The organism is Streptomyces caelestis (assembly GCF_001279005.1).
Classification (GTDB): domain Bacteria; phylum Actinomycetota; class Actinomycetes; order Streptomycetales; family Streptomycetaceae; genus Streptomyces; species Streptomyces heliomycini.
Genome location: NZ_LGCN01000051.1, coordinates 110,003 through 158,158, shown reverse-complemented (window position 1 = coordinate 158,158; position 48,156 = coordinate 110,003). Strand labels below are relative to the sequence as shown.

Here is a 48,156-nt window from a genome sequence, read left to right as displayed (position 1 = left end):
GGCGCCCATCGCGCCCACCGCGAGCGGTGAGCCGGTCAGTTCCTTGATCTGGAGCGGCAGCGCGATCAGCGCCATCACGCTGCCGAGGTAGGTGACCAGGCCCTGCACCCACAGGAGGCGGAAGTCGCGGGAGGAGCGCCAGGGCGTGAGGTCGGGGAGTACCGCCGTGAGCTTCTTGATCATGGTTCAGCGGCTCTCGGCCGCGCGCTGCGGGGAGCGTGATGTTCTCATCGACCCGTGTTCCACTTCCGGTCCGGGGTGCCGGGGCACGCACGTCCGGACGGCGGACCGTGGTCGTGGGGCGGGGCACCGGACTTGCTGAGCAAGTTAGGCAAGGCTTACCCGGACAGGGTAGGGAGTGGGGGCCCGCTGATCAATCGAGCTTTCCGGCGGCCCCGTGGCGATCGGGACGTGGAGGGGGCGCGGGCGGCCGGGAACGGGTCCGGGGCGGGGAACATCCCCGCCCCCGCCGGTGTTGGTTCCAGCGGCAGAACGAAAGGCGGAGCCGTGCACGGTGAGTACAAGGTTCCCGGCGGCAAGCTGGTCGTCGTGGACGTGGACGTGGAGGACGGCGCACTACGGCGCGTGCGGGTGGCGGGCGACTTCTTCCTGGAACCCGACGAGGCGCTGGACGCCGTGAACCGCGCCCTGGACGGCGCTCCCGCCGACACCGGCGCCGCCGGTCTGGCCGCGCGGATCGACGCGGCCCTCCCCGAGGGGACCGTGATGTACGGGCTCACCCCGGAGGGCGTCGGCATCGCGGTGCGCCGCGCGCTCGCGCACGCCACCGACTGGACCGACTACGACTGGCAGGTGATCCACGAGGGCCCGCAGTCCCCCGCCGTGCACATGGCGCTGGACGAGGTGCTGACCGCCGAGGTCGCCGCGGGCCGGCGTCCGCCGACGCTGCGGGTGTGGGAGTGGGGCGCTCCGGCGGTGATCATCGGAAGCTTCCAGTCCCTGCGCAACGAGGTCGATACGGAGGGCGCCCGGCGGCACGGCGTCGAGGTGGTGCGCCGGATCTCCGGCGGCGGCGCGATGTTCGTGGAGCCCGGCAACACCATCACGTACTCGCTGTCGGTGCCGGAGGCGCTGGTGCAGGGGCTGTCGTTCCAGGACAGCTACGCCTACCTCGACGACTGGGTGCTGGGCGCGCTCGGCGAGATGGGGATCAGGGCCTGGTACCAGCCGCTGAACGACATCGCCACCGACCAGGGCAAGATCGCGGGCGCCGCCCAGAAGCGGATCGTGGGCCCGGACGGCGGCCCCGGCGCGGTGCTGCACCACGTGACGATGGCGTACGACATCGACGCCGACAAGATGCTCGACGTGCTGCGCATCGGCCGGGAGAAGCTGTCCGACAAGGGCACGAAGAGCGCGAAGAAGCGGGTGGACCCGCTGCGCCGGCAGACCGGTCTGCCGCGCGGGGCCGTCATCGAGCGGATGATCGACTCGTTCCGCGCCCGGTACGGGTCCGCGGACGGCAAGGTGACGGACGAGGAGCTGGCCCTCGCGGAGGAACTGGCGCGGACGAAGTTCACCACGCCGGACTGGACCGCCCGCGTGCCGTAGAAGCGGGAGCCGCTTGTCCGATCACGAAGAGCTGGACGACCAGAAGGAGGATTGCTTCACGAGTCTCTCCTCCCATGACTTGACCAGCCTGTGGAAGTCCCCCGCGCTTCGGTCACGGGCCGATTGCAGACGTGAGTACGCGAGTCCGATCCACCCCTTGTGGTCCTCGCTCTCCCTCGGGAAGGGCGAAGGACTGGAGGTGAGTTCGCCGGCCCAGGTGATGACCTGTCCCCGTAGGAACGCTGTGTCGGCCCACTCCTCCCCCCAGTCGTTGTGACCGCCCTCTTCCATGACCCGGGCCCCGTCGAAGCAGTTGTAGGCACGCCAGGCACTGTTCAGAGCTGCCTCGGCCTCACCCTTCGCGTGCTCCAGAACGGAGCACCGGTAATAGAGCAGCCCTAGTTGCTTGAGCACCTGGATGTCCGTGAAGTTCTCCTCCAGCAGGTCGTCCATCGCGTGGGGCATGCCTCCGCCCTCGGCGGAGGCACCGCGGGTTTGATCGGTGCTGTGACGACGGTGGGGGTCGTTCAGAAGCTCACCGACGCCTTTTACGTAGTTGTCACCGATGAGATCGATCCGCTTGGCATCGGCCAACCGCCAGTCCACCGGATTACCCAATTCCAGATCGACTCGCGCCTTGAGCAATATGACTTCGTGTGCCTGGACGTGGCACCCGGCGACCTCCTCCAAGAGGCCGGATGCGGTGCTGAGCACCGAGTGCTTGCTCTCGGCGCTCAGTTCCTCGTCGTAGAGCGCCTGGCTGAGCAGACACTCGGCTGCGTCGATCAAGTCCGTGCGGAACTTGTCACCATTGCGTTCTCTCCGGGCAACCTCTTCGAATTGACAGGCCGCCTCCCTGTACCGCCAGATGTACCGGTTGTACCTGGCACGGGTGCGGAGCACCTCCAGGCTGCCGGGAAAGTTTCGGGCCGCCTCGTTCAGGAGTTCCCACACCGGTGTGTGATCCACATCCAGGGGGTGCTTGCCGTAAATGGCGGACAACCGCTGGTACTCGCGGAGCAGGCGGAACCGGGCCTCACAGTGACTCCAGCTCGACCCGTAGTGCTTCTCATGCGCTGTCAGGGCGTTCTGGCGCTGCTTGTAGACCTTGTCCACACGCCATTGTTCCGCGGAAACCAGAATGCGTCCCCTGGCCACCTGCGCGGGAACCGGGATGGCTCGAGCCGCCACCAGCAGACTGCCCTTCCGGCGCCAGTCGCCGTCGATGCACCACAGGTCGAGCAGCGCCATGTCCTGATCGCCGCACCTGCTCTCCCCCTGCTCGTCCAGCCAGGCGCGAACCTGGGCGACTGCCTCGGCATATTCGGGGAGCAACGGCCGTCCGGGGCTGTCTCCGTACCAAGCCTGCTTCGTGCTCAGCACCTTTAGCCACACCTTGTAGGTGTACACGCCCGGGAAGCGGGTCACTGCGCGCTTGGCTGTCCGAATGCTTTCTTCCAGACTTGCCCGGGCTGCGGAACGCTCGTTCCGTTCACGCAGCGTATGAGCCTGAAAAGCATGGCACTTGGCCAGTTCGATCAGGTAGTCCGACTGCCAGGAGAGCAAACCCTGTCCGTCGAAGCCGGCGGCTCGGCTTCTCAGGAGATCCAGGACCTCGCGCGCTCCCTGGAACTGCGCCTGGGAATCCGCGTGCCTCTCGTGCACATTGCGCAGGAAGTACGCGGCGCGGGCCGTGAGGAACAAGGGCCACTGACTGCGAGGTCCCCAGGTCTTCTCCAGCGTTGCGAAGGTGCGTCGGGCGAGGTTGAGACGCACCTCGTCGTCCCTGATCTCCAGGGCATAGTAGAAGCTGCAAACCAGCAGGTTACTGGTCCACTGGTACTGGCGTTCAGGCAGTTCCACCGAGAAGCGTACGTTCTCCTCAGCCAGTCCATACGCCGTCTTCTGAGCGGCCAGCCGCTCCTCCGCCGTGGTCGCCGCGTCGCAGCGCAGGCGAGCGAGGCGGTACGACAGCCAATTGTGGGTCTGCCGATTACGGGGGTCCCTCGCCTCGGGCAGGGCGCCGATCATCCGCTCGACGTCATCCAAGTACCGCTGTACGCCGGAACGGTCGTCCACTGTGATCTGAGCAGTTGCGGTGTTCAGGATCCAAGAAATGGACCAGATCGACCTGAGCAGGTCCGGTCGCCTGGGCCTGTCCTCCTCGGTCGTAAGCCTCTCTGCGAGACGAGTCCGCGCCGACAGGACGTGCTGGTGGGCCTGATGCCGATGGGATCCGTGGAACCCGCACTGGTCGATCGCTCGCAGTACGTTCCCTGGTAGATCGGATGCACAGGCCTCCATCAGGAGGGCGGCTCGCTCGAATTCCGTGACAAATGTTTCCGTGGCGCGCTCGCTCGGGACGGCGCGGGAAGCGACATTGAGGCGGCCCGCGGCAGCATACAGTTCTTCGAGGTCACCCGCCGGGCCCGCCGCTCCGACGGGTGCCGGGCCACCGGCGACCGGGGCACCCTCTGGTGCCGAGACGGCCCGCTGTCCGACGGGCAGCACGAGCGCATCGGGAAAGCCGCCATTGACGTAGTCACCGCACCGTGCACGCAGCCCGGGCAGTGCGCCGCCGAGGTTGTGGTCCAGCCATCCGGTCGTCCGGCGCAACGCCTCCAGAAGAGGGGGAATCTCGGCCAGCAGTTGTGCTTCACCGCCCGTCGAAACCACGGGCAACACCGTGGCGACCAGCAACCGCACGGCGTCCGTGAGGTGTCCGTCCACGATGTCGGCGTCATCCGGGAAGTCGGACGTCTTGTCGAGCAGGTCCTTCTTCAACGCCTCACGCGCGGCAAGGCCGATCTCAAGGAGGCGGTCCGCCGGATCGGAACCGCGGCTCTGCACAATCACCTTCTCGTTGAAGAGTACGCGTAGCACCTGCCTACACAGGCCCATCTTCTCCAAATCGCCGAGTCCCAAAGCGAAGTCGTCCAGAAGCGCCCACATGGTGAGCACGGACTGCCCCTCGGACCAGGCGTCGGGGTATTTCGGCCACACGCGCATCAGCGCGTCGACAACAGTGAGAAGGGCGGCCTGGAGCAGGGCGTCGGAGAACGTTTCGGGATCGACCCACTCCTGCGTCTCCTCGCCGAAGTCGTCTCCCGCCAGGAACCTGTCGAAGTCGTCCCTACGGTGGTAGTTCTGAGCAACGTGCAGAGCGGCCATCTCGATGACGCCCGGACCACGTGCAATGTCCTCGTAATCCAGGGTGCGGATTCCGTCGACATCGGTCCTCAGGTTCTCAGCCGCGAGGAAAACCCCGATCAGTTGCTTGGCCGCAGCGGTTTCGAGTTCACGCACCACCAGTGGCCGTCTGCGCCTCCAGCGAGCCTGCACGTCGAAGTCCACTGGGTCAAGGGACTCCAGAAGAACGACCGCTCTTTTGAATACACGATGAGACAGCAGGTCATCGAGCTCCTTGCGGAAGCCAGGATTCTTTAAATCGATACCGGACGCCTTGATGACAAGGACCAGGGTATGCTTATTGACGAGGCGCGGCAGCAAGTCTTCCAGAAAGTCCTCGATACGCCCCTCCGGCGTGGTCCGCAGGTCCCCGTCATCCAGCGTCTGACGTAATGCTCTGGAAATTGCTTCCAACAAGGGCTTTTCTGCCGCCGGGTTGGGCTCGATCTCCAGAATCGCAGGCGGCTTCGCCAGTTCGGGGACTTCGTCCCACCCCTCCAGGAGGTGGCTAAGCAGCGCCGATTTCCCGGTCCGCTTCTGCCCCACGACGGGTAGGACCTGTCCGACGCGCACCTCCTCGCGTGCTCTCTTCAGCAAGTCGTCGCGGCCGATGAAGGGAGTGGGCGCCGGTGCGGGCTCCAGCCCGATGTGCAGGGGCGCTCCGACCGCCTCCGATCCTTCGCCCGACGACTCGGCCGGAGCCGGGGGCGCAAAGACCGCTTTCGTGAAGGACGGCTTGTATGCCTTGTTCCTCACCCAGGGGAGCTGGCCGGAGGGAGCTGCGTTGTGGACGGGCGCCGGGAAACCATGATGCTTGAGCCAGGCAGCGGTGCCTTCCAGCAGACGGCTCGGGGTCCAGAACTCCTCCCCGGGTGCTCCGCCGCTCTCCAGGCAGGAGATCAGGGCTTCCCCGAAAGCAGTCAGCTCATGACCTTCGGGAGATTTGGCTTTCTGGTTTCCGGCACAAGCACCGATTACGTAGCAGCCCTCGGATTCCTCTCCGGAGAGGTACTGCTCCATTCTGAGGTCCTTCATCGCCTGCCCCGCGTGGCAGCAATCCAGCAGGACCAGCTTCAGGCGCGCGCTCCCAGAGATCTCGTTGACCAAGGTCTCGAAAGCAAGCATAGTGGCAGTCGATGACACGTCCGAATCGTAGAGGGGCAACCAGAGTCGCCCTCCCTCGTCATGTCCGTGCCCGGCGAAATAGAGAACGAAGGCATCCTCAACACCTTGTGACGCCGTCCGGACCGCAGTGAGGACATCCGCTGGGCTAGCTTTGTCCTTGGAGGCGTCCAGGACCTGGCAACTGAGAGGTGCCAGACCCCAGATCCGAGGGCCTCGGAGCCTGTCCCGCAATGAATCGGCCGTGCGTTCCACTGCGGCGAGCCGCGCCAGGGAACCGTCCCTGAACATCCCGGAAGTGATCAGCAGCGCCTTGGACTTGTCGGGCCTCGGCCACCATTTATCTGTCATGAGTTCCCGAAAGCACGCGGCAGTTCCCGCAACACCGCCTCGGCAGTTTCCTGGTCACGGGCCTCCACCGTCACCGATCTGGAGCCGTCGGCGGAGTCGACCCACTCGACACGGAGGGCCGGCACATCAGCGGGCTGTTCGGCCGGTCGAGCCGCCAACTGCGGGAAGGCACCACTGGACAGCCAGTAGTCGAAAATCGCCTGCCCCAGAGCCCCGAGAAGTGCGTCGTCCAGAACGAGTTGCAGGCAGTCCATCATGACGCCCATGTCGCCGGGCGCGGTCGGTGCGTGCTCGCGGTGCAGATCCACCCGACGCAGAGCGGGCTCGGCTCGAAGCCAGTTCTCCAGATCCTTGAGTTCCGCCGGAGCCGCATTGTCCAGCCTCAGTCTGATCTTCATCCGCTCTCCCAGCGTCCCCCAACAGACAGGGGCCACAGGCTACCAGAGCAGCTCTGCCTGGCAGTTGACCTCGGATTCGTCCGGTCCGTTGGGCACCGGACCGGTGTCACCGGAAGTCGGCATCCCGATGCAGAAGGAAAAGCGCGCCGGGCAGCATCCCGCGACTCCGAGCCCGAGCAGGCGGCCGGAACCGGGAGAGGGGAAATCCAATACCGCGACGGTCTTCGCAGCGATGGGTGACCGCCTGCGCCGCTGATGTGGTTGTGGGCGGGAACCTTGAGACGGTCCGGCTGCGAGCAGGTGAACTGCCCGCTGGACAAAAGTGGTTCGCGCATCGGTTCATCAGGTCCCAGGCCGCATGCACCAGCTGTCGAACCAGGGCGACGGGGGCGCCTTCACCTCAGAGCCCGCCGCGATGGCCGGCCGTCGTCGATGACACACAGGGCCAGACGCAGCCTGCCGATCGGAGTCAGCAGGAATCACTGAGCCGTTTCCATCTTGATCAGCTGGTGAGTTCGAGAGTGACGATGGCGCGGGCAACGGTGGTGATCCTCGTGGTGCTGCAGCGCAGGTTGCGAAGTACCCGCCGGCACTTGAGGGTGGCGATGGCGCGTTCGCCGAGGCTTCGGATCTTTGCGTGATCGCGGTTGTGGCGGCGTCGCCAGCCGCGCAGGCGCTTGCCCCGGATCGGGACACGGACGGCGGATCCGGCGCCCTGGTAGACCTTGTCCGCCCAGCACTTGATGCCGTCGGCGGCGAGGGCGGCGGGGATGCCGTGGGTGCGGGCCGCGGTCAGATCGTGGACGGCGCCAGGCAGGGCGTCCGAGACCCAGAGCAGCCGTCCGGCCGGGTCGGCGAGGACCTGCACGTTCATCCCGTGGTGCTTCTTCTTTCCCGAGTAGTACGGGCGGTCGGCCGCAACACGGCCGATCGGCAGGAGTGTGCCATCGAGGATCACGTACGCCTTCCTGCGGATGGTGTGCATGGCCTGCTCCAGCGTCGGGGCGAGGATGGCCAGGAGGCCGACGGCCTCGCGTATGTAGCGGTAGACCGTTGCGATCCCGACCTGGAAGCCGACGGCGATGCGTGTGACACTGGCGTCCCGTCCGCTGTGCGAACCCCTTCCGCACCGTCCCCCACGAAGAGTGCGCCGTGCGTTCCTTTCCCCTGCCGGTCGCCCTGACCGCGCGCCTGTCCCCGGTCCTCGTCCTCGCCGCGGCCGGCTGGGTCCTGTCCTCCGGCCCGACGGACGCGGCGCAGGAGGCCGCGGACCGGCCGACCGGGAAGACGGAGACCCGGTCCCCCTCCGCCCCTTCGCGGACGCAGGCGGTGAAGACGTACGCCGCCGCGCCGGCGCCGTGCGACAGCGTGGCCGAGAAGACCGTCACGTCCCTCGTGCCGGGCGCCAAGACGGCCGGCAAGGAGATACCGTCCACGGACCCGGATCTGCGCCGCACCTGTTCCTGGAACGCGCTCAAGGGCTACGAGTACCGCTGGCTCGACGTCTCCTTCGAGGTGCTGGAGTCGGACGAGGCGGCGGAGCGGTCGTACCAGGAGCGGGTGGAGGACAAGAGCGGCGGGGGTGCGGTCCCCGGGCTCGGGAGCGAGGCGTACTCCGTCGTGAACCTCACCACCGAGGACAAGCAGCAGACGCGTGAGGGCGTGGTGGTGGCCCGCGCCGCCAACGCCCTGGTGGTGGTGACGTACAACGGCAGCGACTTCGAGTCGAAGAAGGCGCCGGGCACGGACGAGATCAACAAGGGCGCCATCAAGGCCGCGAAAGAGGCGGTGGCGGCGCTGGAGAAGAACCGGAATTGATAGTTCCGTGACATCTGTCACGGCCCTCGGCGATCTGTGCGGGTCGCTTAGTAGAAACCGCCCTGCCGACATGGGGGACTTGTCCGTCTTGCCGTGAATGCGGAAGGGGACGGGGCAGGGGGCGCTCGGGCGGGAAGCCGACGGTCGCCGCTTCTTCGCCGCATGAGGCTTTCTGACGGGGCGGCAGGCGCCTCGAAGGGGCCGCCGCGGACGGGGCGGCACGCCCCCCGGCCCGCCGCAAGCCCCTCGCGGGCCTACGAAGCGCGGTAGTAGGAAGACCCTTTGCGCCCGGTGCCGGGGCGTCCCAAGAATGACCAGCCTCCGGACAGCAGAGGTGAGGTCACGCATGGGAAAGCATCGCCATCAGAAGCAGTACCGGCGGACGGTCGTCGCGGCGGTCGCCCTGGGGGTCATAGGCATACCCTCGGTCGCCATGGCCTGTACGGACTGGTCCGACGACGGTCAGGGGCAGAGCCGGGACACGGCGGCCGGCGCCGAGGACAGGTGGGGCGGCCCCGACCGGTACAGCCGGTGGGACGGCGGGCGGCACGGTGAGTCCACGGCCCTGCCGTCGGACACGCCGACCGCCACCGCGAGCCCTTCGAAGCCCGGTGCGCCGAAGGACGGCGGCGCGAAGCCGTCGCACGAGCCGAAGGCGAAGGTCTCCGGGGCGACCGCCTCCAGGCCCACCACCACGGCCCCGAAGCCCGCCACGGCCGCTCCCGAGCCCACGACTGCGGCCCCGAAGCCCACGACCGCGGTCCCGAAGCCCACCGCAGCGGCTCCGAAGCCCACCACGCCCGCCCCGAAGCCCACCGCCACCGCGTCGAGCCCGGCCGCGACGGGCGGCGCCGACGCCTCCGGAGCCGTCGCCAAGGTCGTGGAACTCGTCAACGCCGAGCGCGCCAAGGCCGGTTGCTCCCCGGTGAAGGCGAACTCCACCCTGGCCGAGGCCGCGCAGGACCACAGCGAGGACATGGCGGCGAGCGGCACCATGTCGCACACCGGGTCGGACGGCTCCTCGCCCGGCGACCGCATCACCCGCGCCGGCTACAGCTGGAGCACCTACGGCGAGAACGTCGCCTACGGCTACTCCACCCCCGAGCAGGTGATGACCGGCTGGATGAACAGTCCCGGCCACAAGGAGAACATCCTGAACTGCGCGTTCAAGGAGATCGGTGTCGGCCTCGCGCAGCCCGGCTCCTACTGGACCCAGGACTTCGGCACGGCCCGGTAGCCCCCGGTACGCTCACGCGCGCCGGCGGCCCGCCCTCAGCGCGACGTGTTCGACCGGCGGGCCGGCGCCGCGCAGCCCGAACGAGGCACGGGCGAGCACCGGGAACGGGATGCCGTACTCGGGGCCGGCGTGCCCGGTGAGCGGCATCGGCGCCGGCACGACGACGTCGGCGGGCGCGATGGTGGACACCGCCCGCTTCCCCTCCCTGCCCGGCGCGACGAGGCCGGGGCGAGCAGCCACGAGGGGGATGTCGTGCGCCGTCCCCACCCACAGGGTGGGGACGACGCACGTCGTCCGGCGGCGGGCCGGCGGCACCGGCAGCAGGTCGTCGGTGACGAGGCGGCCGTCGGTGAGGGTGGCGCCCGGGGGGAGTTCGACGCGCCCCGCCGGGTCGGGCACGGGGCGGCGGGACGGCGTGGGCGGGACGGTCGCGGTCATGGGCGTGCCCCTTCGGCGAGGGTCACCGGTGGAGTGCCGGGATGATCTCCGCGCCGTACGCGTCGATCGTCGTCTCCTGCGCGTCGTGCATGTCGTACACGGCGAACTGGTCCACGCCCAGTTCGCGCAGCGCCCGCAGCTTCTCGATGTGCGCCCCGGGCGGGCCGAGCAGGCAGAACCGGTCGACGATCTCGTCGGGGACGAAGTCCGCGGACGGGTTGCCGGCCCGCCCGTGGTGGCTGTAGTCGTAGCCGTGCCGTCCCTTGACGTACGAGGTCAGCGCCTCGGGGACCAGGCCGGAGTGCTCGCCGTAGCGGGCGACCAGGTCGGCGACGTGGTTGCCGACCATGCCGCCGAACCAGCGGCACTGTTCGCGGGCGTGCGCCAGGTCGTCGCCGACGTACGCCGGGGCGGCGACGCAGACGGTGACGGACGCCGGGTCGCGTCCCGCCTCCACGGCCGCGGCGCGTACGGCCTTCACCATCCACTCGGTCAGGTACGGGTCGGCGAGCTGGAGGATGAAGCCGTCGGCCTTCCGCCCGGCCAGGGCGAGCGCCTTGGGCCCGTACGCGGCCATCCAGACGGGCAGCCTCCCGTCGCTCACCCACGGGATCCGCAGCGACTGCCCGTCGACCTCGGCCTCGCGTCCTTCGGCGAGGTCGCGGATCGCGTCGATCGCCTCACCGAGGCGGGCCAGGGTGCCCGGCCTGCGTCCGGCGACGCGCATCGCGGAGTCGCCGCGGCCGATGCCGCAGACGGTGCGGTTGCCGTACATGTCGTTGAGGGTGGCGAAGGTGGAGGCGGTGACCTCCCAGGTGCGGGTGCCCGGGTTGGTGACCATCGGGCCGACCTTCAGTGTGGTGGTGGCGGCCAGGATCCGGCTGTGGATCACGAAGGGTTCCTGCCACAGCACGGCGGAGTCGAAGGTCCAGCCGTGGGTGAAGCCGACCCGCTCGGCGCGCTTCATCAGGCCGACGACCCTCGAGGCCGGCGGGTCGGTCTGCAGGACGAGTCCGAAGTCCATGCGCGGCTCTCCTAGGTGAGGTACTGACAGGTGGACCGCGGGGTGTAGACGCCGTGTCCGGCGCGCCCGGTGTACTCCCGGTCGGTGATGACGGGGACGCCGCGCGAGAGGACGGTCTCGACGCGGCCGGTGACCCGCTTGCCCTCGTAGGCCGAGTAGTCGACGTTCATGTGGTGGGTGTCGGCGGAGACGACCTGCTCGGCGTGCGGGTCGTAGACGACGACGTCGGCGTCGGCGCCGGGTGCGATGGTGCCCTTCTTCGGGTACAGGCCGAACATCCGGGCCGGGGTGGCGCAGGCGATCTCGATCCAGCGGCGGCGGGAGATGTGCCCGTCGAGGACGGCCTGGTGGAGCAGGTCCATGCGGTTCTCCACACCGGGGAGACCGTTGGGGATCCTGGAGAAGTCGCCCCGGCCGAGCTCCTTCTGGCCCGTGAAGCAGAAGGGGCAGTGGTCGGTGGAGACCACCTGGAGGTCGTTGGTGCGCAGGCCCCGCCACAGCGCGGCCTGGTGCTCCTTCGGCCTCAGCGGGGTGCTGCACACGTACTTGGCGCCCTCGAAGCCGGGCTCCGCGAGGTTGTCGGTGGACAGGAACAGGTACTGCGGGCAGGTCTCGCCGAAGACGTTCAGCCCCTCGTCGCGGGCCCGCGCCAGCTCGGCGACCGCCTCCGTCGCGGAGACGTGCACGACGTACAGCGGGGCGCCCGCGACCTGGGCGAGCCGGATGGCGCGGTGGGTGGCCTCGGCCTCCAGGAGGGCCTTGCGGACCTCGCCGTGGAAGCGCGGGCCGGTCTCGCCGCGGGCGAGGGCCTGTTCCACGAGCACGTCGATGGCGATGCCGTTCTCGGCGTGCATCATGATCAGTCCGCCGTTCTCGGCGGAGCGCTGCATGGCGCGCAGGATCTGGCCGTCGTCGGAGTAGAAGACCCCCGGATACGCCATGAACTGCTTGAACGAGGTGATCCCCTCCTCCACGAGGAGGTCCATCTCCTTCAGCGTCCCGGCGTTGACGTCCGAGACGATCATGTGGAAGCCGTAGTCGACGGCGCAGTTCCCCTCGGCCTTGGCGTGCCAGGCGTCCAGGCCCTGGCGCAGGGACTGGCCGACGCTCTGCACGGCGAAGTCGACGACGGTGGTCGTCCCGCCCCAGGCGGCGGCCCGGGTGCCGGTCTCGAAGGTGTCGGAGGCGAAGGTGCCGCCGAACGGCAGCTCCATGTGGGTGTGGGCGTCGACCCCGCCCGGGATGACGTACTTGCCGGTGGCGTCGACGGTCCGGTCGGCGGTGAAGGCGTCGGCGGCCGGGGTGCCGGAGGCGGCGAGGGCGGCGATACGGCCGTCCTCGATCAGGACGTCGGCGTGGATCTCGTCGGAGGCGGTGATGACCAGGCCACCACGGATGACGGTACGGCTGCTCATGGTGCTCCCTCTCTACGAGCTCTGCGGGCCGGTGCTACAGCGTGCTCCTCAGGGCGCGTTCGAGGATCGCGGCGCCCTCCTCGGCCTCCGCGACGTTGAGGGACAGCGGCGGGGCGATGCGCAGGGCGCTGGTGTCGTGACCGCCGCCCTTGCCGATGAGCAGACCCCCCGCGCGGGCCGCCTCCAGGACGGCGGACGCGGCCGCCGGGTCGGCCTCGTCGGTGCCGGGCCTCGTCAGCTCGATGCCGATCATCAGCCCGCGTCCGCGCACCTCGCGTACGGCGGGGACCTGGGCGGCGGCGGCCCGCAGCCGCTCGATGAGCAGGCCGCCGACCCGGCGGGCGTTGCCCTGGAGGTCGTGCTCCAGCAGGTAGGTGAGGTTGGCCAGGCCGGCCGCCATGGTGATCTGGGTGCCGCCGAACGTCGAGATGCTGTTGGCGTCCAGGCAGTTCATGATCTCGGCGCGGGCGACGACCCCGCCGATGGACATGCCGTTGCCGATGCCCTTGGCGAAGGTCAGCATGTCGGGCGGCCCGCTGCGGCCGTGCGCCTGCCAGCCCCAGAAGTGCTCGCCGGTGCGGCCCCAGCCGGTCTGCACCTCGTCGGAGATCCACAGCACGCCCCGCTCGTGCAGCACCTCGCGGAAGGCCGCGTACAGCCCGTCGGGCGGCGAGGTGAAGCCTCCGACGCCCTGGATCGGCTCGGCGATCAGCGCGGCGGGCGGACGGGTGTGGCCGAGGACGTCCTTGAGGTCGTCGACGCAGGCCGCGACGAAATCGTAGTCGTCGAGCGCGGCGAACGGGCCCCGGGTGCGCACGCCGCCGTGGACGTAGTGCGTCTGGAGCGGGGAGAGCGAGGTCGGGGACCAGCCGCGGTTGCCGGTGACGCCGACCGAGCTGAAGGAGCGGCCGTGGTAGCTGTTGCGCATGGCCAGGACCGTGTTGCTGCGCCGGTGGGCGGTGGCGAGCAGCAGGGCGGTGTCGTTGGCCTCGGTGCCGGAGGTGGTGAAGAACACCCGGGCGTTCGGGATGCCGCTCAACTGGGCGATGCGCTCGGCGAGTTCCACCATCTGCCGGTTGAGGTAGAGGGTGGAGGAGTGGACGATCCGCCCGGCCTGCTCGCTGACCGCCTTGGTGACCTCGGGCAGGGCGTGGGCGGTCATGGTGGTGAGGATGCCGCCGAAGAAGTCGAGGTAGCGGTTGCCGTCGGAGTCCCAGACGTGGCGCCCCTCGCCGTGGGTGATCTCGATGGGCTCCTCGTAGTAGAGGGCGAGCCAGTCGGGGAGCACGGACCGGTGGCGGCCCAGCAGGTCGTCGCTCACGGCCGCACCAGCCCCTCGTAGGCGTCGGGTCGGCGGTCGCGGTAGAAGGCCCACTGCCGGCGCACTTCCTCGATGAGGTCGAAGTCCAGGTCGCGGACCACGAGTTCCTCCTTGCTGTCGCTGGCGACGTCGCCGACGAACTGCCCGCGCGGGTCGACGAAGTACGAGGTGCCGTAGAAGTCGTTGTCGCCGTACTCCTCCACGCCCACGCGGTTGATGGCGGCGACGAAGTACTCGTTCGCGACGGCCGCCGCCGGCTGCTCCAGCCGCCACAGGTGGGACGAGAGGCCGCGGTGCGTGGCGGACGGGTTGTAGATCAACTGGGCGCCGTTGATGCCGAGTTGCCGCCAGCCCTCCGGGAAGTGGCGGTCGTAGCAGATGTAGACGCCGACCTTGCCGACGGCGGTGTCGAAGACCGGCCAGCCGAGGTTGCCGGGCCGGAAGTAGAACTTCTCCCAGAATCCCTCGACCTGCGGGATGTGGTGCTTGCGGTACTTGCCGAGGACGGTGCCGTCGGCGTCGATCACGGCGGCGGTGTTGTAGTAGAAGCCCGACTGCTCGACCTCGAACACCGGCGCGACGATCACCATGCCGGTCTCACGGGCCAGTTCCCGCATCCGGCGGACGGTCGGCCCGTCGGGCACGGGTTCGGCCCAGCGGTAGTGCTCGGGGTCCTGGACCTGGCAGAAGTAGGGGGCGTTGAACACCTCCTGGAACCCGATGACCCTCGCGCCCCGCCGGGCCGCCTCGCGGGCGTGCTCCTCGTGTTTCGCCAGCATGGACTCGGTGTCCCCGGTCCAGGTGGCCTGGACCAGGGCGGCACGTACGACGTTGGCCATGAGCTGCTCCTTCGACGCGACGTCAGAGCCTCTACGCCCGTAGAGAGGGCCGTAGAGGGACGAACGTAAGCCTCTCGGGCGGCCTTGCCAAGACCATCGTCGTGAACCCGCTGGGTCGATCGCGTTTCAACACTCCGGTGGGTGAGCCCACCGGAGTCAGGCGGCGACCGGCGCTTCCGGCGCCGTCGGGGCGCAGCGCCCCGCCAGGTCGTCCATCGACAGGCCGAGCGCGCCGGCCAGCGCGGCCACCGTGAAGAACGCGGGGGTCGGGGCGCGCCCCGTCTCGATCTTGCGGAGGGTCTCCGCGGAGATGCCGGCGTTCGCCGCGACGTCGGCCATGCTGCGGCCGCCGCGCGCCTCGCGCAGCAGCCTGCCGAGCCGCTCGCCGCGTTCACGCTCTTCCGGGGTCAAAGGGGTGCGCACCATGTCACCCATTCTAATACCGGTATAACAATTGGCATGGTGGAGCTGAAGACCGACGCGTCGATCGATGCCCTGTACGAGGCGGGCCAGGTCGCCGCGAGCGCGCTGACGGCCGTACGGAACGCCGCCGACGTGGGCGTCTCCCCCGCTGGAGCCGGACGAGGTGGCGCGGGAGGTGCTGCGGGCGGCGGGTGCGACCTCGCCCTCCCGGGCCACCGGCCCTCCTTCGCGCCGACCCCGTTCCCGGCCGTGATCTGCGCGTCCGTCAACGACGCGATCGTGCACGGCGTCCCGGACGGCTACCGGCTCCGCGACGGGGACCTCGTCTCGATCGACTGCGGCGCCCAACTGGGCGGCTGGGCCGGGGACTCGGCGATCAGCTTCACCGTGGGCGCCCCGCGTCCGGCCGACGTGACGCCGATCGGGACCGCCGAGCGGGCGCTCGCGGCGGGCATCGAGGCGGCCGTCGTCGGCAACCGCATCGGCGACATCGCGCACGCGATCGGGACGGTGTGCCGCGCCGGGGGTACGGCATCATGGAGGACTTCGGCGGCCACGGCATCGGACGCCGTGTGCACGAGGACCCGGGCGTGCCGAACGAGGGCCGGCCGGGACGGGGGATGCCGCTGCGGCACGGCATGGTGTTCGCGATCGAGCCCATGCCGATCGCGGGCGGCACCGGCACGTACCACACCGCCCCGGACGGCCGGCCCCTGCGCACCGACGACGGCACCCGCGCGGCCCACGTGGAACACACGGTGGCCGTCACGGCCGCGGGCCCCCGCCTCCTCACGGCCCGCCGGCAACCGCACCCCGCCACCGCGGCACCCCGTCCCCACGGACAGCCGCGCACCCCGTTCCCGCGGGCGGGTCGTGCCTCCCCCGGCGCCCTGAAGGCCTGGGAGGCGCCCCCAGGGCGACGGGGGTCCCCCCGCTCATGGGGGAGGGTGGGCGCCGGGGGCACCCCCTCCGGGGGAGGCGCCCCGCGAACGCCGGGCCGCGCGTCCCACCCCCGTCCACCTCCACCCGCACCCCGAGCTGGACATGCCCGCCCCCACGGATCGTGTCATCGTGGGCATGAGCGAGCCCCGACCGGGTTACCCGGCCCCGGCACGTCGACCCAGCGAAGGAACGGATGACGATGACGAGTGGTTTCATCGGCCCGGAGGGCGACCCCTTCGCGGAATTCCTCGCCCGCTTCTTCGGCGGACAACGCCCTCGCCAGATCGACATCGGCCGACTCCTCAGCCAGCCCGCCCGGGAACTGGTGCGCGGCGCCGCCCAGTACGCCGCCGAGCACGGCAGCCGTGACCTGGACACCCAGCACCTGCTGCGCGCCGCCCTCTCCGCCGAGCCGACCCGGAGCCTGCTCAGCCGGTCCGGTGCGGACCCCGACTCCCTGGCGTCCCAGATCGACGACCGGTCCGGCCCGGTCCAGCACGGCCCGGGCGAGGCCCCGCCGCCGACCTCGCTGTCCCTGACCCCCGCCGTCAAACGGGCCCTGCTGGACGCACACGAGATGGCCCGGACGAGCGGCGCCGGCTACATCGGCCCCGAACACGTGCTCAGCGCCCTCGCCGCCAACCCCGACTCGGCCGCCGGCCACATCCTCAACGCGGCCAGGTACGCCCCCTCCGGCCCCCCGGAGGCGTCGGAGGCCCCGCCCGCCCGCACCGAACGCCCCCGCCCCGCGACCGGCACGCCGACCCTCGACAAGTACGGCCGTGACCTCACCGAGTTCGCCCGCGAGGGCCGTGTCGACCCGGTGATCGGGCGCGACGACGAGATCGAACAGACCGTCGAGGTGCTCTCCCGGCGCGGCAAGAACAACCCGGTGCTGATCGGCGACGCGGGCGTCGGCAAGACCGCCGTCGTGGAGGGGCTGGCCCAGCGGATCGCCGAGGGCGACGTGCCCGACGTCCTCCTCGGACGGCGCGTGGTCGCCCTGGACCTGACGGCGGTCGTCGCCGGGACCCGCTACCGGGGCGACTTCGAGGAGCGGATGAACAACATCGTCGAGGAGATCCGCTCCCACTCCGACCGGCTGATCATCTTCATCGACGAGCTGCACACCGTCGTCGGCGCCGGGGGCGGGGGCGAGGGCGGCTCGATGGACGCCGGCAACATCCTCAAGCCGGCCCTCGCCCGCGGCGAGCTGCACATCGTGGGCGCGACCACGCTGGAGGAGTACCGCCGGATCGAGAAGGACGCGGCGCTGGCCCGCCGCTTCCAGCCGATCATGGTGCCGGAGCCGACGCCCGCGGACGCGATCGAGATCCTGCGCGGCCTGCGGGACCGGTACGAGGCCCACCACCAGGTCCGCTACACCGACGAGGCGCTGGTGGCGGCCGTGGAGCTGTCCGACCGCTACCTGAGCGACCGCCGGCTGCCGGACAAGGCCATCGACCTGATCGACCAGGCCGGCGCGCGGGTGCGGCTGCGGGCCCGGACCAAGGGCACGGACGTACGGGCCCTGGAGCGCGAGGTCGAGCAGCTGACCTGCGACAAGGACCAGGCGGTCGCCGACGAGCAGTACGAGCGGGCCACCCAGTTGCGGGACCGCATCGTGGAGCTGAAGCAGCGGATCGCGGACACCGGCGGCGGCGACGAGGTCGACGAGGGGCAGAGCCTGTGGGTGGACGCCGAGGCGATCGCCGAGGTGGTGGCCCGGCAGACGGGCATCCCGGTCAGCCGCCTCACCGAGGAGGAGAAGGACCGGCTGCTGGGTCTGGAACAGCACCTGCACCAGCGGGTCGTCGGCCAGGAGGAGGCGGTGCGCGTCGTGTCGGACGCGGTGCTGCGCTCCCGCGCGGGGCTCGCCAGCCCCGACCGGCCGATCGGCAGCTTCCTGTTCCTCGGGCCGACGGGCGTCGGCAAGACGGAGCTGGCGCGGGCGCTCGCCGAGGCGTTGTTCGGCAGCGAGGACCGGATGGTGCGGCTCGACATGAGCGAGTACCAGGAGCGGCACACGGTCAGCAGGCTGGTGGGCGCCCCGCCCGGCTACGTGGGGCACGAGGAGGCCGGGCAGCTCACCGAGGTGGTGCGGCGGCACCCGTACTCGCTGCTGCTGCTCGACGAGGTGGAGAAGGCGCATCCGGACGTCTTCAACGTCCTGCTCCAGGTCCTCGACGACGGCCGGCTGACCGACTCGCAGGGCCGGACGGTGGACTTCACCAACACCGTGATCGTGATGACCAGCAATCTCGGTTCCGAGGCGATCACCCGGCGCGGCGCGACCCTGGGGTTCGCGTCCGGTGGCGCGGACGAGGAGGCGCGGCGCGAGCAGGTCCTGCGGCCGCTGCGGGAGCACTTCCGGCCCGAGTTCCTCAACCGGATCGACGAGATCGTCGTGTTCCGCCAGCTGACCGCCGAGGAGCTGCGGCGGATCACCGACCTGCTGCTGGAGAGCACCCGGCGCCGGCTGGAGGGCCAGGGCATCACGGCCGACTTCACCGATGCCGCCGTGGACTGGCTGGCCGGGCGCGGGTACCAGCCGGAGTACGGCGCCCGGCCGCTGCGCCGCACCATCCAGCGGGAGGTCGACAACCAGCTGTCCCGGCTGCTCCTGGACGGCCGGGTCCGGCAGGGCGGCCGGGTGACGGTGGACACGGAGGACGGGCGCCTGACGTTCCGTACGCGGGAGCGGGAGACCCCGGCGCCCGAGGGGTGAGCGGGGGAGGCGGCCCCCTCCGCGTGTCTAGCGCGTCGGACGGACCACCATCGCCGAGCCGCCGCCCCTGCGGACCTTCTCGGCCGCCGCGAGCCACCGGCCGTCCGGCAGCCGCTGGACGGCCGTGGCCGCGCCGATCTCCGGGTTCTCCCGGAAGGAGTGCCCGATGGCCTCCAGGCGCTGCCTGGTCCCACCGTCGTACAGGCCGGGTTCGAGGTCCGTCCGCTCCGTGTTGCGCTGGCTGGCGCGGGGCGCGGCGATGGCGTCGACCAGGGGCAGTCCGCGGTCGAGGAAGCCGGTCAGGGTCTGCAGCACGGTGGTGATGATGGTCGAGCCGCCGGGCGAGCCGAGCGCCACCACGGGCCGGTCGTGCCGGTCGAGCACGATCGTCGGCGAGATGGACGACCGGGGCCGCTTGCCGGGGCCGGGCAGGTTCGGGTCGTGGACGGCCGGGTTCGCGGGGGTGAAGGAGAAGTCCGTCAGCTCGTTGTTGAGCAGGAACCCGCGGCCGGGCACGGTGATGCCGCTGCCGCCGGTCTGTTCGATGGTGAGGGTGTAGGCGACGACGTTGCCCCACCGGTCGGCGGTGGTGAGATGCGTGGTGTTCTCGCCCTCGTACGTCGTCGGGGCGGCCTCGCCGCCCGTCGCGCAGGGCCCGGGGTCCCGGGGGTCGCCGGGGGCGAGGGGGCTGGTGAGGACGGCGTCGTCCTCGATGAGACACGCGCGCGAGTCGGCGAACCGCTGGGAGAGCAGTTCCTTCGCCGGCACGTCCTCGAAGGCGGGGTCGCCGACCCAGCGCCCCCGGTCCGCGAACGCGATGCGGCTCGCCTCGATGAGGCGGTGCAGGTACCGGACGTCGCTCGCGCCGGAGAGGTCGGTGCGCTCCAGGATGTTGAGCGCCTCGCCGACGGTGGTGCCGCCGGAGGAGGAGGGCGCGATGGAGTAGACGTCCAGGCCCCGGTAGGAAGTCTTCGTGGGCGGCGGGGACGTGACGCGGTAGGCGGCGAGGTCGCGTTCGGACAGTTCGCCGGGGCGGGCGTTCCAGCCGGAGTCCGGGTCCACCGGCGGCTTGCCGACCGTGTCGACGATGTCCCGGCCGATGTCGCCCCGGTACAGGGCGTCGACGCCCTCGCGGCGCAGCTCCTTGTAGGTGCGGGCCAGGTCGGGGTTCTTGAAGGTGGAGCCGACGGCCGGGAGTTCGCCGCCCGGCAGGAACAGCTCGGCAGTGTCGGGGAAGTGGCGGAAGCGGGTCTCGTTGGCGGCGGTCTGCGCGCGGAAGGTCTCGTCGACCGTGAAGCCGTCGCGGGCGAGGCGTTCGGCGGGTTTCAGGACCGTGCTCAGGCCGCGCCGGCCCCATGCGTCGAGCGCGCGCTGCCAGGTGGCGGGCGTGCCGGGGGCGCCGACCCCCAGTCCGCTGCTGACGACTTCGGCGAACGGGATCGGCTCGCCGTTCTCCAGGAACAGTCCGGAGCCGGCGGTGAGCGGGGCCGTCTCGCGGCCGTCGAGGGTGTGCACGGTGCGGGAGCGGGCGTCGTAGTAGACGAAGTAGCCGCCTCCGCCGACGCCGGCCGAGTAGGGCTCGGTGACGCCGAGCGCGGCGGCCGTGGCGACGGCCGCGTCGACGGCGTTGCCGCCCTTCCTCAGGACCTCGATCCCGGCGGCCGAGGCGTCGGCGTCGACGCTGGAGACCGCGCCGCCGTGGCCGACGGCCACCGGCGCCTTGGGCGTGTGCCGGGCGGGCGCCTCGTGCCGGGTGGTCGGCGGGGCCGCCCCCACCGACAGCAGGGCGGCACCGGCCGCCAGGAGTGCGAGATTCCGTGCGACGGGACGACGCATCCGTACCTCCGGTGAACGGCTGTCCGCGCAGCCTAGTTCGTCACCGGGCTCCCGTCAGGAAGGCCGAGGGGCGTGCCGCCCCGCCGTTCGGTGGCCCTGGGGCCCTGAGGGCTGTGGTGGCCCGCTCCTCGAACACGGGTTTGTGCGGGCCCGCTGGCATGCGCGCCCATGACCGACGACGTGCGCGACATCGTTCTGGGCGTGGTGACCGCCGGCCTCAGCGCCGCGCTGGAAGCCACCGAGCAGCGCGCCCGCCGGACCAGCCGACTGTCACCCATGCCGACGGCAGGGCTGCACAGCCTCGTCACCCGCCGTAGCCCATACGGCCGAGCCGCCCGCGTTCTGGGCGCCCCTGCCCGCATGACTGAACCGCACGCCCGGCGCCGAGGCGTAGCTGGGCGGAATTCGGTCCAAGGGGAGGTCGCGAGCGGACCGCTGTGGCTTCGATGGGCCACACGCCACGCTCCGGGCCGGGCTCGGCGCCGGTGAGGCGACCGTTGCGCACGTAGTGGCCTCGGTACGGCCGCGCCCTGGACCCGCGCCGTGCGGACCGTCGCTCCGCACGAAGACGTCACAACGGATGTCTTGTCGGGTGACTCGCCGGTCGGGGCGCACGAGGGCGCGACTTCGTACAGGTCGCATACCACCGGCGCGGGGGCGGGCTCTTGGGCTGTCGGGCGCGGAGCGAGGCCGTCGTCGTGCCTCTTCGCACCGGCGTGCCGAGGTTTCGCAGAAGCGGAGTCGCGTGCTCTGGCAGCGATGTCTCACCCACACGAATGGTTACTCATGGCGCTGTTGCGATTGCCGTGCGTGACGCTGCATGGTGGTGACACCCCATCAGACGCGGACCGGGCCGGCCCACTCATGAGATTCGGCTCTGTTCGCAGAACGCACCGTAAGTCGCCGGCCGGGCAGGGCCATCTGCCGACGGTCCGACGGCATCAAGCAGCACACCTCATGGCCGCTCCCGGCCTCCGTCCCCTTCGGGCGACTCACCGGCGATCACGGTGACGGCGGGTTGCCGTGGCACTGCCCGCGGTCCGTGCCCGGGCGGCCGGTGCGGCTGCGGATCCCCGCGGGCCGGTACCGCGGAAACGCCACCCCCTCTCACAAGGAGAACACCCTTGCGGAACAAGCAATTCCTCCCCTGCCGGCCACTGGCGCGGCGCTCTTGGCGCATGGTCGGCTCCGCCGCCGGCGGCCACCTGGCGCCCTACGGCTTCGGCATGAACCACCAGGAGAACCTCCTCATCCACGGGAGCCGGCGCAGGTCGCCCGGGTGACGAAGCTCCTGGAGCCGTCGTGGACGGCTGTCCGGCTTCAGGCACTGCTACGCACCGACGACAACCTGACCAGGTCGTCATCCTGGGCACTCCCAGCGAGTCGCCCCTGAGCCACCGGCCCTTCAGCCGCCTGTAGTCGGCCACCCCGGCAAAGGGGCCGGCGAAAGAGTTCTCATCCGCCTCCGCCCCACCGCGAGCGGTCGCGGGGTAGTCGTCCGTGGGGAGCGTGTCGCTGTCGTACCGAGATCACCGGCACCTGATCGAGGTGACCTCGCACTCCGTGAGGCTGTACTTCCGCCACGCCCAGGTGCGGTGACACCGCGTGCCGGCCGTCCCCCGTCGACCGACGACTCCCCGTCATTGCCACTTCAAGGAATGCCTATGTCGGAGTTACAGCGCGTTGCCACGCGAGACAAGGTCGCGATCATCGGAATGGGCTGCCGGTTGCCCGGTGGAGCATCCGACTACCGGACCTTCTGGCAGAACCTGTTGCACGGCAAGGACTGCATCGTCCCGACGCCGCCCGACCGGTACGACATCACGACACTCGCCAGCCAGGACCAGGCCAGGCCCGGCCGGCTGGTCGGCGGGCGCGGCGGATACATCGACGGCTTCGACGAGTTCGATCCGGCCTTCTTCGGTATCAGTCCGCGCGAGGCCGCCCATATGGACCCGCAGCAGCGCAAGCTGTTGGAGGTGGCCTGGGAGGCGCTGGAGGACGGCGGACAGAAACCGGCGGAACTCGCGGGCCAGAACGTCGGTGTCTTCGTGGGCGCCTTCACCCTCGACTACAAGATCCTCCAATTCGCCGACCTCGGTTTCGAAACGCTCACCGCCCACACCGCGACCGGCACCATGATGACGATGGTGTCGAACCGCATCTCGTACTGCTTCGACTTCCGCGGTCCCAGCATCTCTCTCGACACCGCGTGCAGTTCCTCCTTGGTGGCCGTCCACCTGGCGTGCCAGAGCCTGAGCCGCGGTGAGAGCAAGCTGGCACTGGCCGGCGGGGTGCTTCTGCACAGCGCCCCGCAGTACACCATCGCCGAGACCAAGGGCGGCTTCCTCTCGCCCGATGGCCGGTCACGCACCTTCGACGCCTCGGCCAACGGCTACGTCCGCGCGGAAGGCGTCGGTGTGATCGCCCTCAAGCCGCTGGACGACGCCCTGCGCGACGGCGACCCCGTGCACGCGGTGATCATCGGCAGCGGAGTCAACCAGGACGGGCGTACCGACGGCATCACCGTCCCCAACGCCGATGCCCAGGTCTCGCTCGTCGAGCAGGTCTGCGCCGAGGCGGGCATCACGCCCGGTGGCCTGCAGTACGTCGAGGCCCACGGCACCTCCACCCCGGTCGGCGATCCCATCGAGGCGGGTGCACTGGGCCGCGCGTTGTCCATCGGGCGCACGCCCGGCGCCCGGTGCTACGTGGGCTCGGTCAAGGCCAACATCGGGCACTGCGAGTCGGCCGCGGGCGTCGCCGGGCTCATCAAGACGGTGCTGAGCCTCAAGCACCGAACCGTCCCGCCCCACATCAACCTCGACGAGATCAACCCCGCGATCGACCTGGCATCGCTGCCGTACGAGATCCCGACCCGTGCGGTTCCCTGGCCCGACCATGAGGGTCCGGCGCGGGCGGGCGTCAACTCCTTCGGTTTCGGCGGAACCAACGCTCATGTCCTGCTCGAAGCCGCCCCGGCGGACGGAACGGCCGGCCTACCGCGGCAGCGCCGTGCGCGCTCGGGCCCTGCCATCCTGCCCCTGACCGCACGCGATCCCGCCCTGCTCACCGAGGTCGCCGAGAACATCCGGCGGGAACTGTCCGGCGCACACGGCCCGGCGCCCTCCCTGCCCGACCTCGCCCACACCCTGGCCCACCGCCGTCAGCACCTCGAAGCGAGGCTGTCGGTGGTCTACGACTCTCCTGCCTCACTGAAGGAAGCCCTCGACGCTTCACTACGCGGTGAGGCCCACCCTCGCGTGCTGCTGGACCGACGACTGCCTGCGCAGGACCGGCGGCTGGTCTGGGTCTTCACCGGCATGGGCCCGCAGTGGTGGGGCATGGGGCGGCAGCTCTTCGAGACCGAACCGGTCTACCGGGAAGCGGTCGAGGCGTGTGACCGCGCGATGAGTGAGTTCACCGCCTGGTCGCTGGTGGAGGAGCTGGCCGCCGACGAGGCCGGCTCCCGGATGAGCGAGACCTGGCTGGCCCAGCCCGCCAACTTCGCGGTGCAGGTGGGCCTCGCGGCTCTGTGGCGCAGTTACGGCGTGCGACCGGACGCCGTCGTCGGGCACAGCACCGGTGAGATCGCGGCGTTCTACGAAGCCGGTGTCTACAGCCTGCGGGACGCAGCCGCGATCGCGGTCCACCGCAGTCGGCTCCAGCAGAAACTGGTGGGCACCGGAACCATGCTGGCGGTGGGTCTGCCGGAAGCGGAAGCCCTGCGCCGGGTACGCCCCCACACCGGCCGCGTGTCGGTGGCCGCCGTCAACAGTCCGACGGCACTCACCCTGGCCGGGGACGAGCAGGCCCTGTCCGAGATCGCCGACGGGCTGAAGGAGGAGGGGGTCTTCGCCAAGTTCCTCGCCGTACGGGTGCCGTACCACAGTTCGCGCATGGACGCCATCAAGGAAGATCTGCTCTCCTCGCTCGCCGGTCTCCGCCCCGGTCAGGCACGGATTCCGCTCTGCCTGACCGCGGGCGGGGCATGGGCGGGCCGGTATGCGAAGGGACCGGAACTCGACGCCGCGTACTGGTGGCGCAACGTCCGTGACAGTGTGCGGTTCACCGACGCCGTCGACCGGCTGGCCGATGACGGCCACGGCGTCTTCCTGGAGATCGGGCCCCATCCGGTCCTCGCACACGCGATCAACGAGACTCTCGCCGCACGGGGGCGCGAGTCCCGGACCATGCCGTCGATCCGCCGCCAGGAGGACGAGCGAGAGCGCTTCGCTCTCTCCCTGGCCGCTCTGCACAACATCGGTGTCGACATCGACTGGGCGGCCGTGCACCCCACCGGCAAACCGGTGCCCTTGCCCCGCTACCCCTGGAAGCGGGAGCGGTACTGGACCGAGCCCGAACCGGTTGAACGGGTTCGCCTCGGCCGGCTGGACCACCCGTTGCTGGGCCGCCGTCTCGACACCGCCGAGCCGACCTGGGAGGCCAGGATCGACGTCGAGTCCCAGCCCTATCTGGAGGACCACCGGATCCAGGGCAGCGTGGTTTTCCCGGCGGCCGGCTACGTGGAGATGGCGACGCAGGCCGTCCGGACGATGACCGGAGGCGATGCCGTCCTCGCCGACATCGAACTGCGCAAGGCGCTGTTCCTGCCCGCCGGGCCGGAGGGCTCCACCGGAGGAACGGCACCGGTGCAGCTCTCCTTCCGCGGCGAGGACGCGGCATTCACCATCGCCACCGCCTCCCGGGGTGACACCGGTGAGCGGACCGTGCACGCCCACGGCACCGTGCGCTCCGCCCAGCGCGGACATCACCGGCGTTTCCTCCCCTTGGATGTCGACTCGGTCCGGAGCCGCAGTACACGCCGACTGAGCGGCGCCGCCTGTTACGAAGCGCTGGCCGGCCTCGGCTACCACTACGGACCGGCGTTCCAGGGCATCGAAGAGGTGTGGATCGGGCCCGGTGAGGCGCTCGCCCGTATCCGGCCGCCCGAGCCGATCGGCGACGACGCCGCCCGCCACCATGTGCACCCGGCCGTGCTGGACTCCTGCTTCCAGACGCTGCTGACACCTCAGCTCCTCGGGGGCCAGGGCGGTGAGGAGGTGAGCGGCACCGGTATCCGGCTGCCGCTGTCGATCGGGGAGGTGGACCTCGACGCCGTGGGGAATCAGCCGCTGTGGGCGTACGCCGTCCTTACCGACGACGCGCACGGTGAACTCACCGGCGACATCGCGGTGCACGCCGACGACGGCCACCCGCTCGGCCGTGTCACCGGTTTCCGCGCCGCCGACATCGAGCGGGCCTCCGCCGCCGTGAGCCTGGGCACCATCGACTCCTGGTTGGCCGACATCGTCTGGACCGAGACCCCGTACGCCCCGGACACCGCTGACGCGTCCGCGGCCTTCGGGGGAAACTGGCTCGTCTTCGCCGACGGACAGGGGGTCGCCGACGAACTGGCGACTCGGATCGCCGCTCGCGGTGGCCGCTGCCACCTGGTGCGGCCGGGCCCGGCCTACCGCATGGCCCCCGAGCGGCATGAGTCGACGACCGTACCGGGCTCCACCGCCGACCTGGAGCGGCTTCTCACCGAGCTGCGCGCGGACGGTTCGGCCCCGTACGACCACGTCGTCCACCTGTGGAGTCTGGATCTTCCGCCGATGGACGCGACCCGCACGGCGGCCGATGTCCGTGAGCGCGCCGACCTCGCAGGCTACTCGCTGGTCGCACTCGCCCGCGCGCTGCCGGCCCACCAGCCGGGCAGCAGGCTGCACATCGTCACCCGTGGCTGCCAGGCCGTCGTCCCGGGCGATCCGGCCGAGCCGTTGTCCGCGCCGGCCTGGGGCATCGGCCGCGTGCTGGGGCAGCAGGAGCTTCCCGACCACCACGGCACACTCATCGACCTCGATCCTCACGCCGGTGACGGCATCACGGCCCGCGTCACGGAGGCCGAGGCTCTGCTACGGCAGGTGACCGCGGCCGACGGCGAGCACGAGATCGCGCTGCGCGACGGTCGTCGTCTCACCAGCCGCCTCGCCCCGGTCTCCGGCCTGCCCCGCCCGCTGCCGCCACGGCTTCGCCCCGACGGCGCGTACCTGGTGACCGGTGCGTTCGGCGCGCTCGGCAGGCTGTTGTGCCGTCGGCTCGTCGCCCGCGGCGCCCGCCGTCTGATCCTCGTCGGCCGTACCGCACCGCCCGCCCGTGACCAGTGGCACGCCGTCGCTCCGGACTCCGCCGCCGGTGACCGTATCCGCTTCCTCAAGGAACTGGAGGCACTCGGCGCCCAGCCGGTCCTCGCCCCACTCGACATCGGTGACGAGACCGCCCTCACCACGTGGCTCGCCGACTACCGGCGGTGTCAGTCACCGCCGATCCGCGGTGTGTTCCACCTCGCGGGCCAGGTTCGCGACACCCTCCTGCCGGAGATGGACCGGACGGCTTTCGACACCGTGTACACCCCGAAGGTCCTCGGCGCGTACCTCCTCCACCGTCATCTCCAGGACGAGCCGCTCGACCACTTCGTCCTCTTCTCGTCGATCGCCTCGCTGCTGACCACCGCGGGCCAGACCAACTACGCCGCGGGCAACGCCTTCCTCGACGCACTCGCCCACCACCGCCGTGCCCGCGGCCTGCCCGCCCTCAGTATCGACTGGGGTCCCTGGGCCACAGGCATGATCGAGGAGCTGGGTCTGGTCGAGCACTACCGCACCCGCCGGGGGATGAGCTCGCTCTCCCCCGACGCGGGCATGGCCGTCCTCGAACGCGTCATCGGCCAGGACCGAGCCCAGTTGCTTGTCGCCACCGTCGTGGACTGGCCGGTCTTCCTCGCCTGGTATCCGCAGCCGCCGCCCCTGGTCGCCGACCTGGCCTCGGCAGCGGACAAGGCCGACGCACCGGCGGCCGGGAACGGCAGTACTCCCGACACCTTCCGGTCCGTCTTCCGCGCCGCGGACCCTGACGCCCGTGAGGCCCTCCTCACCGACCGTTTCACCCATGTCATCGCCGGTGTGCTGCGGATGCCGGCCGAACAGGTCGATCCCGCCACCGGGCTGGGCGCGCTCGGTCTGGACTCCCTGCTGGCGATGGAACTGCGCTCACGGGTCCAGGCCGACCTGGGCGTCACGCTCCCGGTCGTCGCCCTGCTCGGCAACACCCCCGTCGGCGACCTGGTCAACCGTGTCCACGAGGAACTCACGGAGCTGGTCGCCGCGGGCCCGGACGAGGCCGGGACCACGGCCGCGGTCGAGGTCTTCGACACCGAGCGGCAGCACCCACTGACCCAGAACCAGAAGGCCCTGTGGTTCCTCAAGCAGCTCAACCCCGACGGCTTCGCCTACAACATCGGCGGCGCTGTCGAGATCCGCACCGAGGTCGATCCCGAGCCGATGTTCGAGGCGTTCCGTGTCCTGATCGAACGGCATCCCTGCCTCCGGGCCAACTTCATCCATGACCGGGGCCGGCCGGTGCAGAAGGTCGCTCCCGCCGAAGACTCCGCATCCCGGACGGACGTCGCGCTCTTCGACGTCCAGGACCGGCCGTGGGAGGACATTCACGCGCTGATCGTCAGCGAGTACCGCAAGCCGTACGACCTCGCACACGACCCGCTGGTCCGGCTGCGCCTCTTCCGACGCGCCCCGGACCGCTGGGTGCTGATGAAGGCCGTCCACCACATCATCTCCGACGCGATCTCCACGTTCACCTTCATCGAGGAGCTTCTCGCGGTCTACGAGGCGCTGCGCCGACGCCGTACGCCCCAGCTGCCTCCTGTCCCCGCCCGTTACGTCGACTTCCTCAACTGGCAGAACCAGTTCCTCGCCGGCCGCGATGCCCGGCGGATGCTCGACTACTGGAAGGCGCACCTGCCGACCGACATCCCGGCCCTCGGTCTGCCGACGGACCGGCCTCGTCCGCCCGTCCAGACCCACAACGGCGCGTCGGAGTTCTTCGTCCTCGACGGCGACCTGAGCGCCCGAGTCCACGCCCTGGCCCGGGAACACGACGTCACCGTGTTCATGGTGCTCATCAGCGCCTACTACCTGTTGCTCCACCACTACTCCGGACAGGACGACATCATCGTCGGCAGTCCGGTGACGGGCCGTACCCATGAGCAGTTCGCCAAGGTCTACGGCTACTTCGTCAACCCGCTGCCTCTCCACCTCGACCTGGCCGGCCGGCCGACCGTCGCCGAGCTCCTCGTCCGGGTCCGCGACGTCGTGCTCGGGGGCCTGGACCACCAGGAGTACCCGTTCGTGCTCCTGGTCGAGGAACTGGGCCTGAAACACGACCCGAGCCGGTCCGCGGTCTTCCAGGCGATGTTCATCCTCCTCACCCACAAGGTGGCCACCGAGAAGTACGGCTACCGCCTGGAGTACATCGAACTGCCCGAGGAGGAAGGCCAGTTCGACCTCACACTGTCGGTGTACGAAGACGAGTCCGACCATCGGTTCCACTGTGTCTTCAAGTACAACACCGACCTGTTCCTTCCCGGGACGATGCGGCGGATGGCCGCCCACTACACCAACCTGCTCGACGCGCTGACCCGCGCGACTCCCGCGGAGCCCGCCCTCCGGCTGGAGATGCTCGGGGCCCGGGAGCGCGAGCGTCTCGTCGACGGCTGGAGCGGGGCGGGGCGGCAGACCGTCGCACCCGACGTGCCCGTGCACCGGCTCATCAGCCGAATCGCCGCCGAGCGGCCCGGGTCCGTCGCCGTCTCCGCTCCCGCCGAGGACGGCGCCGGCCTGCGGATGACCTACGGGGAACTGGACCTCCGCAGTCGCGCCCGTGCCCGGCGGCTGCGCGAGCTGGGCGTGGAGGACGGTGCGGTGGTGGCCGTCTGCCTGGACAAGTCGCCCGAGCTGATCGTGACCCTGCTGGCGGTGCTGAGGGCCGGTGCCGCGTACCTGCCGCTGGACCCGCGCGACCCGCAGGACCGGCTGGCGTCCCTCATCGCGCACACCGGTGCCGGGCAGGCCGTCGTCGACGCCGCCGGGGGCGAACGGTTCACGGGCCTGCCGTGCCGGGTGCTCACCCTGGACGATCTGACCACGGGGTCCTCGCCCGGCGCGTCCGGCCCGGACGTGGCCGAACCCGATGTCGGCATGGACGCACCGGCCTACGTCATCCACACCTCCGGCTCCACGGGCCGGCCCAAGGCGGTACTGGTCAGCCACCGCAATCTCGCCTCAGCCTACGAAGCCTGGCGCACGGAGTACCGCCTCGACCGTGATGTCGCCGTGCACCTGCAGATGGCGAGCCCGTCCTTCGACGTCTTCACCGGCGACCTGGTGCGCGCCCTGTGCTCCGGCGGCACCCTGGTGCTCGTCGGGCGTGAGGTGCTGTTCAACACCGCGCGACTGTACGCCGTCATGCGCCAGGAAGGTGTCGACTGCGCGGAATTCGTGCCCTCCGTCGTCCGGGGGCTGATGGCCCACTGCGAGCACGGCGGCAGCCGGCTGGACTTCATGCGGCTGCTGATCGTGGGCTCCGACTCCTGGAAGGTCGAGGAGTACGACCGGCTGCGCGCCCTGTGCGGCCCGGGAACACGCCTGGTCAACTCCTACGGTCTTACCGAGGCCACCATCGACAGCACGTACTTCGAGGGACCCACGGACGGCTTGGAACCGAGCCGGACCGTGCCCATCGGCCGGCCGTTTCCCGGCACCGAGCTGTACATCGTCGACGAGCACGGCCAGCCGGTACCGCCCGGTGTCACGGGCGAACTGTGGATCGGCGGTACGGGCGTCGCCACCGGCTACCTCCACGACCACGAGCAGACCGCGCACCGCTTCATCACCCGCACCGTCGGCCGCGGGTCCGATGCCCGGCCCCTTCGCCTGTACCGGACCGGCGACCTCGCGCGGTGGGACAGCGAGGGGTGCGTCCACCTCCTCGGCCGCGCCGACGCCCAGGTGAAGGTGCGCGGCCACCGGGTCGAGCTCGGCGAAGTCGAGTCCCGCCTCTCCCAATGGCCGGCGCTGGCCCAGGTGGTCGTCACCCTGCGGCCCGACGGGCGCGGCGAGAACGTACTGTGCGCGTACGGCGTGGCAGCACCCGGTGCGGAACTGGACTGGCGCCGGCTGCGCCGTCACCTCGCCGAGCACCTGCCGACGCATCTGATCCCGGCCTCCTTCACCGAACTGCCCGAGCTGTCCCTCACCTCCAGCGGCAAAGTCGACCTCGCAGCGCTGCCCGCGCCCCGGCGCGCCCCCGACGACACCCCGTACGACCCGCCCGTAACGCTCTATGAGACCCGGATGGCCGACCACTGGAGAGCCGTCCTGGGCGTCGAGCGGGTCGGTCTCCAGCACGACTTCTTCGAGTCTGGCGGCAGCTCCGTCAAACTGATCGAGCTGATCCACCACCTGCAGGACGAGTTCAACCTGGCCATCCCGGTCAGTCACCTCTTCCGGGTGACCACCTTGCAGGGCATGGCCAGGACGGTGGAGCACATCATCACCGGCCGGCTCCCCGGCGCGCAGCCCTGGCTGCGGTTCAACCCCGATGCCGGCCCCGTCGCCTTCTGCTTCCCGCCTGCCGGCGGCCACGGGCTGGTCTACCGACTCCTCGCCGCTCACCTGCCGGGGTACGAGCTCGTGGCCTTCAATTACCTCACCGGTGACGACAAGACGGCCCGTTACGCGGACCTGATCGAGTCCCTCCAGCCACAGGGCCACTGCGAGCTGCTCGGTTACTCGCTCGGCGGCAACCTCGCCTTCGAGGTCGCCAAGGAGCTGGAGCACCGCGGACGCGAGGTACGCGACGTCGTCGTCCTCGACTCGTACCGTGTCACCGCCGCCCACACCGTCGGTGACGAGCACCTCGAAGAGTTCGAGCGCGAGCTGCGCGAGCACCTGCGCAAGCACACCGGTTCCGAGGAGCTGGCCCAGGAGACCCTCGCCCAGGCCAGGGACTACATCGGCTTCTGCGCCCGCACGCCCAACCTCGGCACGGTACGTGCCGCCGTCACCGTGATCTCCGACGAACACAAGGCCGCCCTCTACGCCGCCGGGGAGCCCGGCTCCTGGCACGGCAGCTCCACCGGTCCCACCGAGGTGCTGCCCGGCTCCGGCGAGCACGCCGACATGCTCGATCCGGGACACCTGGAGCACAACGCCGGTCTGGTCCGCGCGGTCTTGAACCGCACCCCGGCCCAGGGCCGCGTCGGCGCGTCGGGCGCGGCGACGGGAGGTGAGACGCATGGGGCGTGAGAAGGCATCCGCCCGGTCGGGCCGACGTCACACGATGATCATCATCGGCGGAGGTCTCGGCGGCCTGTCCACGGGCTGCTACGCGCAGATGAACGGCTACCGGACCCAAGTCTTCGAGATGCACGAGCTGCCGGGCGGCTGCTGCACCGCCTGGGACAAGGGAGACTTCACCTTCGACTGGTGCGTCAGCTGGCTGCTCGGCTCGGGCCCCGGCGACGAGATGCACCAGATCTGGCTGGAGCTCGGCGCGTTGCAGGGCAAACAGATGCGCAACTTCGACGTCTTCAACGTCGTACGCGCCCCCGACGGCCGGGCGGTGTACTTCTACTCCGATCCGAACCGTCTCGAAGGGCACCTGCTCGGCCTCTCCCCCGCCGACGCCAAGCCGATCAGGGAGTTCTGCGCGGGCCTGCGGAAGTTCAAGGCGTGCATGGCGGCCTACCCCTTCCTCAAACCGGCGGGGCTGATGGGCCGGTGGGAACGCTGGCGCACGCTCGCGGCGTTCGTCCCGTACTTCAACGTCATCCGGAAGTCGATCACGACCCTGATGACGGACTACGCCGCGAGGTTCTCCGACCCGCTGCTGCGCGACGCCTTCAACCACATCCTCTACGAGTACCACCCCGCGTTCCCGGTCCTCCCCTTCTACTTCCAGCTGGCGTCGCACGCCAACGGCACGGCGGGCGTGCCCGAAGGGGGTTCACTCGGACTGGCGAGGTCGGTCGAGGAACGCTACCGGCGGCTCGGCGGCGAGATCACCTACAACGCCAAGGTCGACGAGGTGCTGGTCGAGGACGACAGGGCCGTGGGCGTCCGGCTGAGCGACGGGAGGGAGTTCCGGGCCGACATCGTGGTCTCCGCCTGCGACGGCCGCACCACGATGCTGGAGCTCCTCAAGGGCCGGTACCTCAACACGACGTACGAGCGGCTCTACACGAGGACCATCGACGAGCCGGGGATGCTCTACCCCGGTTACGTGAGCGTCTTCCTGGGCCTGGACCGCTCCTTCCCGCAAGGTGAGCCCTGTACGACATACCTGCTCGACGAGAAGGAGGCGGCCTCGTTCGCCGGCATGGGGCACCCCAGCATGAACGTGCAGTTCCGCAGTGCCCACTACCCGGAGCTCTCGCCGCGCGGCACCAGCGTCGTCTTCGTCACCTACTTCTCCGACACAGGCGTCTGGCGGGAGCTGACCGACGGACCGGAACAGCACAGCCGCGTACACAAGGGGGAGGAACTGCACACGCTGGCGGTGCGCCGCGGCCCCGCGTACTACGCCGCCAAGCGGCAGGTTCAGCGGGCCGTCACGGAGTTCCTGGACCGCCGGTTCCCCGGGCTGGCGGAGTCGGTCGTGGCGCGCGACACCGGCACCCCGCTCACCCAGGTCCGCTACACCGGCAACCACAACGGGACCATCGCCGGCTGGCTTCCGTTCATGGACGGCGCGGAAAGGCTGGAGAAGGAAGTGAACAGGAACGGTCCGGTGGCTCCGGGGCTGAAGGACTTCTATCTCTCCGGCACCTGGTCCACGATCGGCGGGCTCATCCGGGCCGCGGCGGCGGGCCGTCACGTCACCCAGTTCATCTGCCGCGACGACGGCGTGGAGTTCACCGCCGGCATCGACCGGACCCAGCCACCGCCCACCCAGATCGTCATCCCGGTCGGCTGGCCCCCGGCCCCCGACGGCACCACCCCCGAGGCCAAGGAATGCGAATGAAGATCGAGAAGTGGATCGTGCGCGAACACGTTCCGGGCGTGCCGGACGTCGACCGGATCTACGAGAAGGTGATCGAGGAGGTGGACGTCTCACTCGCGGACGACGAAATGCTCTTCGAGACCCTCTACGTGTCGCTCGACCCCTACCTGCAGGGACTGGCCCTCGAAACGCCCCTCGGCGAGCACATGGTCGCGCACAGCATCCTGCGCGTCGTCTCGGCCGGCCCGCGGGCCGCCTTCTCGGCAGGCGACCTGGTGCAGGGCTACGGCGGCTGGCGCAGCCATGTGATCGGCACCGGTGCGGGATGGCAGTGGGAGCACGGTGCTTTCCCCGTCCCCTTCCCCGCCTTCCGGCGGCTGGATCCACGGCGCTACGACGAGGCGCTGCCGCTGTCGACGGCGCTCGGCGTCATGGGTCCGCCGGGACTGACGGCCTGGGGCACGCTGACCAAGTTCTTCACCATCGAGCCGGGTGACACGTTCGTGGTCAGCGGCGCGACCGGCTCCGTCGGATCACTGGCCGGCCAGCTCGCCAAACGAGCCGGCGCGCGCGTGATCGGCACCACCAGCTCACCGGAGAAAGCCCGGCATCTGACCGCCCTGGGCTTCGACGACGTCGTCCACTACCGACAGGGCGACGACCCCGGTGAAGCACGCGAGGCACTGCGAGCGGCGGCACCTCGAGGCATCGACAAGTACTTCGACAATCTGGGTGGGGCGATCACCGACGCGGTGTTCTCCCTGCTGAACATCGGCAGTCAGGTCGCCGTCTGCTGGCAGTGGGCGACACAGATCGCGGGCGACCACACGGGCCCCCGCCTGCTCCCGTACATCATGTTCCCCCGCACGACCGTCCGCGGGATCTTCGCGGAGGAGTGGTACGACGACCAGACCCTCGACGCGCTCCACGACGACCTCGGCGGTATGGTCCGGCGCGGCGAGATCGCCCACCACGAGACCGTACGGCACGGATTCGACGCCATCCCCGGGACCTACCACAGCCTGTTCACGGACCCGGCCGCCAACCGTGGCAAGCTCCTGGTGCGCTTGTGACCACCCGTCCTCTTCGAATTCCCCGCCCCAGGAAGGGCCTACGATGACGACAACGACACAGTGCGAACCGCTCGCCTATCCCTTCGAACAACCCGACGGACTCGAGATCCACCCCATCTACGCCGAATTGCGGCAACGGCCGCCGGCACGGGTGCGCATGCCGTACGGCGAGGACGCCTGGCTCGTCACCCGGTACGCCGACGCCAAGTCATTGCTGGGCGATTCCCGGTTCAGCATGGCCGCGGCGCTCGGCCGGGACCGGCCACGCGTCAGGCCGGTCGCGGTGAGCGGCGGGGGGCTGCTGTCCACCGACGGGCCGGACCACCTCCGACTGCGCGGCACGGTGGCGAAGGCGTTCACCGCCCGCCGTGTCGAGCGGCTTCGCGACCGTGTGCGTGAGATCGCCGGAGAACTGTCGTGCGGCATCCGGAAGTCGGGCGCTCCGGCGGACCTCGGCAACGGATTCGCCTTCCCTCTGGCGATCACCGTGATCGGCGAACTGCTCGGCATCGGCCAAGAGAACCACGTCCGCGTCCGGGACTGGCTGGACGTGATGATGTCCCACACCGTGACGGCCGAGGAGTTCAACAAGTGGAACACCATGTTCGCCGCGTATACGGCCGACCTGGTGGAACTGCGACGCCGGGAGCCCGGCGACGACCTGTTCAGCGCCCTCGTACGGGCCCATGATCAGGAAGGGCGCATCACCATGGGAGAACTGATGGCCCTCGCCCCGGTACTCATCAGCGCGGGCTTCGTCACCACCTTCAACCAGATCTCGAACTCCTGCTACCTTCTGCTGGCCCGCCCCGACCGCTTCTCCTCACTGCTCGGCCGACCTGAGGCACTTCCCCGCGCGGTGGAGGAACTGTTGCGCTACGTACCGCTGCCCAACGGCTTCGCCTTCCCCCGATATGCCACCGAGAGCATCGAACTCGGCGGGGCTCTCATCCGCGCCGGTGATCCCGTCCTGGTCGACACGGCGGCCGCCAACCGGGACCCGGAGGTGTTCGACCGCGCCGATGACCTCGTCCTCGACCGGGCCGTCAACCCGCACCTCAGCTTCGGGCACGGCCCGCACTACTGCATCGGCGCCCACCTGGCGCGAGTGGAACTCCAGGTGGCCTTGGAGGTCCTCCTGGAGGACATGCCCGGCCTCCGGCTGGCCGTCCCCGCAGAGGAACTGCGCTGGAAGACCGGGACGATGGTGAACGGCCTGCACGAACTGCCCGTCGCCTGGTGAAGCGGCGGACCCGTCAACTCGAGCGCACGCATTCGGACCGGCGAGATCGATCCAGGCTCCGACGATTCGATCGAGACGAACGGCGGTGACACCTCGGCCTTCACGCGCGTCACGCTCCCCACCACGTTTCCCGCGGATTCCGGCGTCGTCGTCCCCGCGCCGGTCCGAAGGGCCGTGCAGAAGGCCGTGATCACGCAGCCTGAAGCGGTGGTGGTACGCGTTCGGTCACGCGGCGAGGGCAGGATCGTACGTGTGGGCGACGGCCTGGACGGCGTGGTGGAGGCCGTCGCCGCGTCGCGGAATCGTTGAGGATACCGGGTTGTTCACGCGGGAGATGGTGCGCTCAAGGCGGGCACGGACTTCGCGGTGGGCGACGTTGTCCTCTTCCTCACCCTTCGGTAAGGGGCGTCCGGGCGTCTGCGGTACGGGACGATCGGACCGGTGTTGAGGTCATCGCCGATGACCGTCACCCCTGGCAGCGCTCGGCCGGGCCTGAGTCCCGCCAGGCTTTTCGCGTCCGCCGCGCACCGGTCACCGGGCGGGCTGACCCCGCTCAGCACCACCCGTCCGGCGCGCAGCTGACCTTCTCCTCGTCGGCGGACGACCCGTCGGGGTCGCGTCCGCCGCGCGAGCAGTGATCTCCGGCTGCCGCCGGACGGGCCCGGCCGATGTGATCCGCCGCCCCGTGGACGCGGGACGGTGGGCCCCTCCCGATGACGGCGCCCTCGCTCCTGACGCGAAGACCCCTCCCCCACCGGGATGAAGGAACCATCGTAGTCGAGGTCCGGGCGGGCGGGTCCGGGGGCGTCGTCCGGTCCGTCCCCGAGGGTCCCGAAGCGTCGGAGAGGAGGTCCTCGGCCCGGTCGCCGCTCGGGTCGCCGGGAACCCGCCGGGCGCGCGGTCCTCCGCGATCCGGCCGTCGGCCATGGGGGCCGCGCGGTCGGCGGCCGAGGGGACGGAGCCCGTCCCGTGCGTGTCCGTGATCACAGTCACGCCCTCGCCGGCCGGTTGCCGCACGGCCTCCAGGGCCTCGTCGACCGCCTCCGGGTCCGGGGCGGAGGCCGGCTCGTCGAAGGGGAGCGTGCCGGACCGGACGGGCGCCGGCCGCTCGACCGCCCGGCGCGGCCTCGACTCCCCGGCCCCGACGGGCCGATGACGGCGGCCGCCCCTGCCCTGCCCGGGGTGAGCCCGGTGTCCCGCAGGAGGGGAGGTCCCCGGCGTACCCGTCGAGGTCACGCGGCCCGGTCACGGGACCACCGAGGCGGCGCGACACGGCCCTTCGGCCGCCGGCCGCGTGCACACCGGGCCGCGGGCCGGGGCCTCACGCCTCCGCGACCTCCGCGTACAGCTGCGACAGTTCGGGTACGCCGTCGGCCGCCCACGCGTGTCCGGCGTCCACGACGTCGAATTCCCGGCCTGAGGTGAGCCGTAGGACCGGCTGGCCGTCGGCCCGGATCTCCCAGGCGGCCCCCGGCACGGTGCGCACGATGACGGTGCCGAGGTACAGCCCGGCGTCGTTGCCCAGCCAGGTCGAGGTCTCCTCGTCGTCCCGCCAGCGCGGCACCAGCTGGTCCAGTGCCTCCAACGAGGCCGGGGAGTCGTCGAGCCGGACCCCCGCCCGGTCGGCCTGGGTGCGGAGGAGTTCGCACTCGGCGAGGAGTTCCGCGATGCCCTCGGGATCGGGCATCCCCGTCTTCCGGCGCCGGCTGCCCAGGAAAGGGATGTTCATACCGCCAGCCTGTCATTCGTACCGTGCCGCGCACCACAGGCGCGCGGGGTCGGACGGCGGCCGGCCGGCGCCCCGCTACACGTCGAGGTCCACCACGACCGGCGCGTGGTCCGAGGCGCCCTTGCCCTTGCGCTCCTCGCGGTCGACGTAGGAGTCCGTGACCGCCTTCGCGAAGGGCTCGTTGCCGTACACCAGGTCGATGCGCATGCCGCGGTTCTTGGGGAAGGCGAGCTGACGGTAGTCCCAGTACGTGAAGGGGTGGTCGTACTTGAGGGGGCGCGGGACGACGTCGGAGAGACCGGCCTCGCGCAGGGCGGCGAGGGCGGCGCGTTCGGCGGCGGTGACGTGGGTGGAGCCCTCGAAGACGGCCCGGTCGAAGACGTCGTCGTCGGTCGGGGCCACGTTGTAGTCGCCCAGGACCGCGAACGGCCGCCCGCCCGCCGCGTCGCCGGCCACGGCGGCCTTGAGCGCCTCGAACCACTGGAGCTTGTACGCGTAGTGGGGGTGGTCCACCTCGCGGCCGTTGGGCACGTACACCGACCAGACGCGGACCGGGCCGCAGGTCGCGGAGACGGCGCGGGGTTCGACGGAGCCGTCGTAGCCGGGGTCGCCCGGCAGGCCCTTGACGACGTCCTCGAGGCCGACGCGGGAGAGCACCGCCACGCCGTTCCACCGGCCGGTGGCGTTCACCGCCGACTCGTAGCCCAGCTCGCGCAGCTCCTCGACCGGGAACCTCTCCTCGGCGACCTTGGCCTCCTGGAGGCACAGCACGTCCGTGCCGCTGCTCTCCAGCCAGGCCAGGAGCCTCGGCAGGCGGGCGGTGATCGAGTTCACGTTCCAGGTCGCGATGCGCATGTTCCCCAACCTACCCGGCGCCTGTGACAACGCCCGCCCGCCGCCCGCGGGGTCACAGCTCGGCGGAGCCCCCCGGCGCGAGCCGCAGGTGTTCCGTGCCGCCGAGGGCGCCGATCTGGCGGTCGTAGATCGGGCGGGCGAGGTCGGTGAGGAGGGCGTCGTGGATGTCGTAGGCGCGCCGCGGCCTCACCTCGCGGACGTAGTCGATGACCTCGGAGATCTTGTTCCAGGGGGCCATGACCGGCAGCATCAGCGTCTCGACCGGCCGGTCGGGGACGGTGAGCGCGTCACCGGGGTGGAAGAGCTTCCCGCCGTCGACGAGGTAGCCGACGTTGGTGACGCGCGGGATGTCCGGGTGGATCACCGCGTGGAGCTCGCCGTGGACCTGGACGTCGAAACCGGCGGCGGTGAAGGCGTCGCCGTGGCCGACGGTGTGCACGCGGCCCGGGAAGGCCGCCGAGAGTTGCTCCGCGACCGACTTCAGGGTCCAGATCGCGGCGGCCGGATCCGCCTCCAGGAAGGCCCGCAGCCGGCCCTCGTCGAAGTGGTCGGGGTGCTCGTGCGTGACCAGGACGGCGTCCGCGCCCAGGGTCGCGTCCTGCTCGCTGAACATCCCGGGGTCGAGGACGAGGACGCGGCCGTCCTTCTCCAGGCGGACGCAGGCGTGCGACTTCTTCGTGAGCTTCATGATTCCATCCTGCCTCCGTGCCGCCCACGGCCGCGCACAGCACCCCGGAAGGGCTCATTCCTGGGGCGTGGTCTCCTCGCGGACGACCTGCTGGGCCACCCGGAAGGCGCTGCTCGCCGCCGGGACGCCGCAGTAGACGGCCGTCTGGAGCAGCACCTCCTTGATCTCGTCCGGGGTGAGCCCGTTGCGCAGGGCGGCCCGGACGTGGAGCGCGAGCTCCTCCAGGTGGCCGCCGGCGACGAGGGCGGTGAGGGCGACGCAGCTGCGGGTGCGCCGGTCGAGTCCGGGCCGGTCCCAGACCTCGCCCCAGGCGTAGCGGGTGACGAGCTCCTGGAAGTCGCCCGAGAACGCGTCGGCCTCGGCCAGCACCCCGTCGACGTGTGCGTCGCCCAGCACTTCCCGGCGGACCTTGAGCCCGGCGTCGTAGGGGTCCGGTCTGCCCTGCGGCTGCTGCGGTGCGACGGGCGGCGGGGCGATCTCGGCGACGGGGGACTGCTGCGGCGGGGCGACGGCCGGCGCCGGCTTCACCGCCGCCGCGGGCATGGCGACGTGGCCGGTGGCGGTGTCGAAGCCGGGCTGCCAGGCGGTGGAGAAGTGCCGCACCAGCAGATCGGTGACGGCGGCCGGCTGCTCCACCGGCACCAGGTGGGAGGCGCCGGGTACGACGGCGAGCCGGGCGTCCGGGATCCCGGCGACCAGGGTACGGGCCTCGGCGGGGCCGGTGACCTGGTCCTCGGAGCCGACCAGCACCAGGGTCGGCACGCCGACGCTGCCGAGTCCGGCCCGCGCGTCGAACGAGGCGAGCGCCTCACAGGCGGCGATGTAGCAACCGGGGTCGGTGGTGCGCACCATCTGCACGGCCCACTCGGTGATCGCGGGCTGGGCGGCGGCGAACCCGCCGGTGAACCAGCGCTCCGGCGCGGAGCGGGCGATGGGGTCGAGCCCGTTGGTCCGTACGACCACCCCGCGCCGGCGGAACTCGTCCGCCGTGCCGAAGCGGGGCGAGGCGGCGATCAGCGCGAGGGAGGCGAGGCGCTCGGGGTGGCGCAGGGCCAGCTCGATCCCCACGGCGCCGCCGAGCGCACAGCCCGCGTAGCCGAAGCGCTGCACGCCGAGCGCTTCGAGGGTGGCGAGCAGCCGCGCGGTGAGATCGGCGACCGAGCCCGCGGGGTGGGCGGGGGCGCCTCCGTGTCCCGGCAGATCGAACCGGAACACACGCCATTGCTTCGTCAGTTCGGGAACCTGCCGGTCCCACATGTGCCATGTGGTACCCAGTGAGGGACCCAGGATCAGGACCGGAGCGTCTTCTGGCCCGTCAAAGCGGTATTGCAGGGTGTTGGGTGGTGTCTCGCTCACGCCCCAGACCCTCTCACGTCTCACGAAATCTCACACAGCCCGGGGAAGCCGGTGGCTCGTTGCACCCGCGGCTCGACTCGTCGGGCACTGCCGACAGCCTCCTCGACGAGTCCGGGCCTCTCAGGGTGCACGGGTGCCCTTGACGCAGCGTGTCCTGCCGGCCGCGCTCGCGCCCGGTCCACACGTTGACGCGCTGTTTCCTTCATCAGCACAGCTGCCGACTGTTCCCAGTTCGCAGCAAAGCGTGTGGCGCCGTCTCGAAGGCCGGGACGACGAACTCGGCGCGGTGGTGGTCGGTCATGGCGTAGCCGACTGCCTCGCGGGCGGCCAGGTCCAGCCGGCAGGCGAGGTGGAGCCGGCCCCCGCGGTGGGCAGGTAGGTGATGTCACCGACCGGCTTGGTGCCGGGGCGATCGGCATGGAGGTCGCGGCCGATCAGGTCCGGGGCCGGCTTCGCCTTCGCCTTCGCATCAGGGCGGGTCAGCGGACGCCTCTTGCGGTGGACGACACCGCGGATGTCGTGTGCACGCATCACGCGGGCGACGCGTTCGCGGTTCACCCGTCGGTTCAGGCGGCACAGTTCGACATGGATGCGCGGGGCCTCACAGGTGGGGCGGGAGGCGATGTGCACCACGACGATCTCGTGCGCGAGCGCGTCGTCGGCGGCCTGGCGGGCGCGGCGGGCGGCCTCGCCCTCGCGCCGGGTGCAGGAGGAGGAGCGGGCGACTTTCAGTACCCGGCACAGCAGGACGATCGGGTACGTCGCCTTCTCCGTATGGATCAACCGGTACAGCTCGCTCACCGGTCGTTCTTCTTCGCCAAGAAGGCCGTTGCTTCTTCAGGATCTCGATGGCCTGCTGCTGTTCGCGGACCTCTTCGCGCAGCCGCCTGAGTTCCTCGCGCTCGGCGCTGGTCGGCTCGCCGGACCCGCCCTCGCCCGGCGATACCAGCCCCGCAGGGACTCGGAGCTGATTCTGCACGCCTTCCTCCGGGGCCCGGACCGAGACCACGACGCCGTGAACGCCGCACTCGCACTTCCGCACGGTGCCGGCCCCGCCGAAGGTGTCAGCACCAAGATCAAGCGAATCGCGCGCCAGATGCACGGCCGAGCAGGCTTCACCCTGCTCCGCCACCGCGTCCTCCTCGGACAGCACCCCCTCCGTCACCACCGGATGTGAGACAGGGTTGTTGAATTGACACCCGGCAGTCCGAAGGATTCACCGTCCCACGGATGAGTGGAACCTGTGCGGACAAGGTCGCGGATCGCGCCGTGCAGGTGCCGGGAGAGCATCCCCACAGTGCGTCGGCCGCGGTTCACCGCTCCTCACTCGTTCGCGCAGGTGCCACCATTGAGGACGAAGGTGGTCGGTGCAGGGTTGGTGCTGCCCTGGCCGGCGATGAAGCCGATCGTGACCGAACCGCCCACAGGGATACTGCGGTTGTAGTCGACGGGAACCACGTTCACGGCACCCCCCTTCTGTGTGGGCGTGCCTCCCCACATCTGGGTGATGGTCTGGCCCGCGGTGAAGGAGAAGGAGAGCGTCCAGTCGTTGAGCGCGGCACTGCCCGTGTTGTGGATGACGAGTTCGCCCTGGAAGCCGCCGCTCCAGCTCCCGACGACCTGGTAACCGACCCCGCAACCGCCCGTCGGGCCCGCGGTGGTGGTGACAGTCACGGTGCTACTGCGGGCCGAGCGGTTACCGGCCGCGTCGCGCGCGTAGACCGCGAAGGTGTAGGCGGTGCCGGCGGTCAGTCCGGTGACGGTGGCCTGAGCGGTCGCGGACGACCCGGCCGGCGTCTCGGTACCGCCACTGACCCGCACCACGTCGTACCCGATCACCCCCACGTTGTCGGTGGAGGCCGTCCAGCTCAGCGTGACCGAGGTGCTGGTGACCCCTGCGGCCGTCGGCAAACCGGGCGTACCGGGCGCCTGTGTGTCAGTCCCGTTGGACGAGCCCACGGTGACGACGAACGTCGTCACGCTCTGCGCCGGAACTGTGGCGGTGAACGAGCCGTTCGACACACCCGGCCCGCTCAAGGGTGTGAGGGTCCTGCTCGCGTCCGTCACCCAGGAAGAGACAGCGGCCGACGCGGTGTTCGCCAACACGAACTGCTGGCTCACTGCGGCCGAGTTCTTGTTGACGACCACGATGACCACCGTGGAATTACCCGTGTAGGCCGAGACGTAGACGTTCGTCTGCGGGTTCGAGGCCGCGTCGATCCGCACATAACCAGGGCGGACGAACTTCGAGAAGTGGGCCATGACCGCGCCGCGCTTGCTGATCTTCCCGTCCTCACGCATCGGGCCGTAGCTGCGCCGGATGTACCACCACACGTACGCCTGGAATTCCGCGTCCACCATCGCACGGTGCATGTGCTCCCCGACACCGAGCGCCGCCGGCCACAGGTCGGCGGAATCGGTGCTGTTGGGGTAGTACACCTCCGTCATCCACAGCTCTTTGCCCTGCCCCTTCTGCTTGAACAGCGGGTAGGGGAAGTTCGAGAACGGCGTGCCGTACAAGTGCGCCCCGAGGATGTCCAGGTTGGCCAGGGCGCCGGCGTCGTTGAGAAGGGGATCGGACATGCTCTTGACGTACTGGAAAGACTCCGGGGCGATGATCCTGGTGCTGATGGACCCGGCGTTGTTGCGCAGGAAGGTGACGATCTCGCCGGCGGTCCACCACGTCCAGTCATGGGCGTAGTCCGGTTCGTTCTGGATCGAGATGGCGTACAGGTCGACGCCGTTGTTCTTCATGAACTGGGTGAAGTCGTTCAGGTGCTGCGCGTAGGCGGCGTAGCTGTCGCGTCGGAGGCGTTTGGCGTTGGTCTGGCTGCCTCTGGTGAACGTCTCGACCATGCCGGCGGGCGGGTTCCACGGCGAGGCGAAGACGATCGCCCCGTGCGCGATCGCCCGCTGGGCGGTGGCCACCTCGGCGCTCCAGTTCGCCCTGTTCTCGTCGACGTGGATCCGCAGGATGGAGAACCCCAGCTGGCCCGTGCCGTTGCCGAACGCCGTGTCCCGCTGGGCCGCCGTCAGGTCCCCCGCCCATGCCGGATGGTTCATCCCGCCGAAGCCCCGGATCGTCTGCCGCCGCACAGACGGGTCGACGACCACGGCGGCCGCGGCCGCGGCGGTCGCACTGGGGGAAGGCATCGCCACCGCGAGGACCGGTACCGCGCCGATCGCGGTCAGCACAGCCCTCCGGCTCGGAAACGAGGTCATCGAATCGTCGTGTCGTGGGGCCATGGCTGTCTCCAGTGCCTCGGTGGGGGCGCGCAGGTCTGGGTGCCGGGTGTGAGCGCTCACAACAGTGCGGATGTTCATCGGCAGCAAAGGGGACGCATGAGTGACGTCCGGACTCAGCGCCGATGGGAGCGCTCCCATACCATAGAAGGGGGTGCGGGCGACGTCAATGGTCCGGTTGCGTGCCGTTCAGAAATGTGTTGTTGCAGGTCGTAGGGGGTCTGGTGGCGCTCAGGGTCGCCTGGGACGATGCCGTGGGTGATTTTCTCGCTGATGTATCAGGGGACGAGGAAGCTGCTGTGGGTCCCGGCTGTGCTCCTGCGCCGGCAGGTCGCCAAAGGCCCCGAACTTCTGGCCCCGCGGCACGAGAACGCGGTGCCGCCGGCGCCGGCTCGCGGGCCCCGTGCGCTTCGAGCCGGCGGAGACGCCTACGACAACGTCCTCATGGAGAGCACGATCGGCCTGTTCAAGACCACTGATCAAGCCCCGGCGGCCGAGGATTCCACGGTGGCATAGGCCACGTCCCGCCGGTCGAATACGAGAACAACCACTGCCTCACCACCACGAGACCCCGGCTCACACCCGATATTTTGGATCTCTACCGAACCAGGAACGGTTCACGGCGTGCTCCGGAGGAAGACGGCGGGCTCAGCACGGGCCCCGTTTTGCGAGTGCACCACCAGATGATCGCGGTGATCACGATGACGGCGAGGGCCGGAACGAGCAGGATGGGGGAACCGACTCCGGAAGACCGGTCGGAGAGTTGCCCGCCCAGGTCGACGCGCAGCAGCGACGCGCCGAGCAGGGCGCCCGTATTGAGAATGGCGTGGAGGACGATCGCGACCTCCAGGCCCCCGGTGCGCCAGGTGGTGATCGCCAGGCAGTTCCACAGGACGAAGTACCAGATGTTGATGTAGAGGTCGGTGGAACCGTGCACAGCCGTGAACAGCACACTCGACACGAGCACCCCGGCGACGACTCCCGCTCGTGAGCTGCGGGTCCAGCTACCGATGACGCGGAAGATCAACCCGTGGACACCGTATTCCTCTCCCGTTGTCTGCAGTGGTGTGAGGAGGAGGGTGGCGACGAAGATGCCGACGAGGTCGGAGTGCGACCAGGCCACCTCGGTACTCGGGGCCAGCAGACCGATCAGGTTCACGGCGGCCCAGACGGGGCCGAACACGAGAAGGGCCTTGCCGAACAGGTCGAACCGGAACCGGGAGGTCACCGAGTGCAGTGCGGCGCCGGGCACGCCGTAGAGCCAGCGCTGGATGAGCATGCTCCACGGGATGAGCAGGGCGAGTGAAATCATCGAGCCGGCATGGAAGAGCGGAGTGTAGTCGTCGCCGCCGATGATGGGCGGGGTGTCGCCCATCCGCTGGTCGATGGGGGCAAGCGCCCTGCCGACGACGGTGGGGAATATGACGAGTCCGGCCAGCAGCAGGACGATCGCCAGAATGCCGCGTCCGATGCGGCGCTTCTCGCCGGCGAGAAGGCGGTGGTAGGCCACTCCACCGGGTACGGCGCGCACGTTGCGCGGCGGGGCCGGCGTGAGGAGCCAGCTGGGTGTGGTCATCGTGTTCATGTGCCTTTCTCGTGGACGGATCAGCGGCCGGCGGCGTCGAGCAGTGAGGAGTACCGCAGCCGGAGGGCGCGCTCCATGCTTGCCAGGACGGCTCCGGCGCCCAGGGTGATGTTCAGTCACAGCGGCAAGCGGACGGGCGCTTCGAACGTCCCGCCCCTCTCCGCGGCCTGTGGGATTTCTGAGAGGGGTTCGGCGAGCTGCAGCAGGTTCAGGCCCACGCCGATCAGAAGCAGCGGCACCGAGACGACGCTGATCCCCCTGCTCAGCGTCGGGTGGTCGGCGCCGAGGCGGGCTCGCCGTCCCTCGGCCGAGGCCGGACGGGAGTGAGCTGATGCGGTTGTCCGGCCGTGGGGCAGTGACGGCAGCGCTTGCCGAAGTTGCTCGTCGCCACCTCGATGACGCCGCCTTCGATCGGGAAGACCGCAGGCGGTTTCGCCTCGGCCACATGTCTTGCGTCCTGGAACAGGCGCGCTCGGATCTTGCCGTCGTCCAGCCGCGCCCAGTGCCGCACGCCGACGGCGTACGTCCGGGTGTGGCCGTCGGCAGTGTCCGGATGCAGCCAGAACAGCGAGCGCAGGGATAGTTGCCACCAGCGCAACGGCCGTAGTCCCCCTCCGTCTCCTGGCATCAGACGTTGCGACGCCATCCGTCGCCTTAATGACATGTACCCGCACCCTTCAGCCGTCGGCCGCGACGCCACTAGTACACCGTGCCAGTAAGACGCTAGCACACTGTACTAGTGGTCCCGTGAAGGGCCGAGGAGCAGGAGAAGAGCAGGGCACGGGAACGCGCGAGAGGGTCTTGCAGGCCGCAGCTGAGATGATCGCCGAAGACATGGCGGCGAAGCTGAGCGTTCGAGCGGTCGCGGCACGTGCGGGAGTGAGCATCGGGTCTGCGTAGCGCGGCCGGCTCTGCAGGTGCGGGGTGACGTCCCGGCCGACCTCGGTGGCGGCTTTGCTGATCTCCCGCCACGCGGAACTGCGACGGCGGACGGGTACTTGCTGCACGGCCGGCGAGGTCGTCCGCTTCATGGTCGGCTTCACCGACGAGGTGCTGCGTAACCGGCTCGGCCAGGAGGACGGCTACGGAAGCGAGGACGTCACCGTCGTCGATCCGGTCATGGGCACCGGAACCTTCCTCATCAGCATCATCGATCACGTCGCCAAGTCCCTGTCACTGAAGTACGGCAGCACGCTCAAGTCCGGGCTCCTCCGGGAGCTGTCGGGCCGACTGGTCGGGTGGGAGAAACAGACAGGGCCGTACGCAGTCGCCGAACTCCGTGTGCACCACGCCTTCCGGTCCCACGACGCCGACATCACGCGCCGCCCGCCGAGGCTTCTGGTGGCCGACACACTCGACGATCCCGCCTTCGAGCACCACCTGGGCTTCATGCATGAGGCGATCGCCCGCCACCGCCGAACGGCGAACAAGATCAAGGCGGACGAGAAGGTCATGGTGGCCATCGGCGATCCGTCCTACCTGCGGGGTGCGAGACAGTCGGGCGTCGGACGCTGCACCACCGAGGGCAACCCGAACGGCCAGGGCCCGATCCTCGCCTTCCTGTCCTTCCTCCGGCTCTCCGTCCGTACGGTCAGGAGGCCGGACGCCGTCGTGGCGGCGTGATGGCGTACAGGTCGAGAATGTCCGGCGAAGGTGCCACGCCCGGTCCGCCCGCGCGTGCCCAGGCGGCGATGTCCTCGGTCGCGTCCGGGTCGTTGACCAGTCCGAGCCAGACGGGCCGGGCACCGGCGGCGCGGCCTTCGGCGGAAGGCTGCACGACGATGACGTTGGCCTGGTCGCAGACGTCGAGACAGTCGGAGACGCGTACCGGTGCCGCGGCGCGCAGGCGTTCGGTCTGGGCCGCGTGGTCGACGCCGGTCACCTTGGGGCTGCCGCAGCAGCAGTCGCGGCACACGACGATGCGGCACGGCACGGGGCCGGCCGCCGCTTCGGTCCTCGCGTCGTGAGTCGTTCGTCCGGTCGGCGTTGCGGGCATGCGGTGCCGTCCCTCTCTCCGGGGAGATCCGCCCCGGTGGTCCGTCGAGGAGGCGACCGCGTGAGTCTCCTGGCTCTCGGGTCGATGCTCCTCCCGGCCTTCCCACCCATCCTCGGGCAGTGGCCTGTCGGGAATCGCTCGCCGATCACAGTGGCGGGACCGCGCCGGATTCACACCGGCTTCCTCGTTCCGCCGTCGCCCTGTCGTCGGCCATCATCCCATTCCGGGACGCCGTCCGGCCCGCCCGCTGCCGGCCGTCAGTCCGTCTCCTGGGCGTGGGGGGCCGTGGCGGGCGGATGGGCCGGGCGGTCCCGTCCGCCGTCACGGCCCGACACCACCACGACGAGCAGCCCGACGACGACGGCTGCGACGGCGACCCGTCCGGCCGCCCGCACCCACCACCCCGGCCGGGCCGCGCCCTCGTGCCCGCCCGGGGAGCCCAGCCGTTCGGCCCGCCGGGCCGGTCTCCACAGACGGAGCGACAGCAGCACCGCGACCGGCAGCTGCAGCAGCCACAGGACGGTGCGCGGCCACTCCCCGTACCAGACGTTGGTTCCGTACAGCAGCGTGTGCCACACGCTCAGCGCATAGACGACGATCACGAACCGGTGCAGCCGGCGCCAGGCGTTCGCTCCGATGCGGTGCCGGACGTAGAACAGCAGCCCCAGCGGAATCGCCAGGTACAGGGCGCCCTGCCCGATCGGGATGGCGATCTCGCCGGTGCCGGAGTCGTACCAGCCCGGCACGAAGGTGTCCGCGAAGGCCACCCACAACCGCTCGGCCCAGTCCACCTTCGTCTCGTAGCGCACGAGTTCGGCGGCGAACATCAGCGCGTGCGCGAACATCAGCGCCATCGTCGTCAGGCTCGTGGTGC

At 70.3% G+C, this 48,156-nt stretch carries 30 protein-coding genes, 5 pseudogenes and 1 riboswitch (1 of these 36 running past the window's edge); of the genes and pseudogenes, 13 read left to right on the top strand and 22 right to left on the bottom strand.

The window, feature by feature from the left end; all coding sequences use genetic code 11:
* Positions 1 to 183, bottom strand: a pseudogene (locus tag ADK41_RS05850) (MFS transporter); the annotation flags it as partial.
* A gap of 324 nt (positions 184 to 507) precedes the next feature.
* On the opposite strand from ADK41_RS05850, the gene ADK41_RS05845 reads away from it, so the two are divergent.
* Positions 508 to 1,572 carry a lipoate--protein ligase family protein gene (locus ADK41_RS05845; RefSeq protein WP_030833573.1) on the top strand — a complete coding sequence of 355 codons (1,065 nt, stop codon included), beginning with the start codon at positions 508 to 510 and terminating at the stop codon, positions 1,570 to 1,572.
* 21 nt (positions 1,573 to 1,593) lie between these two features.
* On the opposite strand, the gene ADK41_RS05840 is transcribed toward ADK41_RS05845, so the two are convergent.
* The 3 genes and pseudogenes from ADK41_RS05840 to ADK41_RS38280 all read right to left on the bottom strand — a co-directional run.
* The gene (locus ADK41_RS05840) at positions 1,594 to 6,234 is read right to left on the bottom strand and encodes a caspase family protein (protein ID WP_030833570.1); all 4,641 of its coding nucleotides are present in this window, start codon (positions 6,232 to 6,234) and stop codon (positions 1,594 to 1,596) included.
* Positions 6,231 to 6,632 (bottom strand): effector-associated constant component EACC1, encoded by a 402-nt coding sequence (locus tag ADK41_RS05835; protein ID WP_030833567.1) that lies wholly within the window; start codon positions 6,630 to 6,632, stop codon positions 6,231 to 6,233. Before ADK41_RS05835 ends, ADK41_RS05840 begins: the two co-directional genes overlap by 4 nt.
* Positions 6,633 to 7,134: 502 nt before the next feature.
* Positions 7,135 to 7,794: pseudogene (locus ADK41_RS38280) on the bottom strand (transposase family protein); the annotation flags it as partial.
* Between ADK41_RS38280 and ADK41_RS05825 the strand changes: the two are divergent.
* Positions 7,785 to 8,450 carry a hypothetical protein gene (locus ADK41_RS05825; protein ID WP_030833561.1) on the top strand — a complete coding sequence of 222 codons (666 nt, stop codon included), beginning with the start codon at positions 7,785 to 7,787 and terminating at the stop codon, positions 8,448 to 8,450. The pseudogene ADK41_RS38280 and the gene ADK41_RS05825 overlap by 10 nt on opposite strands.
* Positions 8,451 to 8,796: 346 nt before the next feature.
* Positions 8,797 to 9,687 (top strand): CAP domain-containing protein, encoded by an 891-nt coding sequence (locus tag ADK41_RS05820; RefSeq protein ID WP_030833559.1) that lies wholly within the window; start codon positions 8,797 to 8,799, stop codon positions 9,685 to 9,687.
* 27 nt (positions 9,688 to 9,714) lie between these two features.
* On the opposite strand, the pseudogene ADK41_RS05815 reads toward ADK41_RS05820, so the two are convergent.
* The 6 genes and pseudogenes from ADK41_RS05815 to ADK41_RS05790 all read right to left on the bottom strand — a co-directional run.
* Positions 9,715 to 10,125, bottom strand: a pseudogene (locus ADK41_RS05815) (cytosine permease); the annotation flags it as partial.
* A 22-nt stretch (positions 10,126 to 10,147) separates the two neighbouring features.
* Positions 10,148 to 11,149, bottom strand: a complete 1,002-nt coding sequence (locus tag ADK41_RS05810) for a TIGR03842 family LLM class F420-dependent oxidoreductase (protein ID WP_030833554.1) — start codon at positions 11,147 to 11,149, stop codon at positions 10,148 to 10,150.
* A gap of 11 nt (positions 11,150 to 11,160) precedes the next feature.
* Complete coding sequence (gene hydA, locus ADK41_RS05805) at positions 11,161 to 12,564, bottom strand: dihydropyrimidinase (RefSeq protein WP_030833549.1); 1,404 nt, start codon at positions 12,562 to 12,564, stop codon at positions 11,161 to 11,163.
* 34 nt (positions 12,565 to 12,598) lie between these two features.
* Complete coding sequence (locus tag ADK41_RS05800; protein WP_030833546.1) at positions 12,599 to 13,885, bottom strand: aspartate aminotransferase family protein; 1,287 nt, start codon at positions 13,883 to 13,885, stop codon at positions 12,599 to 12,601.
* Positions 13,882 to 14,724 carry a nitrilase-related carbon-nitrogen hydrolase gene (locus tag ADK41_RS05795; protein ID WP_030833544.1) on the bottom strand — a complete coding sequence of 281 codons (843 nt, stop codon included), beginning with the start codon at positions 14,722 to 14,724 and terminating at the stop codon, positions 13,882 to 13,884. The genes ADK41_RS05800 and ADK41_RS05795 overlap by 4 nt, the downstream gene beginning before the upstream one ends.
* Before the next feature lie 156 nt (positions 14,725 to 14,880).
* The gene (locus tag ADK41_RS05790) at positions 14,881 to 15,150 is read right to left on the bottom strand and encodes a helix-turn-helix domain-containing protein (RefSeq protein ID WP_030833541.1); all 270 of its coding nucleotides are present in this window, start codon (positions 15,148 to 15,150) and stop codon (positions 14,881 to 14,883) included.
* Positions 15,151 to 15,183: 33 nt separating this feature from the next.
* Between ADK41_RS05790 and map the strand changes: the two are divergent.
* Both map and ADK41_RS05780 read left to right on the top strand, forming a co-directional pair.
* Positions 15,184 to 16,286 (top strand): annotated as a pseudogene (map, locus tag ADK41_RS44190) (type I methionyl aminopeptidase).
* A gap of 2 nt (positions 16,287 to 16,288) precedes the next feature.
* Positions 16,289 to 18,817, top strand: a complete 2,529-nt coding sequence (locus ADK41_RS05780; RefSeq protein WP_030833534.1) for an ATP-dependent Clp protease ATP-binding subunit — start codon at positions 16,289 to 16,291, stop codon at positions 18,815 to 18,817.
* A gap of 27 nt (positions 18,818 to 18,844) precedes the next feature.
* Here the strand turns inward: ADK41_RS05780 and ggt are convergent, their stop codons facing one another.
* Positions 18,845 to 20,653 (bottom strand): gamma-glutamyltransferase, encoded by a 1,809-nt coding sequence (gene ggt, locus ADK41_RS05775; protein ID WP_030833531.1) that lies wholly within the window; start codon positions 20,651 to 20,653, stop codon positions 18,845 to 18,847.
* A 1,124-nt stretch (positions 20,654 to 21,777) separates the two neighbouring features.
* Here ggt and ADK41_RS41565 point away from each other — a divergent pair.
* From ADK41_RS41565 to ADK41_RS05755, 5 genes are all read left to right on the top strand, one after another.
* Positions 21,778 to 21,936, top strand: a complete 159-nt coding sequence (locus ADK41_RS41565) for a hypothetical protein (RefSeq protein ID WP_158717706.1) — start codon at positions 21,778 to 21,780, stop codon at positions 21,934 to 21,936.
* Between the two features lie 381 nt (positions 21,937 to 22,317).
* Positions 22,318 to 31,818, top strand: coding sequence for a non-ribosomal peptide synthetase/type I polyketide synthase (locus ADK41_RS05770; protein WP_078662121.1), 9,501 nt, complete (start codon positions 22,318 to 22,320; stop codon positions 31,816 to 31,818).
* Between the two features lie 34 nt (positions 31,819 to 31,852).
* Positions 31,853 to 33,535, top strand: coding sequence for a phytoene desaturase family protein (locus ADK41_RS05765; protein ID WP_078662122.1), 1,683 nt, complete (start codon positions 31,853 to 31,855; stop codon positions 33,533 to 33,535).
* Positions 33,532 to 34,587 (top strand): MDR family NADP-dependent oxidoreductase, encoded by a 1,056-nt coding sequence (locus ADK41_RS05760; RefSeq protein WP_030833523.1) that lies wholly within the window; start codon positions 33,532 to 33,534, stop codon positions 34,585 to 34,587. The genes ADK41_RS05765 and ADK41_RS05760 overlap by 4 nt, the downstream gene beginning before the upstream one ends.
* A gap of 43 nt (positions 34,588 to 34,630) precedes the next feature.
* Positions 34,631 to 35,830: a cytochrome P450 gene (locus ADK41_RS05755; protein WP_030833521.1), complete on the top strand. Its 1,200-nt coding sequence runs from the start codon at positions 34,631 to 34,633 to the stop codon at positions 35,828 to 35,830.
* Between the two features lie 1,321 nt (positions 35,831 to 37,151).
* Here ADK41_RS05755 and ADK41_RS05750 read toward each other — a convergent pair.
* The 5 genes from ADK41_RS05750 to ADK41_RS05730 form a co-directional block, all read right to left on the bottom strand.
* The gene (locus ADK41_RS05750) at positions 37,152 to 37,559 is read right to left on the bottom strand and encodes a DUF6278 family protein (RefSeq protein ID WP_030833519.1); all 408 of its coding nucleotides are present in this window, start codon (positions 37,557 to 37,559) and stop codon (positions 37,152 to 37,154) included.
* A 75-nt stretch (positions 37,560 to 37,634) separates the two neighbouring features.
* Positions 37,635 to 38,414, bottom strand: coding sequence for an exodeoxyribonuclease III (locus ADK41_RS05745; protein ID WP_030833516.1), 780 nt, complete (start codon positions 38,412 to 38,414; stop codon positions 37,635 to 37,637).
* A gap of 52 nt (positions 38,415 to 38,466) precedes the next feature.
* Positions 38,467 to 39,102, bottom strand: a complete 636-nt coding sequence (locus ADK41_RS05740; protein WP_030833513.1) for an MBL fold metallo-hydrolase — start codon at positions 39,100 to 39,102, stop codon at positions 38,467 to 38,469.
* 54 nt (positions 39,103 to 39,156) lie between these two features.
* Positions 39,157 to 40,458 (bottom strand): alpha/beta fold hydrolase, encoded by a 1,302-nt coding sequence (locus ADK41_RS05735; protein ID WP_030833510.1) that lies wholly within the window; start codon positions 40,456 to 40,458, stop codon positions 39,157 to 39,159.
* A gap of 297 nt (positions 40,459 to 40,755) precedes the next feature.
* The gene (locus ADK41_RS05730; RefSeq protein ID WP_078662120.1) at positions 40,756 to 41,259 is read right to left on the bottom strand and encodes an IS3 family transposase; all 504 of its coding nucleotides are present in this window, start codon (positions 41,257 to 41,259) and stop codon (positions 40,756 to 40,758) included.
* Between the two features lie 172 nt (positions 41,260 to 41,431).
* Here ADK41_RS05730 and ADK41_RS05725 point away from each other — a divergent pair.
* Positions 41,432 to 41,635, top strand: a pseudogene (locus tag ADK41_RS05725) (hypothetical protein); the annotation flags it as partial.
* Positions 41,636 to 41,781: 146 nt separating this feature from the next.
* On the opposite strand, the gene ADK41_RS05720 reads toward ADK41_RS05725, so the two are convergent.
* Positions 41,782 to 43,680, bottom strand: coding sequence for a cellulose binding domain-containing protein (locus ADK41_RS05720; RefSeq protein ID WP_234319013.1), 1,899 nt, complete (start codon positions 43,678 to 43,680; stop codon positions 41,782 to 41,784).
* 270 nt (positions 43,681 to 43,950) lie between these two features.
* Between ADK41_RS05720 and ADK41_RS42455 the strand changes: the two genes are divergently transcribed.
* On the top strand, positions 43,951 to 44,217 hold the full coding sequence (locus ADK41_RS42455) for a hypothetical protein (RefSeq protein ID WP_199822415.1): 267 nt from the start codon (positions 43,951 to 43,953) through the stop codon (positions 44,215 to 44,217).
* A gap of 82 nt (positions 44,218 to 44,299) precedes the next feature.
* Here the strand turns inward: ADK41_RS42455 and ADK41_RS05710 are convergent, their stop codons facing one another.
* The 3 genes from ADK41_RS05710 to ADK41_RS42820 all read right to left on the bottom strand — a co-directional run bounded on the left by ADK41_RS05710 (position 44,300) and on the right by ADK41_RS42820 (position 45,932).
* Positions 44,300 to 45,286 (bottom strand): CPBP family intramembrane glutamic endopeptidase, encoded by a 987-nt coding sequence (locus ADK41_RS05710; protein ID WP_030833499.1) that lies wholly within the window; start codon positions 45,284 to 45,286, stop codon positions 44,300 to 44,302.
* Positions 45,287 to 45,402: 116 nt separating this feature from the next.
* Complete coding sequence (locus tag ADK41_RS43845) at positions 45,403 to 45,525, bottom strand: hypothetical protein (RefSeq protein ID WP_267883154.1); 123 nt, start codon at positions 45,523 to 45,525, stop codon at positions 45,403 to 45,405.
* Between the two features lie 23 nt (positions 45,526 to 45,548).
* Entirely contained in the window at positions 45,549 to 45,932 is a 384-nt protein-coding gene (locus ADK41_RS42820) for a hypothetical protein (protein ID WP_245174606.1), read from the bottom strand.
* A 278-nt stretch (positions 45,933 to 46,210) separates the two neighbouring features.
* Between ADK41_RS42820 and ADK41_RS05700 the strand changes: the two genes are divergently transcribed.
* Positions 46,211 to 46,909 carry a hypothetical protein gene (locus ADK41_RS05700; RefSeq protein ID WP_030833497.1) on the top strand — a complete coding sequence of 233 codons (699 nt, stop codon included), beginning with the start codon at positions 46,211 to 46,213 and terminating at the stop codon, positions 46,907 to 46,909.
* Here the strand turns inward: ADK41_RS05700 and ADK41_RS05695 are convergent.
* The gene (locus ADK41_RS05695; protein ID WP_078662118.1) at positions 46,878 to 47,282 is read right to left on the bottom strand and encodes a hypothetical protein; all 405 of its coding nucleotides are present in this window, start codon (positions 47,280 to 47,282) and stop codon (positions 46,878 to 46,880) included. The two genes, ADK41_RS05700 and ADK41_RS05695, sit on opposite strands and share 32 nt — an antisense overlap.
* A 46-nt stretch (positions 47,283 to 47,328) precedes the next feature.
* Positions 47,329 to 47,506: riboswitch (cobalamin riboswitch) on the bottom strand.
* A gap of 33 nt (positions 47,507 to 47,539) precedes the next feature.
* On the bottom strand, positions 47,540 to 48,156 hold the 3' portion of the coding sequence (locus ADK41_RS05690) for a ferric reductase-like transmembrane domain-containing protein (RefSeq protein WP_030833491.1). Its footprint extends 370 nt past the window's final position; only the last 617 of its 987 coding nucleotides appear in the window; the start codon falls outside the window, past its right edge; it ends in the stop codon at positions 47,540 to 47,542.

Bases quoted from the DNA above. Each gene is read 5' to 3' on its own strand.
- ADK41_RS05840 (WP_030833570.1), bottom strand. From the start codon at position 6,234: ATGACAGATAAATGGTGGCCGAGGCCCGACAAGTCCAAGGCGCTGCTG.
- ADK41_RS05835 (WP_030833567.1), bottom strand. From the start codon at position 6,632: ATGAAGATCAGACTGAGGCTGGACAATGCGGCTCCGGCGGAACTCAAG.
- ADK41_RS05820 (WP_030833559.1), top strand. From the start codon at position 8,797: ATGGGAAAGCATCGCCATCAGAAGCAGTACCGGCGGACGGTCGTCGCG.
- ADK41_RS05810 (WP_030833554.1), bottom strand. From the start codon at position 11,149: ATGGACTTCGGACTCGTCCTGCAGACCGACCCGCCGGCCTCGAGGGTC.
- hydA (WP_030833549.1), bottom strand. From the start codon at position 12,564: ATGAGCAGCCGTACCGTCATCCGTGGTGGCCTGGTCATCACCGCCTCC.
- ADK41_RS05795 (WP_030833544.1), bottom strand. From the start codon at position 14,724: ATGGCCAACGTCGTACGTGCCGCCCTGGTCCAGGCCACCTGGACCGGG.
- ADK41_RS05790 (WP_030833541.1), bottom strand. From the start codon at position 15,150: ATGGTGCGCACCCCTTTGACCCCGGAAGAGCGTGAACGCGGCGAGCGG.
- ADK41_RS05780 (WP_030833534.1), top strand. From the start codon at position 16,289: ATGACGAGTGGTTTCATCGGCCCGGAGGGCGACCCCTTCGCGGAATTC.
- ggt (WP_030833531.1), bottom strand. From the start codon at position 20,653: ATGCGTCGTCCCGTCGCACGGAATCTCGCACTCCTGGCGGCCGGTGCC.
- ADK41_RS05770 (WP_078662121.1), top strand. From the start codon at position 22,318: ATGTCGGAGTTACAGCGCGTTGCCACGCGAGACAAGGTCGCGATCATC.
- ADK41_RS05765 (WP_078662122.1), top strand. From the start codon at position 31,853: ATGATCATCATCGGCGGAGGTCTCGGCGGCCTGTCCACGGGCTGCTAC.
- ADK41_RS05760 (WP_030833523.1), top strand. From the start codon at position 33,532: ATGAAGATCGAGAAGTGGATCGTGCGCGAACACGTTCCGGGCGTGCCG.
- ADK41_RS05755 (WP_030833521.1), top strand. From the start codon at position 34,631: ATGACGACAACGACACAGTGCGAACCGCTCGCCTATCCCTTCGAACAA.
- ADK41_RS05750 (WP_030833519.1), bottom strand. From the start codon at position 37,559: ATGAACATCCCTTTCCTGGGCAGCCGGCGCCGGAAGACGGGGATGCCC.
- ADK41_RS05745 (WP_030833516.1), bottom strand. From the start codon at position 38,414: ATGCGCATCGCGACCTGGAACGTGAACTCGATCACCGCCCGCCTGCCG.
- ADK41_RS05740 (WP_030833513.1), bottom strand. From the start codon at position 39,102: ATGAAGCTCACGAAGAAGTCGCACGCCTGCGTCCGCCTGGAGAAGGAC.
- ADK41_RS05720 (WP_234319013.1), bottom strand. From the start codon at position 43,680: ATGACCTCGTTTCCGAGCCGGAGGGCTGTGCTGACCGCGATCGGCGCG.
- ADK41_RS42455 (WP_199822415.1), top strand. From the start codon at position 43,951: ATGCCGTGGGTGATTTTCTCGCTGATGTATCAGGGGACGAGGAAGCTG.
- ADK41_RS05710 (WP_030833499.1), bottom strand. From the start codon at position 45,286: ATGAACACGATGACCACACCCAGCTGGCTCCTCACGCCGGCCCCGCCG.
- ADK41_RS42820 (WP_245174606.1), bottom strand. From the start codon at position 45,932: ATGGCGTCGCAACGTCTGATGCCAGGAGACGGAGGGGGACTACGGCCG.
- ADK41_RS05695 (WP_078662118.1), bottom strand. From the start codon at position 47,282: ATGCCCGCAACGCCGACCGGACGAACGACTCACGACGCGAGGACCGAA.